Genomic DNA, 55,257 nt, shown 5'->3' with positions numbered 1-55,257 from the left:
GCTTCAGCGAGATCGCCATCCAGGTACCGCACACGATGCCGGCCGCCCAGCCGACCAGCAGGCCGCGATGGTCGAGCAGCCGCGTGTACAGGCCGAGCACGATCGCGGGCAGCGTCTGGATGATCCAGATCCCGCCGAGCAGCTGCAACTGGATCGCGTAGGTCAGCGGCAACCCGAGGATGAACGCGACCGCGCCGACCTTCACGATCAGCGAAGTGAGCTTCGCGACGTGCGTCTCCTGGTCGTGCGTCATGTTGCGATTCACGAACTCGCGGTGGATGTTGCGCGTGTACAGGTTCGCGGCCGCGATCGACATGATCGCCGCCGGCACCAGCGCGCCGATGCCGATCGCCGCGAACGCGACGCCGACGAACCACGACGGGAAATACTCGAGGAACAGCGCGGGCACCGCGAAGTTCGGGCCGAACGCCTTGAAGTACGGCACGTACTGCGGCATGTCCTTCACGCCCGCCGCGAGCGCCATGTAGCCGAGCAGCGCGAGCAGGCCGAGCACGAACGAGTACGCGGGCAGCATCGCCATGTTGCGGCGGATCGAGTTGCCGGACGACGACGACAGGATGGCCGTGACCGAGTGCGGATACAGGAACAACGCGAGCGCCGACCCGATCGCGAGCGTCATGTACGCGCTATAGCCGTTCAGGCTCGCCGCGTCCGGCGCCTTCAGCAGCAGCTTCGCGGGCGGCACGCTCGCGAAGATGTGACCGAAGCCGCCGAGCTTCGCGGGAATCACGATGACCGCCGCGGCGATCGTGATGTAGATCAGGATGTCCTTCACGATCGCGATCATCGCGGGCGCGCGCAGCCCCGACGTGTACGTGTACGCGGCGAGGATCGCGAACGCGATGATCAGCGGCAGGTCGCCGACGAAACCGGTCGTGTCGAAACCGAGCGCGCCGATCACCACTTCGATGCCGACGAGTTGCAGCGCGATGTACGGCATTGTCGCGAGGATGCCGGTCACCGCGATCGCGAGTGCGAGCATCCGGCTGCCGTAGCGCGCGTTGACGAAGTCAGCGGCCGTCACGTAGCCGTGCCGCTTCGCGATGCTCCACAGCTTCGGAAACACGACGAACGCGAACGGATAGATCAGGATCGTGTACGGCAGTGCGAAGAAACCCATCGCGCCGGCGCCGAACACGAGTGCGGGCACCGCGACGAACGTATATGCCGTGTAGAGGTCGCCGCCGAGCAGGAACCACGTGACGATCGTGCCGAAGCGGCGTCCGCCGAGGCCCCATTCGTCGAGATGGGCGAGATCGCCGCGCCGCCAGTTCGCGGCCAGGAAACCGATGATCGTGACGCCGATGAACAGCAGGACGAAGACGAAGGTTGCGCCGAGGTTCATCGCGCACCTCCCTGCGGGCCGCTCGCCTTCCACGCGTTCTTGGTCTTGAAGTACACGAACGCGGTGATCACCGCGCTAATGAAGACCCACAGCAGCTGGTACCAGTAGAAGAACGGAAAGCCGAGCCATTGCGGATCGACCTTGTTGTACGACGGCACCCAGACCATCGCGATCAGCGGCAGTACCAGCAGCCAGAGCCAGCGCTTGGTGGCTCGATTGGCGTCGGCATCGTGAGCCATGACGTCTCCTCATCTTTCCCGGTTATCGATCTTGTTGAGCGGGTACGGCGGCGAGAGGAGCGGCAAAACGGGTAGGCTGCGGCTCCGCTGGCTTCGCGCCAGTATAGGAGCCGCGAGCACGCGGTCAAGCGGGGGCGAACCCGAGGTGATCCGCCCCTTGTCGCGCGGTTGCACCGGCATGCCGCCTGTGCATGAAGCGTCAGATCGCGAACGACGTGTCGCGCGCGCCGGTCGTTTCTTTCAAAGCTTTCACCCACTTGCGCGCGGGCAGCTTCAGCGTGTCCTCGATCAGCTTCGCGCGTGCGTCGAGCTGCGCGAACGGCACGTCGAGCGCGGGGCCTGAGAACGCGATCGCGATCCGGTTGCCGTCGTGCACTTCGGGCAGCGCGATCACGCGATGATCGAACGCCGCGTTCAGGTGCTTCATGTTGCGCACGAAGCTCGGATGATCGCCGAACAGGTTGATCGTCGCGATGCCCGCATCGGCGAGGCAGCCGCGCACCGCGCGGTAGAACGCGACACTGTCGAGCACGGGGCCGCGCGCGGTCGCGTCGTACAGGTCGATCTGGATCGCGCCCGTCGTGCCGCGGTTGGCCGGATCGTTGACGAAATCCCAGGCGTCGGCTTCGTGCACGGCGAGGCGCGCGTCGTCGGGCGGCATCGCGAACATCGTGCGCGCGGCGACGATCACGGCCGGGTTCAGCTCGACGGCCTCGACTTTCGCGTGCGGCAGGAAGCGGTGCGAGAACTTGGTCAGCGCGCCGGTGCCGAGCCCGAGCTGGACGATCCGCTCGGGCGTTTCGAGGAACAGCAGCCACGCCATCATCTGCTGCGCGTATTCGAGCTCGATATGCAGCGGCTTCGAAATCCGCATCGCACCCTGCACCCATTCGGTGCCGAAGTGCAGGAAGCGCACGCCGCCCTCTTCGGAGAACGTAACGGGCGCGAAGCGCGGCTTGCGCGGCGCTTCGAGCACGGGCACGTCGTCGTGTTCGTCGATTTCCGGGCGGCGCTTCACGCGCGGCGGCTGGAGTTTTTCGGAGCCGTTGTAGGAGGACGGCTTGCCTTGCTTGAACGCACGTGCCTCGGCGGACGCGCGCTTGATCAGTCGGGTCATGATTGAATCTCTTTGGGTGATGCTGGATGAGCGGACGAGAGGATAGCATTGGTGCGGGGTGGTGCCCGTTGGAGGCAGATTCACCGCTACGCTCCGTTGATCGATTGGCGTGCACCCATGGTCGGCGTGAACGATAATGCATCGCATCGGCGTTGGAGGAAGTTGCCTGATGAGGAGCGCCACCTTTCCGCCCGTCCACGTCGAGCCGCAACTGCTCGCTGCTGCCGAACGTGTCCTATATGACGGTGAAACGCTGTCGAGCTTCGTCGAGCGATCAATCCGCGAAGGCATCGAGCGTCGCCAGCTTCAAAGCCAGTTCATTGCTCGCGGCATTGCATCCCGCGACAACGCGATGCACACGGGTCGGCATGTTTCGTCGTCCGACGTGCTCGCAGGGCTGCAACGCCGGCTCGATGCGATGCGTGATCGCCAGCGGCAAGCTCGCTGACGGAACGGTCCGCGTCACAACCGTCGGACGACGAGGGACCACATGGCCTCGCACGACAAGAAGCGTTGCTGGAATGGCTCATACTGGAAAACCTGGAGGTTTCGATGGCCGATCACGACAGACAACATCCACTACGCCCGTTCCTGAAAAATTGGATTTGGGAGCATGGTCGAATCGGGACTCGCTATCTGGACTGCGTCGATGGCGAAATCAAGTTCGACGAAGGCAAGAAATCGCATTTCGCTGCCGAGAAATATATCTACGTGCCCCTGGGCAAGACCGCTGACGACGATGCATCTGCGGATGGCCCTGCGATCCACGAGTCGGGACTTGCCCGCTTCCTGCGGGCTGCGCAGTTGGGCACGCCGGAGGAAGCCGGTTCCGTAGCGGAGGTTCAGCGCGCAGTGCAGGACTGCGTGGAGATCGGCATGTTCAGTGCGTATCAATGGGAGGCTCGAAAGGCATTTGCCCGCTACGCGCAGGAACCCATGTTCGATGACGAGATCCGCGCGGCGGTTGTCGACGACATCCGGCGAATTTACGTCGGCATGAGAGAGCAGCTGGCGCTGTACGATTTCAGTGTGCTCTACGGCTTGCCTACGCCGCTGCTGATCAGCGATACACCCTTCATCGACTGGCGCGTGATCGCCAGTCCGGCACTTCCGTTCGTATCGCTTCCGCTGGGACCTTACTGCCTGCTGGTAGGCGCGCCGTCGGGCAGGAGTAGCCGAGTCGGCCCGGTGGTCTGGAAGGCCGCTGCCGCGATGGGTCCATTGAAGGACCACAACCGTCGGATCGAAGAGCACGCACGTCTGTGGCTGGTGGCGACCACCGATGACCAACTCGTCGCTGCACAAAGTCGCATTGCCGCGGCCACGGGCGCCAAGCAAGGCGATGCGAAGCCCTGACCCGTGGAGTCGAGTCGTGGAGCGGTAGCATCGCTTCGGTTTGTCTGTTGCCGCTCCTTTCGATTTCGCAACCGGCCGTTCGGCGCGGAGAAGTCGAACGGCACTGAAGGTTCGCGAGGCGCGATCGCGTACTGCTGCATCGCGACGCTCCGCTCCTCGCATCCATAGCATGTCGATCGGGAGGATCGATGGATCGCCGCCATTTCCTCAAGTCGTCGACCTTTTTCACGGTTGCGGCAGCCACCGGTACGCTTGGCGTTCCGCGGTCGGCCCCGTCTGCCAGCACAGTGCGCAAAGGCCGGTATCGGTTCCCGCAGGGCGTCGCCAGCGGTGATCCGCGCGATCGCTCCGTCGTGTTCTGGACGCGATGCGTGCCGGTCTTCGAGGACGCGCGGCACCGCGCAAAAGGCGTCGCGCACACGGTCCCGTTACGGCTCGAAGTATCGACGCGGCCGGATTTCTCGGCGCTCGTCGCCAGCGTACCGTTGAGGGCACGCGCCACCTATGACTTCACCGTGCGCGCGAAGGTAACGGAGCTCTCACCGAATATCACGTACCACTACCGGTTCGTCGCCGGCGACGACGTGAGTGCCGCCGGCGCCGCACGCACGGCTCCGGATGCCGATGAAGCCAACAACCGCGTTCGCTTCGCCTGGCTCACCTGCCAGGACTGGAGCATCAATCACTGGCAAGCCATGAGCCTGCTGGCAGCCGAAAGCGATCTCGATTTCGTCGTGCATGTGGGCGATTACATCTATGAAACGGTCGGGTCCTCGAAACCCGGCGCGGTCGAGGCGGCGCATCCTCCGCTGCGCCTGCCTGACGGAAAGCCTCTCGCCGATGGCCGCGTGTATGCCGATACGCTCGAAGACTATCGGACGCTCTATCGCACCTATCGTACCGACCCGCGCCTGCAGACGCTGCACCGGCGCCTGCCGATGATCGCGATATGGGACGACCACGAATTTTCCGACGACTGCTGGCAGGATCATCAGGTCTATACCAACGAGGAAAGGCAGGAGACGCAGCGCCGCCGCAACGCCAGTCGCGCGTGGGCGGAGTACATGCCGGTGGACTGGGGCGACGTGCGCTTCGAGCCGGACAATCCGTCGTACACCAACATTCGTATCTATCGCGAATTTCGCTTCGGCATGCTGATGCATCTCGTGATGACGGACGAGCGGCTGTATCGCGACGACCATGTCGTAAGCGAGGCGGCTGTCGCGCGCACACACGGGCACGACCCGGTCAATGGCGATGACGCGGCCGGCTCGCGCTACTTCGTCAACCAGAATGTGCTGCAGCGCTTCGAGGCGAGGGATACCGCGCAGCTTGGTCGCGCGCCGTCGATGCTCGGCCTGGAGCAGACGCAATGGTGGAAGGCCACGCTAAAGGGTTCGCCCGCGACCTGGAAGGTGTGGGGCAACGAGGTGATGTTGAACCGTCTGTGGGCCGTGATGCCAGGCGCGCCGAAGACACCGGCAGCACGCCTCGTGGTCGATTGCGACGCATGGGACGGCTATCCGGCGCACAAGCACGAACTGCTCTCATACTTGAACGAGCAGGGGATCCGCAACGTCGTCGCGATCAGCGGGGACCTGCATGCGTTTCAGTGTGGCGTCGTGCGGGACGACCCCGACCCTGCAAAAGGCAAGCCCGTGGCCGTCGATTTCGTCTGCGCAGGCATCAGCAGCGCGTCCTTCTATTCCTACGTGAAAGCCGCATGGAGCGGCACGCCGCTTGTGTCGCTGGCCGCCACCCCGGCCAAACTCGACACCTTCCTGATGACGAACAACCCCGATCTGCGCTACGCCGACCACGACGCACAGGGTTATGCGTCAGCCACCGTCACGCCGGAGCACTTTTCCGTGGTGTTCAACAAAGTGAGGCCGTTGAGCCCGGACGGCACCGCGCCCGCGGATGCCCTGCTCGACCGCACGCGGCTGACCGTGCCCAAGGACTCGGTCGAGGTACGCGTCGAGCGTTTCTAGCTTCACGCTTCAGCGATCGCGCATGCTCGCGCAGCGCATCGAAGTCATTCGAACGGCTTGAGGTTTTGGCTGAGTTAGCACTCGGAGTGCCATCCATGCAGTCAGGATTCGACTTCGCGCCAACGCAGCAGCTTTTGCTCGAACGAAAGCGAAGCATTTGCCGGGCTCGAAGACGGCAGAACGAGCGTTTCATAACCGGCGGCGCCGATCACTTCAGCAAACCGCCCCGCCGTCTTGCCGTTGAAGCAGACCTTCTTCAGCAACGGCGCATGCTCGCGCAATGAGTCGAAGTCGTTCGGCTTCGCATTCCGGATCGCCGAATCGAGACTGCCTTCGCGATGGCACGCGGCGAGCACGTCCCAGATGCCGATGCCGTGCTTCAGCACGCGTTCGAGCCGTGCGTCGTAATCGAGCGCGTGCAGTTCCGGCTCAAGCAGAACCGCCCCCAAGAGCCGCCAGAACTGGTTGCGCGGATGCGCGTAATACTGCGCGGCATCGAGCGACGCCTCGCCCGGAAAGCTGCCGAGGATCATCGTATGCGTATCCGGCCCGACCACCGGCCCGAAACCCTGCAGCATCACGCGCCTCCGCCCGGGCCACCCGAGCGCGGCCCGTCGCCGTGTACGTCGAGATGGCGCCACAGCGCCGGCAGCATGCACTCGGTGACCATCAACGGTTTGCCGTGACGCTGGAACACCGAGCGCCGTGCCACGAACGCGTGCGGCGCTCGCGCGCCCTGCAGCGCATGGCTCGCGAGCGCATACAGCGGATGGCCGGCGATCACGCGCCGGCTGACGAGTGCCGAGCGCTCGACCTGCGGATCGCTGTACAGCAGCTCCGCCAGCGGCCGCGTGCGCAGCCGCCGCATCGCCTGCCACACGCCCTTGCTTGCGGCGAGCGGCACGATGCTGTGCGCGGCGACGTACGGCGTGCCGTCGACCGACAGGATCACCTCGCGCACCCACATCGGCGCGCGCGGCGAACTGGCAAGCGCGTCGGGCTCGTCCAACCACGGACAGTCGACGGCCTCGCGCGTCACGCGCACGTTCACGCGGCCGAGCCGCGCGAGATGCGCGGTCAGCGACCCGCCGCGCGTCAGCCAGTCGCGCTGGTCGAGCGTGCAGCCAGGCCGCGGCGTCTCGCACCAGCCGGCCTGTCCGCCGTCGAATCGCATGCGCACGTTCACGCGGTGCGCGACAGCAGCAGCGCGTTGGTCCGCTTCACGAAGCTCGCCGGATCGTCGAGCATGCCGCCTTCGGCCAGCAGCGCCTGGTCGAACAGCAGATGGCACCAGTCGCCGAAATCGGCGCTGTCGGCGTTCAGTTGCTTCACGAGCGCATGCTCGGGGTTGATCTCGAGGATCGGCTGCATCGCGGGCGCGTTCTGGCCGGCCGCCTTCAGCATCCGCTGCAGGTAGCCGCTCATGTCGTTGTCGTCCGCGACGAGGCACGACGGCGAATCGGTCAGGCGGAACGTGACGCGCACTTCCTTCACCTTGTCGCCGAGCGCTTCCTTCATCTTCTCGACGACGGGCTTGATCGCCTCGCCCGCTTGTTCCTGCGCCTTCTTCTCTTCGTCGTTCAGTTCGCCGAGATCGAGGTCGCCGCGCGCGACGCTCGCGAGCGGCTTGCCGTCGAACTCATTGAGGAACGACAGCATCCATTCGTCGACGCGGTCGGTCAGCAGCAGCACCTCGACGCCCTTCTTGCGGAACACTTCGAGATGCGGGCTGTTCTTCGCGGCCTGCCACGTATCGGCCGTCACGTAGTAGATCTTGCTCTGCTCGGGCTTCATGCGCGACACGTAGTCGGCGAGCGACACGTCCTGCGCGTCGGTGTCGCCGTGCGTCGACGCGAAGCGCAGCAGCTTCGCGATGCGCTCGCGGTTCGCGTGATCCTCGCCGAGGCCTTCCTTCAGCACCTGGCCGAACGCGCCCCAGAACGTCTTGTACTTCTCCTTGCCGGCATCCTCTTCGGCGTTCGCGAGCTCTTCGAGCATCGACAGCGCGCGCTTCGTCACGCCTTCGCGGATCGCTTTCACGTCGCGGCTTTCCTGCAGGATCTCGCGCGACACGTTCAGCGGCAGGTCGGCCGAATCGACGACGCCCTTCACGAAGCGCAGGTATTGCGGCAGCAGCTGCTCGGCATCGTCCATGATGAACACGCGCTTCACGTACAGCTTCAAGCCGCCGCGATAGTCGCGGTTCCACAGGTCGAACGGCGCGTGCGACGGCACGAACAGCAGTTGCGTGTATTCGCTGCGGCCCTCGACGCGGTTGTGCGTCCACGTGAGCGGATCCTGGTGGTCGTGCGCGACGTGCTGGTAGAACTGCGTGTACTGCTCGTCGGTGATGTCGCCCTTCGAACGCGTCCACAGCGCACTCGCCTGGTTGACGGTCTCGTCTTCGTCCTTCAGGACCATCTCGCCCTTTTCCTGATCCCATTCTTCTTTCTGCATCAGGATCGGCAGCGCGATGTGGTCGGAGTATTTCTGGATGATCGACTTCAGGCGGTGCGACGACAGCAGTTCGTCCTCGCCTTCACGCAGGTGCAGCGTGATCGTCGTGCCGCGCTGCGCGCGCTCGATCGCGTCGATCGTGAAATCGCCCTCGCCCGCGCTTTCCCAGCGCACGGCTTCGTTCGCCGGCAGGCCCGCGCGGCGCGTCTCGACGGTGATCTTGTCCGCGACGATGAAGCCCGAGTAGAAGCCGACGCCGAACTGGCCGATCAGCGCCGCGTCCTTCTGCTGGTCGCCGGACAACTTCGTGAAGAATTCCTTGGTGCCCGAGCGCGCGATCGTGCCGAGGTTCGCGATCGCCTCATCGCGGCTCATGCCGATGCCGTTGTCGTCGATCGTGATCGTGCGCGCGGCCTTGTCGTAGCCGATGCGGATGCGCAGGTTCGGATCGTTTTCGTACAGCGCGTTGTCCGCGAGCCCCTCGAAACGCAGCTTGTCGGCCGCGTCGGACGCGTTCGACACCAGTTCGCGCAGGAAGATTTCCTTGTTGCTGTAGAGCGAATGAATCATCAGGTGGAGGAGTTGCTTGACCTCTGCCTGAAAGCTCATCGTTTCGTGTGCCATGGATGCTGTTTCCTCTTACTTGAACTTGAATGGTGTGGCGCAGGCGCCGGGCGCGCGATGCCGGCAAGCCCGTGAACGGACCACCGCCCGGCGCAGCGGTTTGCGCGCCTATCTGGGGACGGCGCGCGGCATTTCAAGGGCCGGCGGCCCGCAGCGCATCACGACGCCCGCCGCACCGCCGAATCGATATAGCGCCCGAGAAACCCCGGCAACGCCGGATCGCCGCAGTTCGCGACGTTGAAGCGCGTCCACGTCGACGACGACTGCTGCGGCGAAAACAGGCTGCCGGGCGTCAGCAGGAACCCCTCTTCGTGCGCGGCGGCCGCGAGCGCGTCCGAATCGACGCCCGTGTCGGCCCACAGGAACATCCCGGCTGCCGGCATCGTGAAGAGCCGCAGCCCCGTGCGCTCGAGCATCCGCGCGGTCTTGTCGCGCACGCCGTCGAGCCGCGCGCGCAGCCGCTCGACATGGCGCCGGTAATGCCCTTCGGTCAGGATCTTGTACAGCACGCGCTCGTTGAGCTCGGGCGTCGTCATCCCGACCAGCATCTTCTGGTCGGTGATCGCCTTCGCGATCTCCGGCGCGCACGCGACGAAGCCGACCCGCAGGTTCGCCGCGAGCGTCTTCGAATAGCTGCCGAGGTAGATCACGCGCTTCAACTGGTCGAGGCTCGCGAGCCGCGTGGCCGGATAGCTCGGCGGGCACAGGTCGCCGTATACGTCGTCCTCGACGACGAGGAAGTCGTACGCCTCCGCGAGCTTCAGGATCCGGAATGCCTGCGCGGCCGACAGCGACGTGCCGGTCGGGTTCTGCAGCACCGAGTTGATCACGAGCATCTTCGGCCGCCACATCTGCACGAGCGTCTCCAGCGCGTCGAGATCGGGGCCGTCCGGCGTGTACGGCATCCCGACGAGCTGCGCACCCTGCGACGCGAAGCGGCCGAACATCTGGAACCACGCGGGATCGCCGACGATCACCGCATCGCCCGGCCGCACGTAGATCCGCGAAATCAGATCGATCGCCTGCGTGATCCCCGATACGAGCACGAGCTGGTCGGGCGTCGCGCCGATCTCGACTTCGGCGAGGCGCGTCTGCAGTTGCTGGCGCAGCGGCAGGAAGCCCTGCGCGGTGCCGAAGCCGAGCATCTGCGCGCCGGACTGGCGCCCGAGCGCACGCAGCGCGCCGGTGATCAGCTCGCCGTCGAGCCAGCGGCCCGGCAGGTAGCCGAGACCGGGCCCCTTTTCCGGGCTGACGGTGTGCAGCATGTTGCGCAGCAGCCAGACGACGTCGATCGTGTTGTGCACGGGCGCGGCCTCGGTCACGCGCGACACGTTGTCGGCCGACTGCGGGCCGGCCGTGCGCTCGCGCACGTAGAAGCCGGAGCCGCGCCGCGAGTCGAGGTAGCCCTGCGCGACGAGGCGTTCGTACGCCTCGACGACGGTAAAGCGCGACACGCTCTTGTCGAGCGCGAGCTTGCGGATCGACGGCATCCGCATGCCGGGACGGAACACGCGTTCATCGATGCGCCGCCGGGCCCACTGGACAAGCTGGTCGACGAGCGTGAGCGTGGCCGTATCGTGCGGCACGGGAATCTGGGCGAGTGGAACGATGGACATGGGCGGCAACTCCAACTGTACCGAAGGCTATCGCGCCGATTGTACCGTTACTGTGCCGGTGCCGACGATTACAGTTGACCGGAATGGCGACCGTGCGGCCGCCGTTCCGGCCCCGCCGCACCTGGAGCCGCGCCAGCCGGCCCGATCCGCGGCCCGGGCGCCGGCCGGTCCGGCAACCGCCCGGCGCAACGCCCGCCCACCATGACACTTTCGCTTCCCGACCGACGTTCATGCCAGCCCGCTCCCTGACACTCGACCATCTCGTGATCGCCGCGCGCACGCTCGACGACGGCGTGCGCCATGTCGCCGACGCGCTCGGCATCGAACCGGCCGGCGGCGGCCGGCACCCGCTGATGCGGACCCACAATGCGCTGTTCGGCGCATGGGGCGGGCTCTACCTCGAAGTGATCGCGATCGACCCCGATGCACCCGCCACGGACGACGGCGCGGCGCCGCCGCGCGCGCGGCTGTTCGCGCTCGACGATCCGGCGATGCACGCCCGGCTCGCGCAGGGCCCGTTTCTCGCGCACTGGGTCGCGCGCGTCGACCGTCCGCGCCAGCTCGCGCTGTGGCAAAGCCAGTATCCGGCCCGCATCCCGCCCGTCGTCGCGATGCGGCGCGGCGACCTGAGCTGGGGCCTCACGGTGCCCGACGACGGCGCGTTCCCCGCATGGCAGCGTGCGGGCGACGGTCTCGTGCCGTCGCTGATCCAGTGGGACAGCCCGCGCCATCCAGCCGAATCGCTGCCGCACGACGGCGTCGCGCTGAAGTCGCTCAAGGGCACCCACCCGCGCGCGGAGATCATCCGCGAGCAGCTCGACTGGCTCGGCGCCGCCCACCTGCTCGACCTCGAAACCGGCGACGGCCCGCCCGCGCTGGTCGCCGAGTTCGATACCCCGCAGGGTGCGCGCACGCTGCGCTGAACACCCCGCCGATTACAACAACCCTGCAATACGGAGCCATCCACGACATGAATTCGCGCGAAACCCGGGGCATGCTGCTCGGCCTGATCGGCGTGATGATCTTCAGCCTGACGCTGCCGATGACGCGCATCGTCGTGTCCGAACTCAATCCGCTGCTCAACGGGCTCGGCCGCGCGCTCGCCGCCGCCGTGCCGGCCGGCCTGCTGCTGTGGTGGCGCCGCGAGCCGCTGCCGACCCGCGCGCAGCTGAAAAGCCTCGCGATCACGTCGGCCGGCGTGATCATCGCGTATCCGGTGTTCTCCGCGTGGGCGATGAAATCCGTGCCGGCCTCGCACGGCGCGGTCGTCAACGGGCTGCAGCCGCTGTTCGTCGCGCTGTATGCGGCATGGCTGTCGCACGAACGGCCGTCGAAGGCGTTCTGGGCCAGCGCGGTGGCCGGCAGCGCGCTCGTGATCGCGTTCGCGCTGCGCGACGGCGGCGGCACCGTGCAGGCCGGCGACGCGCTGATGCTCGTCGCGGTCGGCATCGGCGCGCTCGGTTATGCGGAAGGCGCGCGCCTCGCGCGCCAGATCGGCGGCTGGCAGGTGATCTGCTGGGCGCTCGTCGTGTCCGCGCCGTTCCTCGTGCTGCCGGTCGGCTGGCTCGCGTGGATGCAGCATGCCGCGCATCCGGGCCCGCTCGCGCTGCGCACGTGGCTCGCGTTCGGCTACGTGACCCTCTTTTCCCAATTCATCGGCTTCTTCGCGTGGTACGCGGGGCTCGCGATGGGCGGCATCGCGCGCGTCGGTCAGGTGCAGCTGCTGCAGATTTTCTTCACGATTGCATTTTCCGCGCTGCTGTTCGGCGAAACGGTCACGCCGTCGACGTGGCTGTTCGCGGCCGCCGTGATCGCCACCGTGGTGCTCGGGCGCCGCTCGGCGGTCGCCGCCGCCGCGCAACCGGCTCGCGCCGGCTGAACAGGTGCGCCATAATGGCTGTTTTGCCTGATCGGTTTTGCCCACACGGCCGCGAAGGCTCGACCGCACTCGCGCATGCCCACCCGGCAGCGTCGAAGCGATCCGCCCGAACGACCTTTCTTGACTGACCACGATATCCGAACGAGGAGACTATGAATCCGAGCGACCTGCATCCGCCGCACTGGCAGCTTTCCGAACGCGCCCGCAAGCTGACGAGCTCTGCGATCCGCGAGATCCTGAAGGTCACGGAACGCCCCGAGGTCATCTCGTTCGCCGGCGGCCTGCCCGCCCCCGCGACGTTCCCGGCCGAGCGCATGCGCGCCGCCGCCGACCGCGTGCTGCGCGACGCGCCGGCCGCCGCGCTCCAGTACAGCGCGACCGAAGGTTACCTGCCGCTGCGCGAGTGGATCGCCGAGCGCTATAGCGTGCGCGTGTCGCAGGTGCTGATCACGACCGGCTCGCAGCAGGCACTCGACCTGCTCGGCAAGGCGCTTATCGATCCGGGCAGCCCGATCCTCGTCGAAACGCCGACCTACCTCGGCGCGCTGCAGTCGTTCTCGCTGTACGAGCCGCGCTACGTGCAGGTGCCGACCGACGAGCAGGGCCTGCTGCCGGAAGGCCTCACGCCCGAACTCACGCAAGGCGCGCGCCTCCTGTACGCGCAGCCGAACTTCCAGAACCCGACCGGCCGCCGCCTGCCCGTCGAGCGCCGCCGCGCGCTCGCCGCGTTCGCGCAGACGAGCCCGTTCCCGGTGCTGGAAGACGATCCGTACGGCGCGCTGAACTACCGCGGCGAGCCGCTGCCGACGATGCTGTCGATGGCGCCCGACCACGTCGTGCACCTCGGCACGTTCTCGAAGGTGCTCGCACCGGGCCTGCGGATCGGCTACATCATTGCCCCCGAGGAACTCCACTTCAAGCTCGTGCAGGCCAAGCAGGCCACCGACCTGCACACGCCGACGCTGACGCAGCGCATCGCGCACGAAGTGATCAAGGACGGCTTCCTCGACGAACACATCCCGACGATCCGCGAGCTGTACAGCGCGCAATGCGACGCGATGCTCGGCGCGCTGGCACGCCATATGCCGGAAGGCGTCACGTGGAACCGCCCGGAAGGCGGGATGTTCATCTGGGTGAACCTGCCCGCGCAGATCGACAGCATGAAGCTGCTCGCCGCGGCCGTCGACAACCACGTCGCCTTCGTGCCGGGCGCACCGTTCTTCGCGAACGATGCGCAGCAGAACACGCTGCGCCTGTCGTTCGTCACGGTGCCGCCCGAGAAGATCGAGGAAGGCGTAGCTCGCCTCGGCAAGCTGCTGCGCGAGCGCCTCTGATCCCACCCTTTTCCTGTCACGACTCTCTACGAGGAATCGAACGCATGGCTAACGTCTACGACAAACTGAAGTCGCTCGGCATCGAGCTCCCGACCGCCGGCGCACCGGCCGCCGCCTATGTGATGAGCGCGCAAAGCGGCAACACGGTCTACCTGTCGGGCCACATCGCGAAGAAGGACGGCAAGGTCTGGGCCGGCAAGCTCGGCGCGGATCTGCAGACGGAAGACGGCAAGGCGGCCGCACGCTCGATCGCGATCGACCTGCTCGCGACCCTGCACGCGCACACCGGCGACCTGAACAAGGTCACCCGCATCGTCAAGCTGATGAGCCTCGTCAACTCGACGCTCGACTTCACCGAACAGCACGTCGTGACGAACGGCGCGTCGGAGCTGATCGCGGAAGTGTTCGGCGATGCGGGCAAGCACGCGCGCTCGGCCTTCGGCGTCGCGCAGATCCCGCTCGGCGCGTGCGTCGAGATCGAGCTGATCGCCGAAGTCGCGTAACAGGCGCAGCGCGATGCCCGGTCATCTGGTCCGCTTCAAGCAGGTCGACGTGTTCACGTCGGTGCCGTTCAAGGGCAACCCGCTCGCCGTGGTGTTCGACGCCGATTCGCTCGGCGACGACGCCATGCTCGCGATCGCCCGCTGGACCAACCTGTCGGAAACGACGTTCGTCTGCACACCGACCGATCCGGAAGCCGACTACCGTGTGCGGATCTTCACGCCCTGCGGCGAACTGCCGTTCGCCGGCCACCCGACGCTGGGCACCGCGCATGCGTTCCTCGAAAGCGGCACGCAGCCGCGGACGCCGGGCCGGCTGATCCAGCAGTGCGGGGTCGGCCGGGTCGCGCTGCGCGAGCAGGCCGACGGCTGGGCGTTCGCCGCGCCGCCGGCACGCGTCACGCCGCTCGACCGTTCGGACTACGCGGCGCTGGCTGCCGCGTTGCGCAGCGACGCGATCGACCCGGATGCCGAGCCGTGCGCGGTCGACAACGGCGCGCCGTGGCTGGTCGTGCGGCTGAAGTCGGTCGACGCGTGCATCGGCCTGACGCCCGATCCGGCCGCGCTGGAAGCGCTCACGCACCGCTACGGCGCAGACGGCCTCGCGGTCTACGCGCCGCACGCCGAAGGCGGCCCCGCGACGTTCGAAATCCGCTGCCTGATGACGGGCGGCAACTTCGGCGTCGGCGAGGATCCCGTCACGGGCAGCGCCAACGCCGCGCTGGCCGGGCTGCTGACGCGGCAGGAACGCCGGCCCGGCAGGTCGTATACGGCCCGCCAGGGCACGGCGATCGGCCGCGACGGCCGCATCTTCGTCAGCTACGACGAAGACGGCACGACGTGGATCGGCGGGCACACCGTCACGGTCGTCGACGGCACGTTCAGGTCACCTGTCTGACATTTCGCGATGTGCGATGGCGCCGGCCCGTCCGGCGCCCCTCCGATTCGCCCAACTATCGCAAAAACGTTCCAGCCAGTAATATCGGGCCTAATCCGTTGTTTCGGAGGTCTGTCCATGGTTGCGCATCCCGCGGACGAACAGACGCCGGAGCGACCCCAACCATAGCCGGCCATCCCGACGGATGGCGCACGCGAGCAGGACGCCACCCTCTTCGATGAGCTCCGCCCGGTCCAACCCTACGCCGCCGACCCGGCCGCTGCGCGCACCGCGCAAATCGCGCCGGCGCGCGCTATTCGCGATCCCGCTGCTCGGGATGCTGGCGCTTGCGCTGCTGTGGGCCGTGATCGTCGCGCGTCTGTCGGTGGAGAAGGACAGCGCGTACAAGGAAGCGGCAGCGTCCGCGGCGATCCTGTCCTCCGCGCTCGAGCAACATACGGTCAAGGCGATCCACCAGGTCGACCAGATCACCCGCTTCGTGAAATTCGAGTTCGAGAAGTCGCCCGCGCGCTTCAATCTCGCGAGCGCCGTCGAGAAAGGCGTCGTGCCGAGCGACACGCTGATCCAGGTGTCGCTCGTCAACGCGAAGGGCATCCTGTTCGCGAACACGGCCGAGCTCCATCCGCAGCCGATCAACCTGGCCGATCGCGAGCACTTCAAGGTCCACCTCGCGCACAACGACGACCGCCTCTACATCAGCAAGCCCGTGCTCGGCCGCGTATCGAGCCACTGGACGCTGCAGATGACGCGGCGCCTGAACAACCCGGACGGCAGCTTCGCGGGCATCGTCGTCGTGTCGGAAGACCCGAGCTACTTCACGAACGACTTCTACAACAACGCGGCGATCGGCAAGGAAGGCGTGATCGCGGTCGTGTCCGACACGGGCACCGTGCTCGCGCGGCGCACGGGCTCGCTCAGCAACGCGCCGGGCGCGTTTTCGGCGTCGGGCGTCTACCCGATCGCCGAGCGTGTGACGGGCACGATCATCGACCCGATCGACGGCGTGACGCGCATCGTGTCGTACCGCCACCTCGACGGCTACCCGCTCGCGGTGATGGTCGGGTTGTCGCAGACCGAGGAATTCGCGGATTACTACCACACGCGCAACGTCTACCTGCTGATGACGAGTTTCATCACGCTCGCGATGCTCGCGTTCTTCGGCGTCGCGACGGGCCTGATCGGCAAGCTGCTCGGCCGCGAGCGCGAAATGACCCAGCTCGCGGAATACGACCTGCTCACCGGCCTCGCGAACCGCTATGCGACGCTGCGCGGGCTGCGCAACGATGTGGCGATGCCGGCGAGCCTGTCGCGTCTCGGCCTGCTGTTCATCGATCTCGACAACTTCAAGACCGTCAACGACACGCTCGGCCACAACGCCGGCGACATCGTGCTGCAGATGACCGCGTCGCGCCTGTCCGATGCGGTCGGCGACGAGGGCTCGCTCGCGCGCATCGGCGGCGACGAGTTCGTCGTCGTGATGAAGGGCGACGACGTCGAGCGGCGCGCGGTGCGGCTCGCCGAAGCGATCATCCGGATGTTCGGCGAACCGTTCGACGTGCGCGGCAGTTCGTTCGTGCTGCATGCGAGCATCGGCATCGCGCTGCACACCGTCGCGAACGAAAGCGAGATCGACCTGCTGAAGAAGGCCGACCTCGCGATGTACAGCGCGAAGGACGCCGGCAAGAACTGCTACCAGTTCTATGCGCCGCACCTGTCGCACCGCGCCGACCACCTGATGCGCTGGGAACAGCAATTGCGCGTCGCGCTCGCCGAGGGGCAACTGTTCCTCGCGTACCAGCCGAAGATCGACCTCACGCACCGCTACATCACCGGCTTCGAAGCGCTCGCGCGCTGGGATCACCCCGAGCACGGGATCATTTCCGCGAACGAATTCATTTCGATCGCCGAATCGACGGGCCTGATCGTGCCGATCGGCGACTTCGTGATCCGCACCGCGTGCGAGCAGATCGCGCGCTGGCGCGACGAGGGCCACGACACGCTGACGCTCGCGGTCAACATTTCGCCCGTGCAGTTCTGGCGCGGCGACCTGATCGAGACGATCTCGCGCACGCTGCAGGAAACCGGCATCGACGCGAACCGGCTCGAGCTCGAGATCACCGAAACCGCGATGATGGAATATCCAGAACTCGTGTCCGAGAAGATCGTCGCGCTGAAGAAGCTCGGCATCCGGATCGCACTCGACGATTTCGGCACCGGCTATTCGTCGCTGTCCTACCTGCACCGCTTCTCCGTCGACACGCTGAAGGTCGACCGCTCGTTCGTGCAGGCGATCCCGAACGATCGCAGCGTATGCGTGATGGTGTCGTCGATCGTGCATCTCGCGCGCTCGCTCGGCCTGACCGTCGTCGTCGAAGGCACGGAAACCGAGGAGCAGATCACGTGGCTATCCGCGCTCGGCGAGATCGAGGCGCAGGGCTTCCTGTTCTCTCGCCCGGTGCCGGCCGACGCGATTCCCGCGCTGATCGCGCGCTTCGGCGTGCGCGGCGACCATCCGAACGTCATCGCGCACCGCGCGACCGGCAGCACGGGCGCCTGAGCGCACCGCGGCCCGACCGCGGCGTGCGTTGCGCACCGCCGCAACTGTTGCGTTTTCCGATCCGATAGTTAGGTTCATTAACTAGCGTTTCCGCGCATGGCGGTGTCACGACGCGCGGCGGACAATCGGGAGGGCCACCGTATCGGCGGGCCGCCGGAAAGCCTACACGCACGAGATCCGGCTCCTGCGCCAGAACCACATTCATGACAACCGTCGAAATCGAAGCAACCGCTCGTGTCGAAGAGGCACAGGCATCCCTATGGACCTTGTTCAAGGTCATCGCCGGCATTTCTGCGATCTCGTGGGGCGGGCTTTCGATGATGGCGCAACTCGAACGCCACTACGTGGAACGGCTGCAGCGCATCGAACCGCACGTATTCGGCGATCTCGTCGCGCTCGCCTGGCTCGTGCCGGGGCCCGTCGGCTGCAATGTTGCGGTGCAGGTCGGCCAGACGCTGCACGGCCGCGCCGGCGCATGGGTCGCAGGTATCGCGAGCGTGCTGCCGTTCTCCATACTAATGACGCTGTTCGCGATCTTCTATCGCACGCCGCTCGTGCGCTCGCTCGCCGCGCCGGTGCTGATCAATCACTTCGGGATGGTGCTCGCCGCACTGATCGGCGTCACGTGGGTCAAGCAGTTGCGCACGCTCGCGCGCACCAGGCTCGAACAGGTGATCGCCGCGCTGTCGACGATTCTGCTCGCTTTCGCACATAGTCCGGCCGCTTTCGTCGGGATTCTTTTCGCTGCGTTTGCAGCGGGTTGGCTGACTGGGCCGCCGCAACGCGATGCGGTCGATTTCAGGCTGTCGACACGCGACCGCAACCTGCTCGTGCTGCTCGGCGTGCTCGTCGTGCTGTTCGCGGTGCCGCTGCCCGGCGATTACCAGGAGCAACTGCTGTGGCCCCGCCTCGCGGGCGCCGGCATGACGCTGTTCGGCGGCGGCTTTTCCGCGCTGCCGGTGCTCAAGACGCTGTTCGTCTCGCCGGCAACGGGCATCTCCGATCACGACTTCACGCTGGCGTTCGCGCTGTCGCCCGTAGCGCCGGGGCCGCTGCTGAACGTCGTGCCGTTTCTCGGCTACCTGACCGACGGCTGGGTCGGCGCGTTGTTCGCAACGGCCGCGCTGTTCATTCCGTCGGGTTGTCTCGTCGTGTTTGCGCAGAACCACCTGTCCCGGCTCAAGCGCCATTCGCGCTTCGAGCACGGGATGCGCCTGCTGCGCGCGGCGACGACGGGCTTTCTCGTCGTCGCCGTCGTGAAGATCCTGCATCGCGAGCCGGCGGACCCGATCTACTGGCTGACGGGTGCGTTCGCGACGCTGTGCTTCACGCGCTTCAGGGTGCCCGTCTATGCCGTCTATGGCGCGGTCGCGGTTGTCTGCGGCGTGTGGCTGTTGGCCGCCGCGCGCTGACGGGCGGCCGCCACCCCGCCGGACTCGCCCGGCACTAACCGGCACCGGGCGACTTCAACCCGCCTGCATCGCGACCCGGCGTGCCATCCAGCGAGCGCGCAGCGCGTCGTACGCGAGGTTGAAGCAGAACGTGTACGGCAGGAAGAACAGCACGATGCCAAGATCGAGCAGCAGCGCCTCGACGAGGCTCACGTCCAGCCACCACGCGGCAACCGGCACCACCATCGCGACGAGGCCGAGCTCGAAGACGACTGCGTGCGCGATCCGCATGCCGAGCGTGCGCGACAGCCCCGCGCGCCGCTCGAAGCGGTCGAACAGCGTGTTGAAGGTCATGTTCCAGGCCATCGCGATCAGCGACACCATCACCGTCAGCACGCCGACGTGCGACACCGGCATGTCGAGCAGCCACGCGCCGATCGGCGCGCACAGCGCAATCGCGATCAGCTCGAACGTCAGCGCATGCAGCAGGCGTTCCGTCACCGTTTTATTCATCTGTTTCATGGTTCCCTCCGATTCGTTGCTTCATTCATGCCGATCATTTTGATCGGTGTAACCGTATGAATCCAGTTTGATATCATCGGTTTTACCGATACAACAAAGTCCGGAGCGCCACATGCGCCACGCCCCCGAAGCCCTGCTCGCGTTCGCCGAAGCCGCGCTGCTCGGCTCGTTCACGGCCGCCGCGCGCAAGCTCGGCAAACGCCAGTCGACCGTGTCGGAGGCGATCGCGAACCTCGAGATCGATCTCGGCGTGCAGTTGTTCGACCGCTCGACGCGCGCGCCGACGCTAACCGACGCCGGGCGCGCGCTGCTGCCGCAGGTGCAGCGCACGCTCGAGGCCGGCGCGGCGATCGACCGCACGGCCGCGCGGCTCGCGCGCGGCGAAGAAGCGCGGCTGACGCTCGTCGTGTCCGATACGTACCAGTCGAAGCGCTACGAGGAAACGTTGATGGCGCTCGAACGGCGCTTTCCGGCGCTCGAGCTCGAATGCCAGATCGCCGAGCACGAGGACGTGCTCGACCTGATCCAGCAAGGCCGCGCGCAGCTCGGACTGATGGCCGCGCGCGCGGCCTACCCGGCCGATATCGGCGCGGCGACGGTGGCGGAGGAATCGGAGATCGGGCTGTTCGTCGGGCGCACGCACGTGCTTGCCGAATACGGCGATGCCGACGTGCCGCACGCGGCGCTGCGCGACGTGCGCGAACTGCGCCTCAATACCTATGTGAAAACGGAAGGCCGCGGCGCCGACGACCGGATCGTCGTCGGCACGCAGCGCTGGCTGGCGCCGAGCTATCTGATGCTGCTGGAGATGGCCGTGCTGGGATTCGGCTGGGCCGAGCTGCCGCGCTGGATGGTCGACCACTTCGCGCGCGATCGCCTGTGCGAACTGCACGCACGCGGCTGGCCGCGCCGCGTGCGGGTGGATGCCGTATGGTCGCGCAACCGGCCGCTCGGCCCGGCCGGCTCCTGGCTGCTCGACGCGATGCTGGCCGCATAGCGGCGCGTGCCGGCGCGCCCGCGGTTGGCGCCGGACGGCGCCGGAAGATCAGAAGCCGCGCGACAGCACGGCCGCACCGATCGTGACGACACCGAGCACGAGATTGACGACGACGAGCAGGCGCACCGCGTTCACCGCGCGCGCGCCGTCCGGCCAGTTCTGCGCCTGCACCGCGCGGCGGATGCGCGGGAACAGCGCGAAACGGATGTGCCCGAAGATCAGCATCATCACGACGCCGAGCCCGGCCATCGCGTGCAGCGACCATGTCGCGTGCGCGCCGCCGAACTTCATGAGCAGGAAGCCGCCGGACAGCAGGATCACGATCACGGAACCCGCCACCCAGTTGAAGAAGCGGCCGAACACGCCCTCGATCAGCGGCAACCGGAGCTGCGGCGACAGGTCGGACAGTGCCGGACGCAGGCAGAAGTTCGCGAAGACCATCCCGCCCACCCACACGGCAACGGCCAGCAGATGAAGAAACAGCGCGACGGCAACAGCGTGGGACATGGCGACAATCCTGTGATGGGTTCGGTGCAGCGAACGGCCGCGTCGCACGCGGCATCGAACGTCGTTCGACCGCCCCGCCGCCGCGCGGTTCAGACCCCACGCGCGATTTCACAATATTTTGCAAGTTCCGCGTGACGGCGCCACGCTTGCTTACCCGGATCCGCGGTCCAAAAGAAAAGGCCGCACGTCCGCCGAAGCGGAGGTGCGGCCTTCGTCGCGGCCGAACCGGGCGATCGCGCGGCGTCAGCCGAGCAGCGGACGCAGCTCGTTGACGACCTTGAGCTTCGACTCCGGCGCGCGGCCCTTGCGTGCGCGCTTGCCGATATGCGGCGCGAGCCCCGCATACGACAGCGTGTCGTCCTGCGCCTTGCCGCCACGGCCGGTGCCGATCAGCACGACGCCCGCCGGATCGATCGCGAGGGCCTGCACGAGCGTTTCCTTGTCGTCGAGCGCCATCAGGATCACGCCGCGGCCGCCGCCGGACAGCGTCTTCATCTCGTCCATCCCGAACACGAGCAACCGGCCGCCGCTCGACAGGCACGCGACCTGCGTCGCGTTCGGCAGCACGGGCATCGGCGCGAGCGGCACCGCGCCCGTGTCGATCGTCATGAACGACTTGCCGGCCTTCACGCGGCTCACCATGTCGCCGACCTTCGCGAGGAAGCCGAAGCCGTTGCTCGATGCGAGCAGCAGTTGCTGGTCGGCCGGCGCCGCGTAGTAGTGCATCAGGTGCGAGCCCGATTCGAGCTCGATCAGCGACGTGACCGGCACGCCGTCACCGCGCCCGCCCGGCAGCACCGACACGTCGACCGAATACACGCGGCCGCTGCTGCCCCACGCGATCAGGCGATCGGGCGTGCGGCACTGGAACGCCGCGTACAGATGGTCACCGGCCTTGAACGTGAAGCCGGCCGGGTCGAGCCCGTGGCCCTTCAGCGCGCGCACCCAGCCCTTCTGCGACACGACGACCGTCACCGGCTCGTCGACCACCTTCGCCTCGAAGGTCGCGCGCTTTTCCTGCTGGATCAGCGTACGGCGCTCGTCGCCGTACTGCTTCGCGTCGGCCTCGATCTCCTTGATCATCAGCCGCTTCATCGCGCTTTCGTTCGCGAGCAGTTCCTCGAGCTTCGCCTTCTCGTCGCGCAGCGTTTCGAGTTCCTTCTCGATCTTGATCTTCTCGAGCCGCGCGAGCTGGCGCAGCCGGATTTCGAGAATGTCCTCGGCCTGCCGGTCGGAGAGGCCGAACGCGCTCATCAGCGCGGCCTTCGGCTCGTCCGACTCGCGAATGATGCGAATCACCTCGTCGATGTTCAGGAAGACGATCATCCGTCCTTCGAGGATATGGATGCGGTCGTCGACCTTGCCGAGACGGTGGCGCGTGCGCCGCGTCATCGTCAGCTGGCGGAATTTCACCCATTCGTCGAGGATCGTCAGCAGGCCCTTCTGGCCCGGCCGGCCGTCGGCGCCGATCATCACGAGGTTCAGCGTCGCGTTCGATTCGAGGCTCGTGTACGCGAGCAGCGTGTTCACGAATTCCGTCTGGTCGATCGTGCGCGACTTCGGCTCGAACACGAGCCGCACCGCCGCTTCCTTGCCCGACTCGTCGCGCACCGCGTCGAGCAGGTCGAGCATCGCCTTCTTCGTGTTGAGCTGCTCGGGCGTCAGCGTCTTCTTGCCGAGCTTGAGCTTCGGGTTGGTCAGTTCCTCGATTTCCTCGAGCACCTTCTGGCCCGACGTGCTCGGCGGCAGCTCGGTGACGACGAGTTGCCACTGGCCGCGCGCGAGATCCTCGATCTTCCAGCGCGCGCGCACCTTCAGGCTGCCGCGGCCCGTTTCGTACGCCGCCGCGATTTCCGTGTCGCTCGAAATGATCTGGCCGCCGCCCGGGAAATCCGGGCCGGGGATCAGGTTCATCAGTTCCGCGTGCGAAAGCTTCGGATTGCGGATCAGTGCAACCGCCGCGGCCGCGACTTCGCGCAGGTTGTGCGACGGGATTTCCGTCGCGAGGCCGACCGCGATGCCCGACGCGCCGTTCAGCAGCACGAACGGCATGCGGCTCGGCAGCGTCTTCGGTTCATCGAACGAGCCGTCGTAGTTCGGCATGAAGTCGACCGTGCCCTGGTCGATCTCGTCGAGCAGCAGCTTCGCGATCGGCGTGAGCCGCGCTTCGGTGTATCGCATTGCGGCCGCGCCGTCGCCGTCGCGCGAGCCGAAGTTGCCCTGCCCGTCGATCAGCGGATAGCGCAGCGAGAAATCCTGCGCAAGACGCACGAGCGCGTCGTACGCCGACTGGTCGCCGTGCGGGTGGTATTTACCGAGCACGTCGCCGACCACGCGCGCCGACTTCACCGGCTTCGCGTCCGGGCCGAGGCCCATTTCGTTCATCGCGAACAGAATCCGGCGCTGCACCGGCTTCTGGCCGTCGCACACGTCGGGCAGCGCGCGGCTCTTCACCACGCTGACCGCGTAGCTGAGATACGCCTGCTCCGCGTAGTTGCCGAGCGTCAGCGCTTCGGCGTCCGGTGCGTCGGACCCGGCGAAGAGATCGGAAGTATTGTCGTCCATCTGAATTCCGTATTCGTAAGTGGCGTGAGGCCGGGCCGGGCGTCATGCCCGGCCGCGCGCGGGCGCTAGCGTGGTGTTCGGTGCCGGGCGGTTCCGACGTGCCGGCGGATTCGTGCTCGTGGCAACGCGCAAACCGCGGCGATGCCCGATGGCATCGCGAGGATTTGCAACGCCGCCACGGGTGCGAAGGCGCAGCACACCAGTACCGATCGGTGCCGAACACTGCATTAGATGTCCGCTTCGACGTCGTTGCCCTTTTCCTCGAGCCAGCCGCGCCGCGCGGCTGCCTCGCCCTTGCCCATCAGCATCGTCATCCGCGCGACGGTCGCCTCGTAGTCGAGCTCGCCGAGCTTGATCGGCATCAGGCGGCGCGTGTCGGGGTTCATCGTGGTGTCCCAAAGCTGCTCTGCGCTCATTTCGCCGAGCCCCTTGAAGCGGCTGATGCTCCATTGCGTCTCGCGCGCGCCGTCCTTGCGCAACTTGTCGAGGATCGCTTCCAGTTCGCCGTCGTCGAGCGCATAGAGCTTCTGCGCGGGCTTCTTGCCGCGCGCGGGCGCGTCGACGCGGAACAGCGGCGGCCGCGCGACGTACACGTTGCCGCGTTCGATCAGTTGCGGGAAATGCTTGAAGAACAGCGTGAGCAGCAGCACCTGGATGTGCGAGCCGTCGACGTCCGCGTCCGACAGGATGCAGATCTTGCCGTAGCGCAGGTTCGACAGGTCGACGGTGTCGTCCGGGCTGTGCGGATCGACGCCGATCGCGACCGAGATGTCGTGCACCTCGTTGTTCGCGAACAGGCGGTCGCGCTCGGTTTCCCACGTGTTCAGCACCTTGCCGCGCAGCGGCAGGATCGCCTGGTATTCCTTGTCGCGGCCCATCTTCGCGGAGCCGCCCGCCGAGTCGCCCTCGACGAGGAACAGCTCGTTGCGCGCGATGTCCTCGGTCTCGCAGTCGGTCAGCTTGCCGGGCAGCACCGCGACGCCCGAACTCTTGCGCTTCTCGACCTTCTGGCCCGCGCGCGTGCGCGCCTGCGCCTGCTTGATCACGAGTTCGGCAAGCTTCTTGCCGTGCTCGACGTGCTGGTTCAGCCACAGTTCGAGCGCGGGACGCGAGAACGACGACACGAGCTTCACCGCGTCGCGGCTGTTCAGGCGTTCCTTGATCTGCCCCTGGAACTGCGGATCGAGCACCTTCGCGGACAACACGAACGACACGCGCGCGAACACGTCTTCCGCGAGCAGCTTCACGCCCTTCGGCTGCAGGTTGTGCAGCTCGACGAAGCTCTTCACGGCCTGGTACAGGCCGTCGCGCAGGCCCGATTCATGCGTGCCGCCGGCCGGCGTCGGGATCAGGTTCACGTACGACTCGCGCACGAGCGAGCCTTCCTCGCTCCACGCGACGACCCACGATGCACCCTCGCCCTCGGCGAACGTATCGTCGCCCGAACGCGAATCGGCGAAACGCTCGCCTTCGAACAGCGGGATCAGCAGCTCGCTGCCGTTCATTTCGTCGAGCAGGTAGCCGCGCAGGCCGTCCTCGTACTTCCACGTCTGGCGCTCGCCGGTTTTCTCGTTGACGAGCACGACTTCGACGCCCGGCAGCAGCACGGCCTTCGAGCGCAGCAGGCGCTGCAGTTCGCCGAGCGGCAGGTTCGGCGAATCGAAGTACTTCGGATTCGGCCACACCTGCACGCGCGTGCCGGATTTCTTCTCGCCGCGGCCCGCGCTCTGCGTCACGAGCGGCTTCACGACATCGCCGTCGGCGAAGCCGAGCTCGGCGATCTTGCCGTCGCGCCAGACCGTCACGTCGAGGCGCGTCGCGAGCGCGTTCGTCACCGACACGCCGACGCCGTGCAGGCCGCCCGAGAACGTATAAGCGCCGCCCGCGGCCTTGTCGAACTTGCCGCCCGCATGCAGGCGCGTGAACACGATCTCGACGACCGGCACGCCCTCCTCGGGGTGCATGCCGAACGGGATGCCGCGGCCGTCGTCCTCGACCGATACCGACTGGTCGGCGTGCAGCGTGACCGTGATCTGCTTGCCGTAGCCGCCGAGCGCCTCGTCGGACGCGTTGTCGATGACTTCCTGGATGATGTGCAGCGGATTCTCGGTACGGGTGTACATGCCGGGCCGCTGCTTGACCGGCTCGAGACCCTTGAGCACCTTGATCGATGCTTCGCTATAGGCCGCGCTGGGTTTCTTCGTTGACATAGGCGCTGAATTTCGTCATTCATCGGGACGTTGTCCACACCTCGTGTGGATAACGTCGTGGACAAAACGTTGAGTTCCGTAAAAAAGCGAATCGAAACAACGGTGTGCTTGGACTGCTCCGAAAGCGGGCGCGCGGCGTGCTGCGCTACCCGGGACGCGCGGTATTTTACTGGTTCCGCGTGGCACGCCAATCGCGAGATCGCTGCGCGGCCGCCGCCGGCCGCGTGGCGTGTGACGCGCGTTATGCCGGCTTGCGTTTCGCCTCGAGCGTTTCCCACCGTTCGAGCGCGGCGAGCAATTCGTCGTCGATCGCCGCGAACCGCTCGGTCAGGCGCGTGCCTTCCTGCGGATCCTTCGCGAAAATCGAGCCGTCGTCGAGCTGCGCATTGATCGTCTTCTGCTCCTCTTCGAGCGCGGCGATCTTCTCCGGCAGCGAATCGAGTTCGCGCTGCTCGTTGAACGACAGCTTCACCGTGCGCTGCGCATTGCGGCCCGCGGCGCTCTTCGCCGGCTCTTCCTTGACGGGCGCCGCTTCCTTGACCGCGCGCTTCGCGGCTTCCTGCTGCGCGAGCTGCTCCGAACGCTCGCTCTGGATCTGCCAGTCGGTGAAGCCACCGACGTATTCGCGCCACTTGCCGTCGCCCTCCGCCGCGATCACCGACGTCACGACGTTGTCGAGGAACGCGCGATCGTGGCTGACGAGCAGCACCGTGCCGTCGTAGTCGGCCAGCAGTTCCTCGAGCAGTTCGAGCGTCGGGATGTCGAGGTCGTTGGTCGGTTCGTCGAGCACCAGCACGTTGGCCGGACGCGCGAACAGGCGCGCGAGCAGCAGCCGGTTGCGCTCGCCGCCCGACAGCGACTTCACCGGCGAACGCGCGCGCTCCGGCGCGAACAGGAAGTCGCCGAGATAGCTCATCACGTGCTTGCGCACGCCGCCGATCTCGACCCATTCGCTGCCGGGGCTGATGGTATCCGCGAGGCTCTTCTCCTGGTCGAGCTGCGCGCGCATCTGGTCGAAATACGCGACCTGCAGGTTCGTGCCGGTGCGCACCGTGCCTTCGTCGGGCTTCAGCTCGCCGAGGATCAGCTTGAGCAGCGTGGTCTTGCCCGCGCCGTTCGGGCCGACGAAGCCGATCTTGTCGCCGCGCATGACCGTCGTCGAGAAGCGGTCGACGACCGCGCGGCCGCCGTAGCGCTTCGTCACGTCGGTCAGCTCCGCGACGATCTTGCCGGACTTCTCGCCCTGCGCGACGTCGAGCTTCACGTTGCCCTGCGAATTGCGGCGCTCCGCGCGCTCGTGACGCATCTGCTCGAGCCGCGCGACGCGGCCGACGCTGCGCGTGCGGCGCGCCTCGACGCCCTTGCGGATCCACACTTCCTCCTGCGCGAGCAGCTTGTCGAACTTGTCGTTTTCCACGCGCTCGACTTCGAGCTGCTGCGCCTTGCGGGTCTGGTACGCGGAGAAATTGCCCGGGTACGACAGCAGCCGGCCGCGGTCGAGCTCGACGATGCGCGTTGCGACCCGGTCGAGGAACGCGCGATCGTGCGTGATGAACAGCAGGCCCGCGCGCTGCGCGACGAGCAGTTCTTCCAGCCAGCGGATGCCTTCGAAGTCGAGGTGGTTGGTCGGTTCGTCGAGCAGCAGTACGTCGGGCTGCAGCACCAGCGCGCGCGCCAGCGCGACGCGCTTCTGCATCCCGCCCGACAGCGCGTCGACGCTCGCGTCGCCGTCCGGCAGGCCGATCTGCGCGAGTGTCATCGACACGCGCGTGCGCCAGCTCCACGCGTCGTGCGCGTCGAGCGACGACTGCAGCGCGTTCATCCGCGCCAGCAGCGCATCGTGCTCGGCGCCTTCCGGTATATCCGCGAGGCGGTGTGCGATCGAATCGTATTCTTCGAGCAGCTCGCGCGTATGCGTGAGCCCCGACGCGACCGCGTCGAACACCGTCGCGCCCGGCTCGAATTCGGGCTCCTGCGGCACGTAGACGGTCACCAGTTCCTGCTGGCGCGTGACCAGCCCGTCGTCGGGCTTCGCGAGGCCGGCGACGATCTTCAGCAGCGACGACTTGCCCGCGCCGTTGCGGCCGATCAGGCCGACGCGCTCGCCGGCTTCCAGCGAGAAATCCGCGTGATCGAGCAACGCGACGTGACCGAACGCGAGCTGCGCGCCGGTAATGGAATAAAGCGACATGGGGAGACGGCGAAGAGAGGAATCGGAAGCGCCCATTGTACCGGTCGCGGACGCCGCCACCGGTATGGCCGGACGGATAATGCCGCAAGAACGGGCCGCGACGGCCAGTTGACGGCCGATTGCCGGCCGTCGCGCGCGGGCAGCGGGCACCCGACAGCGGGCGGGCGCCGCCCCCTTGCAAGGATGGCCGGGACGCCCGCGCGGTGTGCCCGATTACTTGACGTTGACGGTGATGGTCTGGCTCAGTATGGGGCCGTACGACCGATGCATGCCGTCGCCGAACTGCACCGTCAGCGTATGCTGGCCCGGCGGCAGCGTGATGTCGGTTTCGGTCTGCGCCTTGCCAAAGTGCAGCGAACGTCCATTCGCGGGAATCACCTCACCCACCGGGATCGGCCGGCCGTCGATCAGCAAGTGGTGATGACCGGAGTTCGGCGTCATGTCGCCGGCCGGCCGAAGCTCCATGCCTTCCAGACCGAACTTCACGTGCACCGGGTTCGACACCGTTGCACCATTTGTCGGCTCGACGAAATACGCGTGCCTCTCCTCGGCCCGCGCGATCGTCGACACGGCCATCGCCGCCACGCACACCGCACCCGCGATCCATTTTCTGTTCAGCATCGCATTCTCCTTATGATTGGACAGCCCGGGAAGCATACACCGCACACACGGCGTATGTGTTTCGGTTGCATTGTTCGCGATGCGCACGTTTAAAACGACGTTGCACAGGCGTTCGGCGAAATTCCGGTAACATTGCGCCTTTCGTCCGCCGGCGAGGCTGCGGACGGCGTCACCGAGTTTCCATTATCCCGAGCGCAACATGAGCGAAGTAACCGAATACCAGAGCTGGGTCTGCCTGATTTGCGGGTGGGTCTACAACGAAGCGGAAGGGCTGCCCGACGAGGGCATCGCAGCCGGCACCCGTTTCGCCGACATTCCCGCCGACTGGCGGTGCCCGCTGTGCGACGTGGGCAAGGAAGATTTCGTCGTCGTCGACTTCTGATCGCGGCCGAGCGCGCGATACGCGCGTCGGCGTGCAATCCGCCCGCCGATGCGCCGCGCGTTTGCTATACTCTGCGCGCTGTCCACACTGCCGTCCGGTTCGCGTTTTTTGCGCGATCACCCGGACATGGCTCTCCCCGTAGTTCAATGGATAGAACAAGCGCCTCCTAAGCGCTAGATACAGGTTCGATTCCTGTCGGGGGGACCAGCCAAGCCCCCAAACCTCCCCCAAGATCACCAAGAAACTCCCCGCTCAAGCCCGTCTGGCGGCGCTCTAGCTCCTATCGTTACCCAAGGTTGCTCAGTGACAGCCAGAGAAAGTGTTGGTATTTTTGTTGGTATCAGCCGATACCAACAACACAGATACCAACAATGCCTCTCACAGACGTGCAGGTACGGAACGCGAAGGCCAGCGCGGCCCCGTACAAACTCACGGACGGCAACGGAATGTTCTTGCTCGTCCAACCGAACGGCGCGAAGTACTGGCGCTTCTCATACCGCTTCCTTGGCAAGCAGAAGACGCTCGCCCTCGGCGTCTACCCTTCAAGATCGGCAGCGAAAAAACCATCCGGCACTTTCGGCAAAGCGCGCAGTTCAGACGCCTTGAACTGAAGTTCCTTAGGGATCATCTCTTTAACGTTGGGCCGACGTCGAAAACCAGTAAAAATGGAATAATCCAAGATAAAAGCCTCAAATCGCTCCCCAGCTTTACCGGGCGTGATCGACTGGTGAATCAAATGCACCATGCGTAGATCACTAAGCACTTGAACGATAACCCGCTCTTTAGAATCGTCGCTTCGAACAAGAAACGCATTGATCTTATTGTCATCTAAACACAGCGACTCCAATCTCGACAATGCGTCTCGAAGCACGCCGGCTTCGTTGCGCGCATCCCTCTGCAAATCGCCCATTTTTTGCTGACCGAATTCCCCGATCGCGATATTAACATCGGACAGAGTAACCGTCACATGTCGATTACGACTCGCATGTTCCAATGAGCGTCCAAACATTTGCAGAAAATCTCGGGGCACACCAGCATTAGCCCATGCCAATCGACGAAACGCAGCTTCCGGTATCACTGAACCTCCAAGGCCATAGCCGACGGCATTCAGAAATCCTTCAAGGATTGCTCGCAGGTGTGCCTGAGCAGCTTCGGGATTTTCCAGCGTCAAATCCAGCGACACATATTGGGCGTCACCAGGAACTTGCAGCCCCTTCCTGTCGCTTGGAGAATATACATTCAGGAGCGAACTGAGTCCTGCGACCTTTAACCAACCATTTGCGCCCTTCAACGACGCATTTAGCGTGTGCAACAAACGTGGTTGGCATTCATGGTCTATAAGATGAAAGTCGTCGAGGAAAAGAAAAGCATTACCCTTCGCCGTCTTCGTCAGCTGCGCAAGTACGCGCTTTATAGCGACGGGCGCTCGATCTACCGATGTCGCTCCCGAAGAGATATTTTCCGCAATCGACATAAGCGGTTGCGCGTCGATCGCTACATGCGTCCGAAAGCCGACCTCTTGTGCCGCAGACGCCATCGAGGTGCACATGTCGTAAAGCACTTCTCGAATCAAATCATCGCCACTTAACGTGGAGTAGGTCTGCATGTCGAGAATAGCAACAATGGATGGCGTCTCCGAGAGAAGTTCTGCAGCCCTTCTTATTAGTGTTGATTTTCCGACACCCCGTCGACCTCGGACGATATGTGATGCCGGCTGGGCCAATTGATGATCTTCTCGTTTTTGAAACGGCACATACGGGACAGAGTAGCCACCAATAGGAGCCCCTTGTGATACTTCTCGCGTCGACCGAGTTAGCAGAGTCAGTAACGCACTAGCTTCGGTGGATGCAGGGAAGCTGCTCGCTTTTTCTGGAGCAAGCGCCATCGCCCCCTTAAAGGGATTGCTATCGGGCAGTCTCTTTTGGCTTTCATAAAGAGCATAGGTGTAAAGCGGCGCCTCACGCCCCACTGCAAATTTCAAGAATTCTCGGTTTCCCACCAATACCCGGCAATTGGGGATGCCAGTAACCCCGATCTCACGCTCAAATGCGTCAATTGCCTCTTCGGCGCTACGATCATCATTCATTTCATTGGTCATAGTGTCATACCGCATTTGGCGTTCAGATAATGTCGTGCTGCGTGGATAAATGCTTCGGCTTCTGCTATAGCCTCATCGGGCTTCATGGTGTGCTCTGACGCTGTCGTGCCCCAATTGTCATAATCAGCCCGCAACCGATGCTCGTACAGTTTCCCAACTCGACTTGCCCAGGAGCCAACATCTGGAAAATCACCGGGCAAATCCGATGACGCCTTGCTATGGTCATCACCTTTAAGGCTCACGAAGCCCTGAACCATGTATCGAACGCCCTTTGATGCGTTGTAAGCGGCGTAATATGCACGCGAGAAGCAAGCCCTAGGGCATCCGACCGCGAGAATTTTCTTGGCCTCCGCCAAGTGCTCTTCGCCGAGTTGAAACCAAGCGGTGCAGACATGCTGGGCGTACCGCGCAAGGTCAGGAGTCGGCCAACCGAGAGTTGATAGCTTCCGCGCAAACTCAAGGTGATTGGTAGAGAGTTTCAAAAACTCCAACTCGTGAACCGGCAGTGCAATTTTCACCATGATTTGTGGGTACCGGCTGTCCATTGGGTCGGCCGATTGTACATCGGCAGTAGGCGAATCTCAGTATGAGCGACCATGGTCAGATCGTAGGGAAGTGACAGACCGAGGTCCCGAAATATGGACCACGGCCGGGAAGGTGGCGGCGCGGGGACACTCTTTGCGCGCAGCGTTCCAGACCGCAGGGCAACTTGTAAAACAGTGAGCGAGCGCTCCACACGAGCCCGCCTGTCTCCAATGTTGTCTCCAAGAAAATGTGTGTTTTGGAGATAGACTCGAAGATAGCCGCAGCCTTGCCAGACCAGGCTCACAAGCCGAAACGAGTGTTTATCTCCAAATCTCCAGATATTTTTGCTTCCAGCGGCACGACAAGGTTACGCGCAGCGCCCCTTTCGACTGATCGAGCCTGCACCGATGCGTTTGTTGGTATTTTTGTTGGTATATCCGGAACATCGCCGCCCAAGGAGCCTATGCAGCCGTGAGATATAAATTCTGTCGGGGACCAGCCAAGCCCCCAAACCATCCCCGAGATTCACAAGAAACTCCCCGCTCAAGCCCGTCTGGCGGCCCTCCAGCTCCCGGCATCACGCACCTGCCGGGTATCGTCGGGATTCGCTTTCGAGCGCCGGGTCGTCCCCGGTCGTTATCCAGAGTTTCTGTATGCCGACGCCGAGCAGCCGGCCATCGTTACCCGCACCGCTTTCCTGCGGAGAGCGCGGCAAAGCCGGTTGGATCCGGATTGTGCGTGCTGCAGTGGGATTGTCAAAGCGCAACGCGAATTCGCGAATCTCGGCACCTGGGATCACGGTTCGGGTCTGTTGACCAACCATGATGCTTGAAGGTTTCCCAATGTTCGGCCCGTATCCCTGCATGCGGACGTGCAGCGTGAATCGTGCTGGAAGCGGCCGAACGAAGCTCAGTTCCACATCGGGGAACACATTGGCATCCGACCAACGCCCCCAGTCTTCTCGCGTCGATAAACCGCGAACACTCTCGAGAAACCTCGGAAGGCTTGTTTGGGCGAGATCAATGCCTTCGCTGAGTGAGTTGTTGTTCCTCGGCCCCAATTTGTCGACCACATAGCCGGCCTGCTCCATGAGCTGGTGCGCTGTCATTCCGGAAAGATCCACGTGACTCGTTCCAGCCAAGCGGCTTGCAAGAGCAAAAAAAGCCTGGTCGCCGGTCCGGCTGACAATCGGCGTCACACCGAGGTTCCGGGTAAGCTCGGCTTCGATGGAGGCCCCGTTGTCAGCATAACCGCGCCGGTCGATATAGATACCGTTGAAGCCGATCCGCCTGATCACTTCTATCTGCCGTGCGACGGGTTCGAGCGCGAGGTAGCGAAAGAACAGATCGCCATCGCGCCCCTTCATGCCGCCGAAGCTCCACTTGAGCGCGCTGGTATGCAAAAAGGGGCGTGCCAGATCGTATGGCTCGAGACGGTTGAGCGTGGCTCCTTCGGGAAACCCGACGTACGGCAATTGATAGATCGCACTTCCGGCCGGAACTTGCTGTTCGATCGCATGCACGAAACTCGCATCGCTATTGAATTCAACCTTGTTTTTTGCAAGACGAGTCAGAGACGGCGTCGTTGTCTGATCCCATAGCGCAAATGCGCACAACGCCAGACAGAACGCCGCGATCCGGAGAGAAGCACGTTCGCCGGCGAACAGATATCGCTGAATCAACAGCAACACCGCAGCAATCGACGTAAAGGCAATAAATACGCTGACACGATTCCAGGCTCGAATCATCGGGCTGACGAGCAGACTGAATATGCCGGAAAATCCACCGATCGTGCAGAACAACACCAGCACGATCGTGAGACTTGCAAGGAATTGCAGGGGTTCTTCAGGAGCGCGCCGCCGCGTCGGCGCGACCACAAAAATCACGAGGCTTAGCAAGCCAACGCTGCCGATGATGCCAAGCGATGCAAAGGCGTTTTCGTTGACGAGCGGAAAGGTCCTCGAGTAGTCCGCCGTAAGCTTGGCAAATGGCTTATAGCGATGATCCGGCCGCGGCAGCAGAAGCTGATCGATCTTGAGACCGAGTAGTTCCGCTTCGCTGGGCGAGCGCCACGCCGCTTCCTGATTGACGCCGTGCTGCATCCGATAGATCAGGTTCGGACTGACGTTGGCCACAATGCCGAACGATACGATCGCCACGGCCACGACGACAGGCAAGATCGTCTTAATCGCCTTCTGCCGAATCGATCGTGCGATGCCGGCCGTCAGCAAGCAAAGAACGCCAAAGAACGCGTAATACACGCCGAAACATGAAAGCACGAGCAGGATCAACGCATCGAACAGCGTTCTCTTCACGGCGCGTCGCTGGAGACTGAAAGACAATTCACCATCCCAGATCCGCTTGGCGAACCAGACGAACATCGGTGCGGCGAAGTACCAGGTATAGAAGAGATGATGGAGTCGAAGAAAATGGAACGGGAGCAGCGTGAAGATGAATCCCCCCGCGAAGCTCAGCACCTTCGAGATCTGAAGCTTCCGCAGCACCCAGTACGCCGCGATCGCATTGAGTGGAAATCCAATCAAATAATAGAGGTCGAGCGCGGTCGCGGGATTGCCGAAAGTCCGGCCAAGAACCTTGAGCACGAGCATACTGCCTGAGTCTGGAATCGGATAGTCATACAGACTGGCGCCGAACGGCGCGCCCAATAGTTCAGTGCTGAAGAACCAGTGACTCCTCACCGCAAGCTGTATCAACGAGAGAGTGAAAATGCCATCGCTTCCATAGATGAGCGGGAGATGAAGACCGAGATAGGCCGCACCCGATAGCTGCCAGGCCGCGACCAGACACACCACCATCAGCGTGCCTGAAAACATCCACTCGGAAACCAACCGCTTTTCTGACGATTGCATGTGGGAAATTCTGCAGGGAGATCGATCGTTCATGCCGTTTTCAGCAGGTCAACTGGACTGTCGGTCAATTCGGTCTCGAGGCCGCTTGGGCCTCGATGGCAGCCCCGCCCGAATTGATCCGTTCGCGCTCGACCACCAACGGTCTCTTTTGCGCATAGGTAAGAATCGCGCCCACATACTCGCCAAGCAGGCCAATAAAGAACAACTGTACCGACGCAAAGAAAAATAGACCGATCAGCATCGGAGCGCTGCCCATCGAGAAGCTGCTCCAGAACACGAGCTTCAGGACGAAATACATGAACGAGACGAAAAGGCTCAGGCCGGAAAGGACAAACCCGGCGATCGTGGCAAGCCGCAACGGCACCTTCGAATGCGAGGTAATACCCAGCATTGCGATATCGTAAAGCGTGTAGAAGTTGTTCTTCGATATGCCCCGTTTGCGACGCGGCTGGACGTACGGAATCTGTTTGATCTCGAACCCGATCTCGCACACGAGTCCGCGGAAGTAAGGGTACGGATCATCGATCTGTCGCAGGATCTCGATAACCTTGCGGTCGTAAAGCCCGAACCCCGTAAAGTTCTGGATCAGCGTGACGTTGGCGATCTGCGTGACCAGACGGTAGTACATCCTGCGCAGCGCGAAGAAGAGCGCCGATTCTTTCGATTCAGGCTTTACGCCGACCACGACGGGCGCGCCTGCGAGCCAGCTCTTCACGAACTCACGCATCAGTTCGGGCGGGTCCTGCAGGTCGGCGACCAGCAGAATGACGGCATCGCCCTTTGCTTGCAAAAGACCATACATCGGCGATCGGATGTGTCCAAAGTTCCGTGCATTAACGATCACGCCAACCGCCGGATCGTCCGCAGCGATCGTTCGCAGGATGCTGACCGTCGAATCCGTCGACGCGTTGTCGATGAAGAGATGGTCGTAGGTCACCTCCGGAATCGTCGAGAACACGCGACGAGTCTCTTCGTAGACAGCCCGGACGTTTTCCTCTTCATTGAAACAAGGCGTGACAACGGTTATATGCTTCATGGCAGGTTGAAGACAAAACGGCGATTCAGGATAAACGCAATGACACTAAGCGGCAGCAGCGTCAGAGCATTCGCAATATAGATGTTTGCGTCAAGGCCGAGCAGCAACCGCACTCCGCCGAGATTCAACAGGTAGATCACACAGTAGACGCCGACGAATCGCCAGAAGCGCGACCGCGGCGCACCGTCGAATACGAGCCGTCCGACGCTCTGGAAGTTGAAGAGCACACCGCCAATGGTGGCGAGCCCAATAGCGACGGGATAAGCGAGACCCGCGTAAGTCAGAACCGCAAATAACGAGTAGCCAACCAGTGTGTTCAGCCCACCGACAATCAGAAAACGCAATAGCTGGACAAACGTCCTTGTCAAAGGCTCACGGTCGAAATCAGACGCTCGCATCGAGTGCCTTCTTTATTTGCTCTTTGACGGCATCCGGGGAAAGGCCATGGCTTTCCATCAGATAGGGATAGTTGCCGCACAACGTGCTGAATCTATCTTGAATGCCTACACGCACGAACGTCCCGACAAAACTGCCCATCAGCGCTTCCGCGACGGCGCCACCCAGTCCACCGTAAATCGAATGCTCTTCAAACGTCACGATCGCTTGTCTGCCCGCTGCAAGTCTGCGAATCGAATCAACAGGAAAGGGTTTGATGCAGGGCACGGAGACGATGTCCGCGCCACCGGCAGACGCCGCGACCTTCTGAGCCAGCCGCACACCCGACCCAGTCGCAATGAAAAGGCTCGGATGCGCTTCGTTCGTCAATGGGACAGCATCGCCATTGCGCCACGAGTTGAGCGGTGCAGAATGCACATCGCCAAGATCCGCCTTGCCCATCCGCAGATAGGCAGGCGCCTGTCTGTCCGAGATGTCCTGCATGCAGGCAGTCAGCTCGAACCGGTCAGCAGGAGAATATATCGACAGCTGCGGGATCGCGCGAAGCGCAGCAATATCTTCCGTACTTTGGTGGCTCGTACCCAGTTGTGCGTAGACCACACCGGCGCCATCGCCGATGAAAGTCACCGGCAGATCTTCATAGCAGACATCGATCTTGATCTGCTCCAGAACGCGAATCGGCACGAATGCGGCGAGTCCGTAGACGATGGGTTTGAATCCGGCCTTGGCAAGACCTGCGGCTACCCCCACCATGTTCTGCTCGGCGATACCGCAATTGATGTATTGATCGGGGCATGCTTTGCGAAATGCATCGAAGAGCGCATAGCCGTGATCGCCCGTCAGCAGAAGAACCTTGGGATCTTGCCGCGCCGCGCCGACAATCGCATCAGAAAATGCATCCCTCATTGCTTCACTCCAAGCTCGGCAATCGCGAGATCATACGTTTGCGCCGTGAGCCGCGTGTAATGCCAGATATTTTCATGCTCCATGAACGAGATACCCTTGCCTTTGATCGTGCGAGCCACCATCGCTTTCGGGCGCCCGTCTTTTCGGGTCTTCAGTGCCTGATACGCTTGATCGATTGCGATTTCGTCGTGACCATCGACAGAGACGGCATCGAAGCCAAATGCCTCGAACTTGGCCTGGATGTCGCCGAGTCCGATCACCTCGTCAGTCGTACCCATGGCCTGGAATCCATTTGCGTCGACGATGACGATTAGGTTGTCCAGTTTGAACTGGGCCGCAAAGAGCGCCGCTTCCCAGATCGAGCCTTCATTCAGTTCGCCGTCTCCAACGAGCGCATAGCACTTCTGATCGGTGTCGTTTCGCTTCGCAGCCAACGCAAGACCGACTCCGACGGAAAGGCCATGTCCGAGCGACCCTGCCGTAGCTTCGATACCGGACACGTGCGCATCGGCGAGTCCCTTGAGGCGCGTGCCATTGCCAAAGTAGCGGGTGATTTCATCGTCGGCGAGCCAGCCTATTTCATTCAGACAAGCATACTGAGCCATCACACCGTGGCCTTTGCTCAGCACCATATAGTCGCGACCGGGAGAACGCGGATCGCTTTGCTCGTAGCGCAGGTGTTTGCGGTACAGCACAGCCAGCAACTCAACGATGGAAAATGCACAACCGATATGGACGGTCGATCCTGCGAACGCCATATCGAGAATGGTCTTGCGAATCCGGGACGATTCGAATGTCTTCATGCAGTGACCGTGTTTCGGTTCCAGTTGATCGTCTTGGCAAGGGCCGACTCTAACGACGTGTACTCCTCCACACCAAGCGAATGACGCGCTAGAGAGGTCGAAGGTATATAGCGTGGCGCCGGACCAGACGCAGGCGCCATGTCCGGCACAGCGGCCTCGCGTGCCCTGCATAGCGTCTCCACCATGCGAGCAAGTTCGAGAATCGACACGGCGCGTTCAGAGCCCACGTTATAGGCGCGCCCCGTCACGCCTCCGTGCAGCATGCGCAGAAGCCAGATACAGGCATCGGCGATGTACAGATAGCTGCGTAGAGGCCGCCCATCGCCCTTGATGACAATGCGCTGCCCCGCCAGCGCATCGCGGATAAAGTTGCCGGCGGCAAATGGGCCGTCCATCGGGATACCTGGGCCGACGAGCGCGTAGATTCGCGCAATAGAAACATTGATGTCATGCTGCTCGCCGTAGGTCGACGCGAGCCATTCAGCCGACCTCTTCCCATGCCCGTACGCTGCTTTTGTGTCGAGCGTGTCAGGCGCGCCGCAATAGCTCTCAGGCGTCCGCTCCAGCGTCGGGGGCTGATGCCCGTAAATCGCGCCGCTCGACGTCAGCAAACAGTGTGTCGCACCATTCGAGCGCGCGAAATCCAGCACCCGGCGTGTACCGGTTACATTCGCATCGAACACCCGCAAACCATCGCCAGCCTTTGTGATGTCTGCGACGTCGGTCGCTGCATGGATGCACAGGTCGATCGCACCCATCGTGCCCGTCGTCGTTTCGAAATCGATGACATCGCCTTCGTACAATGCCAGGCCAGGTGCTGCATAAAGATGCGGCGCCAACATGCGCGCTTTCTCGGGATTGCGACTCAGTACGACAACCTCGATCCCGCTACCGAGTGTCCGATTGGCATGCTGTACTGCTTCCAGCAACCACGATCCGATGAAACCCGTGCCACCCGTGATGAATAGTCGCGCCCCACGGAAAGCCGTCCAGACATCCACCGTATGCTGAACGACCAGTTCGAGATCTTCTCGTGGGTACGGCTTCCGCATCGATGACAACACCTAGAAATTGACGCCGACAAACGTCTCGATTTTCTCGACGATGAAGTCAAGCATTTCGTGGCTCAGCCCCGGGTAGACGCCAACCCAGAATGTCTGGTTCATCACGATGTCGGTATTCGTCAAAGCGCCGCTCACGCGATATTCCCGGCCAATCATATAAGGCTGACGCGTGAGGTTGCCGGCAAACAGCAGGCGGGTGCCGATCTTGTTCTGGTCGAGGTAAGTCAGCAAGTCGACGCGTGAGAACTCTGCCTCGGGCTTCAGCGTGATTGGAAAGCCGAACCACGACGGATCAGCGTTCGGTGTCGCGTGCGGCAGGATCAGATGTTCCGTACAAGTCTGCAAACGCTCGTGCAGATACGCAAAGTTCTCGCGGCGCGCCTGGACGAATCCATCCAGACGGTCCATTTGCGCGAGTGCGCACGCCGCCTGCATGTCGGTGATCTTCAGGTTATAGCCAAGGTGAGAATAGGTGTACTTGTGGTCATAACCTTCCGGGAGCGTGCCGAGCTTCCAGCAAAAGCGCTTGCCGCACGTGTTGTCCTTGCCGGGCGCGCAATAGCAGTCGCGGCCCCAGTCACGGAACGATTCGGCGATGAGTTTCAATTCCGGGTTGTTGGTGAACACCGCACCGCCCTCGCCCATCGTGATGTGATGAGCCGGGTAGAAACTGAGCGTGCCGATATCACCGAAGGTGCCGACCAGTTGGCCATTGTAAGTTGCGCCGAGCGCGTCGCAGCAGTCTTCAATCAACCACAGGTTGTACTTCCTGCACAACGCGGTGATCGCCTCGAGGTTATACGGGTTGCCAAGCGTATGGGCGAGCATGATCGCCTTGGTTTTGGGCGAGATGGCCGCCTCGATCTTCGTCGCGTCGATGTTGTATGTACCCAGTTCGACGTCTACGAATACGGGAACCGCACCGAATTGAATAATCGGGTTGACCGTAGTCGGGAAACCCGCTGCAACGCCGATTACTTCGTCACCCGGACGAATGGCACGGTCACCGAGTTTCGGCGATGTCAAGGTCGAGAATGCCACTAGATTCGCCGACGAGCCGGAGTTCACGGTGATCAGGTAATCGACGCCAAGATACGCCGCGAGCCTTTTTTCGAACGCTTCGTTGAATCGTCCCGTCGTCAACCAACCATCGAGGGATGCCTCGACCATGAGTTCCATTTCCCGTGCACCAATCACCTTGCCCGACGGAGGCACGGCTGTCTGGCCAGGCTCGAAGGCAGGGCGTTGGGTCGCGAGCTCGCCATACTGTTTGACGAGCTCGATGATCTGCATGCGGATTTGATCTTTGTTCATTGCGGCGATATATAGCTATGACCGGGTATAGTCGGCGATTTGGGAAAGCGTCAGTGTCCTTACGTCCTTGCACTTGCGCGCCGCCTTGTACCAATCGACGATCTTGTCCAGGGTGAAATCGAGATCCCAACGGGGCCGCCATCCAAGCCGGGCACGTGCTTTTGAACAGTCGAGCTTGAGGTAGGTAGCCTCGTGCGGATGATCGCCGCCATCCAGCTGCCAGCGTGCGTTGTCACCCCACCGGGAAGTCAGGTGCTCGACAATCGCCTGCACGGGTTGTGCATCGATATCGTTAGGCCCAAAATTCCACGCTCCGGCGTAACGTGGCCCTTCGACGTACAGTTTCTCGGCAAGCAGCAGATAGCCGCCAAGCGGCTCCAGCACGTGCTGCCAGGGGCGAATCGCGTGAGGGTTGCGGATGTTGACGATTTCGCCGGCGTCGATCGCCTTGACGATGTCCGGAATGAGGCGGTCCGATGCCCAGTCGCCACCGCCGATCACATTACCGGCACGTGCGCTCGCAATTGCCACGCGATGTGTATCGTAGGCGGCTTCGTTGAAAAACGAATTGCGATACGCGGCGGTAACGAGTTCGGCGCATCCTTTGCTGCTGCTATATGGGTCGTAGCCGCCCATTGCTTCATTCTCGCGGTAGCCCCATTCCCATTCGCGGTTTTCGTAGCATTTGTCGGTCGTAACGATCACGACCGATCGGACACTGCGTACCTGGCGGATTGCGTCCAGCACGTGCACGGTGCCCATTACGTTGGTTTCGTATGTTTCCACCGGGCTCGAATACGACGCGCGAACGAGCGATTGTGCTGCCATGTGGATCACGACTTCGGGCTCAGCACGGCGCAGCGCGTCGAGCAACTGTCCGCGATCGCGAATATCACCAATGACGGACTCGATACCCTCGTCCACTCGTGCAAGGGAAAACAGGTTTGGCGTGGTGTCGGGCGCGAGCGCATAACCCGTGACCTCTGCCCCGAGCGAATGGAGCCACAGCGTCAACCAGCTTCCCTTGAAGCCCGTATGGCCCGTCAGAAAGACACGCTTTCCGGACCAGAACGATGGGGCGATCATGACCACACCTTCCATGGCGCCTCATTGGTCTGCCAAAGTTTTTCGAGGAGCAATTTGTCCCTCAACGTATCCATCGGCTGCCAAAATCCTTCGTGCTCGTAGGCGGCGAGGTTGCCCTGCTCAGCGAGGCGCTCGAGCGGCTCCTGTTCCCAGACGCACGCATCGCCGGAGATCAGATCGATCACTTTCGGCGACAGTACGAAGAAACCGCCATTGATCATGCCGCCGTCACCCTTGGGCTTTTCCTTGAATGACGTGACCTTATTGTCGTGAATATCCAGCGCGCCAAAGCGCCCAGGCGGAAACGCGGCCACAAGCGTGGCGAGCGCGCTGCTCTTCTGGTGATACTCGACGAGTTGGGTAATGTTAACGTCACTCAGGCCATCGCCATACGTGAAACAGAACGCTGCCTCGTCCTTGACGAAATTCTTCACGCGACGGAGACGCCCCCCCGTCATAGTCGATTCGCCGGTATCAACCAGCGTGACTTTCCAGGGTTCCGAATATCGCTGATGCACCTGCATTTCATTGGTCCGCATATCAAAAGTGACATCGGACGTATGCAGGAAGTAATTCGCGAAATACTCCTTGATCATGTAGCCCTTGTAGCCGCAGCAGATCACGAAGTCGTTCACACCGTAAGCGGAATAAATCTTCATGATGTGCCAGAGGATCGGTTTCCCGCCGATTTCGATCATCGGCTTCGGGCGGTTGACCGTATCCTCCGAAATGCGCGTTCCCAGCCCACCCGCAAGAATGACTGCTTTCATCAGAATCCTGTGTTGAACGTCGAGCGGCCAGCTGCCCTGCCCTGAGGGGTGATAACAGCAGATTCCGTGCTCAACCGGCGTGACGAGCCGGATAGTCGTCGCGACTCGCGTATTGATGTCGCGACGGGACAATTTGGAGGAGCTGCTTCACTTCGTTTGACAACCAAAATATTTTCGCCGGGTGCACGGGTTAGCAACCTTGCCGGACACGTCGGAGTGCAAGGGTTGTACGAAAACGTAAAGGATACTGCTTTCAGATGTCAGGATTGTCACGCCGCTGGTGGAACATCGTTGTTTCGGACGCCATCAAGGGCGGCAGATGGGAGACGTCTCGAGGGCACGAATGCACCTTTCCGAGCCGACGCATCTCGTCGATGGATCGAAATCCCACGCGACAACCATGTACTAAACGTGAAATTACAACAGATTCCCGCTCAGAGCGAAAGTAGTCGCAACCCGGATCAGGCATGAAAGCGACTGCAGGTTCTATGGTCTGACGCCATTTCTACATTCGTCTCGCACCCGTTCCATTCCTGATGCATGAATTCTGTCGGGGGCCAGACTTTCCCCGAAAATTCGCCACCCGGAAAACGCCGCCGGTTCTGACCTCGCGGGAATTAACCTCATCCCCCCACCACCCGCCTGCGCCGCCGCGCAATAGTCACCTCTCACTGCACCAACCCCGCCCCGGCCTGCGGCATCAAGCTCGCATTCGCGCCCGTCACGGCAATCGCCCCCGTCAGCGACGCCCCCGCCGGCAACGCCAGCAAACTGCCGTCCCCGAGCCGATTCGCATCGACGACGACCTGGTTCGCCGCGCAACCATTGGTCAACAGCCAGACCGGCAAGCCAGCGATCGACGAGAACGTGCTGCCCGTCATGCTGAACGAACACACGTTCCCTTACGCCCGGAAACCCGCATAACCGGAGCCCGACACGCGGTTGTCCGCCACCGTGACATCCGACACCGCTCCCGACCACGTATCCAGCCCGATCGACTGTACGCATACGATTTCTTGCGAGCCCGAGGCGGCCTCATCGTATGTACGCCCGGCGTTCTTGCAAATGAACTCCGTCGCCCGACTGGCCGCGCTGTGCGCCTCACGCACAAACCGTTGGCGGTCCACTTCGACTCATCTCCCTGACATGCGACATGCGATCGCACTTCGCCCGATCGCCACGGACACGCACCTGGCATTGCGTAGAATCCCGAACCTTGGCATGTACAACGGACCCAAGGACCCGACCATGATTCGAACGATCGCGGCACTGGCCGCGCTTTCGACCCTGACCTGCACGGCGAACGCCGCCGATACCGGTGCCGCGTCCGGCAAGGCGCACGCGAAACAGCACTACGTCAGCCCGGGCGTCGCCAACGTCACCGGCGCGGCAGCACCGCGCCCGGAAAGGGCGTCCTCCGACGCACGCTGCAGGGAACTGGCCGCCGGCATCGATGCGGTGACGCACGCACCCGATCGCGGCCAGAAGGTCGTGCGCGGAATCGGCCCGGACGGCAAACCGCGCAACGAACTGCGCGCTCACGACAAGCGGGCCGACCTGGAAGCCGAGCATCGACGGCTCGGCTGCCGATAACGAACGCAACGCCGCCCGGCCAAATCATGCCAGGCATCGGCATCTACGCGTTCGCACCGCCATCGATCGTCAACCCGGTCCCGTTGATCGACCGCCCTTCCGGCCCGACGACGAACGCAACAAGCGCAGCCACGTCATCGGCCTTGCCGTACTGCGGAATCGCCATCCGCGAACGCTGTGCACCGGCATGTTCGCCATCGGCCGGATTCATGTCGGTATCCGTCGCCCCCGGATGCACGATGTTGACCGTGATGCCGCGCGGCCCGAGATCGCGCGCGAGCCCCTGCGTCCAGCCGATCAGCGCGGCCTTGCTCGCCGCATAGAGGCTCATCCCCGCATCGGGCACGCGCGTCGCGAGGCAACTGCCGGTCGACACGATGCGCCCGCCCTCCCCGAGATGCCGCGCCGCCGCCTGCGACGCGACGATCACCGCGCGCACGTTCACGTTCAGCGTCGCGTCGATATCGTCGAGCGTGAGGTCGTCCAGCGCGCCTGCGCGGAAGATCCCCGCGTTGTTCACGAGGATGTCGAGACCGCCGAACGCTTCCGCAGCACGATCAACCGCGCTACGAACGGCAACCGGATCGGCACTATCGGCCTGGATTGCGACGGCGCGCCGGCCCAGCGCCTCGACGCCGGCGACGACGGCCTGCGCCCGCTCGGCCGATTTTTCGTAAGTGATCGCGACGTCCGCGCCGTCGGCCGCCAGCCGCTTCGCGATGGCCGCGCCAATGCCGCGGCTGCCGCCCGTCACAAGTGCACGCTTGCCCTGAAGTCGATTCATGTTCGTTCCTTTCCTCATTTATGTATCGGTCGACACAGAATGTGGCAAGTTGCGCGGCCCTGCCAATTGAATTATTTTATCGATCGATACAGATATCGACGAAGGAATGGACGCAATGGCTGAACGGGGCCGACCGAGAAGCTTCGACAAGGAAGCGGCGTTGGATCGCGCGATGGAGGTGTTCTGGCGCCTCGGTTACGAGGGTGCGTCGATGGCGGACCTGACGGCCGCGATGGGCATTGCATCACCGAGCCTGTATGCGGCGTTCGGCAGCAAGGAAGCGTTGTTCCGGCAGGCGCTCGAGCACTACCGTGCAACGGAGGGACGGGAAATCTGGGATGGCGTCGAACAGGCCGGCAGCGCGCACGACGCCGTGCGGAACTACCTGATGGATACCGCACGCGTGTTCACGCGGCGGTCGAAGCCGGCCGGCTGCCTGATCGTGCTGTCGGCGCTGCATCCGGCCGAGCGTTCCGACACCGTCCGGCAAACGCTGATCGCGATGCGCGAACGCACGGTCGAAGCGCTGCGCGAGCGCCTCAGCCAAGGTGTCGCGACCGGCGAGATCGCGGCGCACGCGAACCTCGACACGATCGCGCGGTACTACGTGACGGTTCAACAGGGGATGTCGATCCAGGCGCGCGACGGCGCGAGCCGTCGCGATCTGGAGGCGATCGCGCAAGCCGCGCTGGCCGCGTGGCCGGCGCTCGTCGGCGCGAGCGGCGTCTAGCGGCAGGACGCCGCAACCGCGCGCGGCCGCGCCGACACGTTGCTGTTACTGCTTCGCCGCGTGCTGCACGTCCTTCGACGCATGCCACACGCGATAGCGCACCTCGAAGCCGTCCGGCACATACACGACGAGCGGCAGGCGGCTGTTGTAGCGCAGCAGCTGGCCGTCGCCGCGCACCTGCACGAAGCGTTGCTGCGGCGCCTGACCCGGGCACGCCATCAGCGTCGACGCCGGCCCCTTCACATCGGTGAGCCGGTAGTACGTATAACCCCAGCCCTTCACGTCCTCGGCAGTCAGCTCGCCACCGAACCACTGCTGGTTGCAGTCGGTCTGCAGCGTCTTGCCGATCATCAGCTCGACGCGCGCATCTCCCTCGTTCTCGAGCGCGGGCAGCGCGATCACGACGCGCTGCTGGCCGGCCGCGGCCTGCGGAAACATCTTGATCGACTCGGCCGGCACGGCGGGCGCCGATGCGGGGCCAGCCACGCACGCGGCGGCAGTCGTGACGCAGAAAGCGGCCAGGGCGGCCCGAATCGCGAATTTCATCGATGTGCTCCTGAAAAACAAATGAGCCCCGGATGTTAACACTTTCGGCGCGAGACCTTACGACGCTGTAATTTCACGACACAATTCCGAACAGCCGGCAATCCCCGCGCGCGGTACTTATAGGTGAACCAACGGAGATCATCATGCTGAAGCTCATTGCTGCCGCCGGCGTCGCGACCCTGCTGGCCGGCTGCGTCGTCGCTCCCGACGCCGGATACGGCTACGGCTACGGACAGCCCTACTATGCCGATCCCGGCTACGCGTACGGCCCTTCCCCCGTGTACGGCACGGTCAACATCTGGGGCGGCGGCGGGCGCGACTGGGATCGCGGCCGCCGCGACGACCGCCGCTGGGACGGCGATCGCGGCAACCGCGGCAACGGCTGGGGACGCGGCGGCGGACGCCGCGGCGATTGGAACGATGGCGGCGGGCGCGGCGACGACGGCGGCCATCGCCACTGACGCGCATTTGCAACCGTTTGTATCCGCGCACGGCCCGCCGAAGGCCGGCACGTCACGCGGTCGAATGGACGACCACAGAAAAAAAGGCCCTCGCATCAAGCGAGGGCCTTTTGTCGTCCGGTCCGGCGAAGCGAACTTCGGTGGGCGCCGGCCAGCCGGCACCGAACCCGGTCACGCGCCGCGCGCCCGCCTGCCCGCTTACCAACCGGCCGGTTGCGCGTAGCCGCCCGACACCGGCGCACCGCACGCATACGCGCGCTGGTAGCGGTCGTAGCAATAGTTCGGGCCGTCGTCCTGGTACTGCGCCTGCTGGTAGGTCGGATAGGCAGGCTGCTGGTACGCGGGCGCCTGGTAGTACGTCGGCGGCTGATAGGCCGGTGCCTGGTATGCGGGCGCCTGATACACGACGGGCGGACTCATCGCGGACGTCACGATCGCGCCCAGCACCGCGCCGCCGATCAATGCGCCGATGACGGCGCCACCGTCGCGGCCATGCGCGGACGCCGGGCCCGCCACGGCGAGCGAACCGGCGAGGACACACACTGCGGCAATCTTTTTCATGATGGACTCCCACGCGAAGTGGTACTCGATGCGATGCATTGTGGCGGCACGCGGCCGTAATAGATGCAGCAAGTGGTAACGCGCCATTACCGGTATCGCGCACACCGAAACGCGTCGTCGCCGTGCTACGATTTTCGGCACACAGGAGACGCCTTCATGCAGCCCGAAACCGCCCGCCGTTTCGATACCGAATTCGCGCCGCGCATCGCGCAGGCAATCGCCGCCTTCTTCGCCGATCACGTACTGACCGACGTCGTCCCGTACGGCGGGCACGGGCACCCGACGCGCGTACAGATCCGCAGCGCGCCGCACGAGCATGTGAGCGGCTTCGTGCATCCGCTGAACCTCGAGCTGACCTGGGACACCGACGAAATCGAGCGGCTGATGGAGCCGGACGGCCCGCAGCGCTTCGAGAACTACCTGTCCGCGCTGCCGAAAAAGCTGGGCGCGTGGCAGGGCGCACGCGACATCGATCTCGCGTCGCGCACGCAGGCCGACCCGCTCGTGCGGCTCGGCGGCCTCGACTTCGAAGGCTGAGCGCACGCGCCGGCCGCCAGCCGCGCGTGCCGGCGTCGCTCAATGCGCGCCGGTGATACACTCAACCGGCCCCGGTCCGGCGCAGCCGCGCCGGCCAGCCGTTCATCGCCGCCTCCACCCTTTTCGCATGGTTGCGCACGCAACCGGCAACCGGGCGCGCGGACAACCACGCTTTCGCTCCCGCCATGAACGCTGATACCGGCCTGCCGCTTCCGCAACGCTACTGGGCGATCGTCTGCGTCGCACTGGGCATCACGCTCGCCGTGCTCGACGGCGCCATCGCGAACGTCGCGCTGCCGACGATCGCGCGCGACCTGCACGCATCCGACGCCGCGTCGATCTGGATCGTCAACGCGTACCAGCTCGCGGTCACGATCACGCTGCTGCCGCTCGCGTCGCTCGGCGAGCGCATCGGCTATCGCCGCATCTACATCGCCGGGCTCGCGCTGTTCACCGCGGCGTCGCTCGGCTGCGCGCTCGCCGGCTCGCTGCCGATGCTGGCCGTGATGCGCGTGATCCAGGGTTTCGGCGCGGCCGGCATCATGAGCGTCAACGCGGCGCTCGTGCGGATGATCTACCCGTCGTCGATGCTCGGGCGCGGGTTGTCGATCAATGCGATGGTGGTCGCGCTGTCGTCGGCGATCGGGCCGACGGTCGCGTCCGCGATCCTGTCGTTCGCGTCGTGGCCGTGGCTGTTCGCAGTCAACGTGCCGATCGGCATCGCTGCGGTACTCGGCAGCCTGCGCGCGCTGCCGGCCAACCCGCTGCACGACGCGCCGTACGATTTCGCGAGCGCACTGATGAACGCGTGCGTGTTCGGCCTGCTGATCACGGCCGTCGACGGGCTCGGCCACGGCGAACGCCATGCGTACGTCGCGGCCGAGCTGATCGTCGCATGCGTCGTCGGCTACTTCTTCGTGAAACGCCAGTTGTCGCAGCCGGCGCCGCTATTGCCCGTCGACCTGATGCGCATCCCGATGTTCGCGCTGTCGGTCTATACGTCGATGGCGTCGTTCACGTCGCAGATGCTCGCGTTCGTCGCTCTGCCGTTCTGGCTGCAGAATTCGCTCGGCTTCTCGCAGGTCGAGACCGGCCTGTACATGACGCCGTGGCCGCTCGTGATCGTGTTCGCCGCGCCGCTCGCGGGCGTGCTGTCGGACCGCTATTCGGCCGGCATCCTCGGCGGGATCGGGCTCGCGCTGTTCGCGGCCGGGCTGCTGTCGCTCGCGACGATCGGCGCACACCCCGGCACCGTCGACATCGTGTGGCGGATGGCGCTGTGCGGTGCGGGCTTCGGGCTGTTCCAGTCGCCGAACAACCGCGCGATGCTGTCGTCGGCGCCGCGCGAGCGCAGCGGCGGCGCCGGCGGCATGCTGAGCACCGCGCGACTGACGGGCCAGACGCTCGGCGCCGCACTCGTCGCGCTGATTTTCGGGCTCGCGCCCGATCGCGGGCCGACGGTCGCGCTCTATGTCGCCACGGCCTTCGCGGCGGTGGCCGCGGTCGTGAGCATGCTGCGCATCGCGTCGCCGCGGCCGGACGCGGCGGCCTGACACCAACGCGCGCCGCACACACGGGCGCACACGCGCGTCATGCGGCGTCGAGCGCGTCCATCACGAAACGCACGCGCGCCTTCACGCTCACGCGCGGCAACTCGATCAGCCGGTACCCGTATGCCGTGTAGCAATCGACCATCGCGTCGTAGGTGCGCACGGCTTCCGCGAAATCCTGCCGGCGCTCGGTGTCCTGCGCATAGATGTCGGGCCACGGCGGCGCGATGAATACGCGCCGGTGATAACGGAAACGGCGCGCCGCGGCTTCCGCGTGCGCGGGCACCGCCAGCCCGGTCAGCCGCAGGTAGCCGACCACGTCCGGCACGCCGCGGTCGAAGAACACGGGCCCGCGCGCGTGCCGCGCGAGATGATACGAGCGCATCTCCCAGCTCAGCATCAGCTCGGCGAACGCTGCCGGGTCGCGCCACGGCAGCGCGTGGCCGTCGACGGCCATCTGGTCGCGGATCACGCCTCGCCCGGCCTCCTGCGAGCGCGCGAAACCGGCACGCTCCAGCGCGTCGAGCAACGTGCTCTTGCCCGAGCCCGGGCCGCCCGTCACGACGAAGAAACGGCCGGTTGCATCGTTGATCGCGTCGCCGCCCTCGCCCGCGGCTCCCTGCGCGAACTCACGCATGCGCAACCCGCCGGCCCGCGCGCTGCGTGACCGATACGGCGGCCGCGACACTGCGCAAGTCGGCGACGAACGTATCGCGCCAGACCGACAGGTCGTTCTCGTGCAGCCGCGCGAGGTTCTCCTCGTGGCGCGCCTGCCGCTCCGCGAGCGGCATCGACAGCGCGCGCTCGAGCGCCTCGGCCATCTGCGACAGGTCGTACGGATTGATGAGGAGCGCACCGGTCAGCTCGGCCGCCGCACCCGCGAACTCCGACAGCACGAGCACGCCCGGATCGGCCGGATCCTGCGACGCGACATATTCCTTCGCGACGAGATTCATCCCGTCGCGCAGCGGCGTCACGTAGCCGACCTGCGACATCCGGAAGAACGCCATCAGCAGGTTGCGCTCGTACTTGCGGTTCAGGTACTGGATCGGCGTCCAGTCGAGTTGCGAAAAGCGGCCGTTGATGCGGCCGGCCTCGCCTTCGAGCGTTTCGCGGATGTCCTGGTAGGTCTGCACGTCGGAACGCGTCGGCGGCGCGATCTGCACGAGCGACACGCGCCCCTGCCAGCCCGGTGCGTTCGCGAGCATCCGCTCGAACGACTGGAAGCGCTCGACCAGCCCCTTCGAGTAATCGAGGCGGTCGACGCTCATCACCAGCTTGCGGCCGCCGAGCGCCTCGCGCAGCATCTTCACCGGCTTGCGCGTGCCGTGCTGGACAGCCGCCTGCGCGATCGCGTCCGGATGCACGCCGATCGGATAGGCGGCGACCTTCACGACGCGGCCGTGCGCATGCAGCATCCCGTCGTCGCTCGCCGCGCCTATGCCGCGCCGCTCGATGTAATCGGTGAACGCCTGCTTGTCGGTATCGGTCTGGAAGCCCGCGACGTCGTACGCGCACATGAACTTCACGAGTTCCTCGTGCGGCGGCACGAGACGCAGCATGTCAGGCGACGGAAACGGGATGTGCAGGAAGAAGCCGATCGGGTTCTTCACGCCGAGCTCGCGCAGGAAATGCGCGAACGGCAGCAGATGATAGTCGTGAACCCAGATCAGGTCGTCGGGCCGCAGCAGCGCGGCGAGCTGCTTCGCGAGCATCGCGTTCACGCGCAGATACCCTGCGTACTCCTGCCGGTCGAAGCGCGCGAGGTCGCCGCGGTAATGGAACACCGGCCACAGCGTCGCGTTCGAGAAGCCGCGGTAGTACTGGTCGTAGTCGCGCCGGGTCAGCCCGACCGTCGCGTAGGTCACGTTGCCGTCCCGCTGGATCGCGGGTTCGGCATCCGGCGCGCCGACGATCTCACCGTTCCAGCCGAACCAGACGCCGCCGGTTTCCTTCAGCGCGTCCATCACGCCGACAGCGAGGCCGCCCGCGCTCGGGCGCGTGTCCTCGCCGGCTGCGACACGGTTCGATACCACGATCAATCTGCTCATGCGGCTTCCCCTCCTCGATTCGATTGGCTGGCGCGCCGCGCGCCAAGGCGGACGCGGCTGCCCGAAGGCGGCCGCGCAGCGATTCAGTTCCGAGAAATGCAATGAAATACGGCAGCGGAATGCGACGACGACGGGATCAAGCGTCCTGCTCCTGGCCGAGGTCGCGTTGATAGTCGAGCCCTTCCGGGCGCGCACCGCCCTGGTTGTGATCGCCGTCGGACGGCGTCTCGCCGGGCGCACCGGCAGGCGGTGCGGATGGCGCGTCGGTCTGCGGACGTGGTTGGTCCGCCCCCGCGTCGGGTGGCCGATGCGAAAACCGTTTCGGACGACGCATGGCTGGGTGTCTCATATATGGCGCGGCTCGAAGCCGTCGGAGAAACATTCCATAACAAAACAGTCTAGGTCGGTTCCTTGCACGCCAAGGTAACAATTGCCTTCAATTTGTAACGTTTCGACCCCGCGGCAACCATCTGTCCGAGAATAGCGCCGCGCGCCCGCGCGACATGCCGTCCGGCGATTTGTCAAAGCTTTGCATTTTCCCTATGACAATTGCGAAACAATGACGCGACATGGGGCGCGCATGCGTCGCCGCTCACCCAGACAGGACTTGCACTCAGGGATGAACATTCGTTTCGAATCGTCGCGCCGGGCCATGCCGGCGCGCGTCGTGCTCGCCGCGCTCGCCACGGCCGCACTGCTGTCCGGCTGCAACTCGCTTTACAGCGAAGGCGCGACAGCCGGCGCCGGTATCGCGGGTGCCGCGATCGCGTCCAAGGTCACCAACAACGCCGCCGTCGCGACGGGCATCGGCCTCGGCGCCGTCGCCGGCGCGCGTGCGGGCGTCCAGTACTCGCAGCGCGTCGCGCACCGCTACACGCAGGAACAGATCGCGAAGGCGGCCGCCCCGCTCGACGTGGGCGGCGTCGCGCCGTGGTCGACGCACCACTCGTTCCCGATCGAGGACGACGAGCAGGGCCGCGTGACGGTCAGCCGGATGATCAGCGTCGGTCCGCTCGACTGCAAGGAAATCGTGTTCGCAGTCGACACGCCCGCGAAGCCCGACAAGGCTGCGCAATCGGCGTTCTACGTCGCCACCATCTGCCGCGACGGCCCCGTGTGGAAATGGGCGTCGGCCGAGCCGGCGACCGAACGCTGGGGCGCGCTGCAATGAGCGTCGCGATCCGTATCGCGGCGATCGGCGCGCTTTGCGCGGCGGCGGCCACGCTGTCGGGCTGCGGGTCGGTCGGCGCGGCGAGCGGCGCGCTCGCCGGTGCGGCGACGGGCCTCGTCACCGCGAACCCGGCGGTCGGCGTCGGCGTCGGGATTGCCGTGCAGGCCGCGACCGACGAGGCCGTCAACCGCACGATGAAGCAGCTCCATCAGAACCAGCAGGACGCGATCGCGAAGGCGGCAGGCAGCCTGGCCGTCGGCGAAGTGAAACCGTGGAAGGTGAAGAACACGCTGCCGCTGGAAAACGGCGAAGGCGAAGTGCGTGTCACGCGCGCGTACTCGTCGGCGCTCGCGCTGTGCAAGGAATTCGCGTTCTCGGTGAAGGACGGCGACAAGGCCGACTGGTACTTCGCGAGTGCGTGCCAGCAAGGCACGCACTGGAAATGGGCGGCGGCCGAACCGGCCGTCGATCGGTGGGGGAATTTGCAGTAACGGGGCAATGCACCGCGTGACGCGCGGTGCACGCGGCTGCCGGGCCGCACGGCCCGGCGCAATCGATCAGGACTCGACGTCCTCGAGGCTGAAGATTTCGGTCTGGTCGTTGTACGAGAAGATCTCGCCGTAGCGGCCCCAGTCGATCACCGCGTCGAGCGTTTCCTCGGCCGCGCCGTCCGACAGGGAATCCTCGAGTTCCTGCTCGAAGCGCACGCGCGGCGCGCGGTGGCCCGGGCGCTCGTTCAGCACCTTCTTGATCCGTGCGGCCAGCGGCACGTGCTTCAGCAGGTGATCCGCGAACATCAGCTTGCGCTCCTGCGTGCCGAATTCCGCGAACACGCGTGCGGGCGGCGTCAGGAACACATCGCCTTCCCGCACGTCCGCGAAACCGAGGTACTGCAGCACTTCGGCAATCGGAAACAGCTCGTCGACTTCCAGATGCAGCGTGCGCGCGATTTCCGGCATGTCGGCACGGCCGTGGTACGGCGCCATCGCGAGCGTTTCGATCAGGCCGGCCATCAGGTTGGTCGACACCTGCGGCAGCCAGCTGCCGAGTTCGAGCCCCTTCTTCGTCGCCTCGTTGGTCTGGCGCGCGGTCATCTTCGCGTAGATGTCGTCGACGAGCTTGCGGAAATCGGTGTCGAGCCGGTTGCGCGGATGCTTGAACGGCACCTTGATCTCGGCGATCACGCGGCCCGGGTTCGACGACAGCACGAGAATCCGGTCGCACATGAACACGGCTTCCTCGATGTTGTGCGTGACGATCAGCACCGACTTGATCGGCATCCGCCCTTGCGTCCACAGGTCGAGCAGGTCGGTACGCAGCGTCTCGGCCGTCAGCACGTCGAGCGCCGAGAACGGCTCGTCCATCAACAGGATCGTCGGATCGACGACGAGCGCGCGCGCAAAACCCACGCGCTGGCGCATGCCGCCCGACAGCTCGCGCGGGTACGCGTTCTCGAAACCGTCGAGACCGATCAGGTCGATCGCGGCGAGTGCGCGCTCGCGCCGCTCGCGCGCGCCGACGCCGAGCGCTTCGAGGCCGGCTTCAACGTTCTGCAACACGGTGAGCCACGGGAACAGCGCAAACGTCTGGAACACCATCGCGACGCCTTCGGCCGGGCCGCGCAGCGGCTGGCCGAGATAGGTCACTTCACCGCCGGTCGGCTCGATCAGGCCGGCGATGATCCGCAGCAGCGTCGACTTGCCCGAGCCGGAGCGGCCGAGCAGCCCGACGATCTCGCCCTCGCGCAGCGACAGGTTCGCATCGTCGAGCACGAGCAGCTCGCCTTGCGTCTTGTTGAAGCCGCGGCAGACATGATCGACGCGCAGGATTTCCTCGCCGAGGCGCGGTGGCTGGGACGTCTGGACGGGGGCGTTTACAGCATTCGGATTGTGCATCGCGTTTCGCTCTCAATCGGTCTCAGTCGAGCCGCAGCTTCGCTTCGGCGAAGGCATACAGCGGGCGCCACAGCAGACGGTTGAACAGGGTGACGAACAGGGACATCACGGCGATGCCCAGGATGATCTTCGGGAAATCGCCGGCGGCGGTGGTCTGCGCGATGTACGCGCCGAGGCCGTGCGCCTCGATCTTGGTGTTACCCCACTGCACGGCTTCCGACACGATGCTCGCGTTCCATGCGCCGCCCGACGCGGTAATCGCGCCGGTCACGTAGTACGGGAAGATGCCCGGCAGGATCGCCTGCCGCCACCACTGCCAGCCACGGATGCGGAAGTTCGTCGCCGCTTCACGATAGTCGTTCGGATAGGACGTTGCGCCGGCGATCACGTTGAACAGGATATACCACTGCGTGCCGAGCACGATCAGCGGCGACAGCCAGATGTCGGGGTTCAGGTGGAAGCCCGCGATCACGATCACGAACACCGGGAACAGCAGGTTCGCCGGAAACGCGGCCAGGAACTGCGCGAGCGGCTGCAGCTTCTCGGCCAGCCTCGGGCGCAGCCCGACCCACACGCCGATCGGCACCCAGATCACCGACGCGATCGCGATCAGCACGACCACACGCAGCAGCGTGATGAGCCCGAGCACGAGCACATGGCCGACCTCGCCCATCGTCACGCCGGTCGACACGAAGCTGACGACACGCCACACGATATAGGCCGTGCCGATCAGCACGAGGGTCGCCCATGCGATGTCGACCGTGCGCGACGCCTTCTTCTCGACGCGCGGCAGCGTGAAGCGCATCGTGCCGGACAGCGGCAGGCGCAGCGGAATCCGCGCGGCCTTGGCGAAGAACCAGCCGGCCGGCACGAGCAGTTGATGGATCAGGCGCGTGCGGCGCACGAGGTCGAGCAGCCACGACTCCGGCGCGTTGCCCGAGCTCGTGTTCTCCATCCGGAACTTGTCGGCCCACGCGACGAGCGGGCGGAACAGGAACTGGTCGTACGCGAGGATCACGACCGTCATCGTGAGGATCACCCAGCCGACCGCGCCGAGGTTCTTGTCCGAGATCGCCTGCGCGAGATACGCGCCGATCCCCGGCAGCGTGATCGTCTGGTTGCCGACCGTGATCGCTTCCGACGCGACGACGAAGAACCAGCCGCCCGACATCGACATCATCATGTTCCAGA

General features: G+C 64.4%; 52 protein-coding genes, 1 tRNA gene and 1 pseudogene (1 of these 54 only partly in view). 21 read left to right on the top strand and 33 right to left on the bottom strand.

What is annotated here, in order from left to right; all coding sequences use genetic code 11:
- The 3 genes from mctP to OEJ37_RS31550 form a co-directional block, all read right to left on the bottom strand.
- Positions 1 to 1,366, bottom strand: the 5' portion of a protein-coding gene (gene mctP, locus OEJ37_RS31560; protein ID WP_174418168.1) for a monocarboxylate uptake permease MctP. It extends 185 nt beyond the left edge of the window; only the first 1,366 of its 1,551 coding nucleotides appear in the window; its start codon is at positions 1,364 to 1,366; the stop codon falls past the left edge of the window.
- On the bottom strand, positions 1,363 to 1,605 hold the full coding sequence (locus OEJ37_RS31555; protein ID WP_263348767.1) for a DUF3311 domain-containing protein: 243 nt from the start codon (positions 1,603 to 1,605) through the stop codon (positions 1,363 to 1,365). The genes mctP and OEJ37_RS31555 overlap by 4 nt, the downstream gene beginning before the upstream one ends.
- 199 nt (positions 1,606 to 1,804) lie before the next feature.
- On the bottom strand, positions 1,805 to 2,722 hold the full coding sequence (locus tag OEJ37_RS31550; RefSeq protein ID WP_152856443.1) for a spermidine synthase: 918 nt from the start codon (positions 2,720 to 2,722) through the stop codon (positions 1,805 to 1,807).
- A 136-nt stretch (positions 2,723 to 2,858) separates the two neighbouring features.
- Between OEJ37_RS31550 and OEJ37_RS31545 the strand changes: the two genes are divergently transcribed.
- From OEJ37_RS31545 to OEJ37_RS31535, 3 genes are all read left to right on the top strand, one after another.
- A complete protein-coding gene (locus OEJ37_RS31545) occupies positions 2,859 to 3,170 on the top strand; it encodes a YlcI/YnfO family protein (RefSeq protein WP_279613009.1) in 312 nt (103 codons plus the stop codon).
- A 104-nt stretch (positions 3,171 to 3,274) separates the two neighbouring features.
- Positions 3,275 to 4,078 (top strand): hypothetical protein, encoded by an 804-nt coding sequence (locus OEJ37_RS31540; protein ID WP_263348807.1) that lies wholly within the window; start codon positions 3,275 to 3,277, stop codon positions 4,076 to 4,078.
- A gap of 188 nt (positions 4,079 to 4,266) precedes the next feature.
- Positions 4,267 to 6,069: an alkaline phosphatase D family protein gene (locus OEJ37_RS31535; protein WP_263348764.1), complete on the top strand. Its 1,803-nt coding sequence runs from the start codon at positions 4,267 to 4,269 to the stop codon at positions 6,067 to 6,069.
- Between the two features lie 101 nt (positions 6,070 to 6,170).
- Here the strand turns inward: OEJ37_RS31535 and OEJ37_RS31530 are convergent, their stop codons facing one another.
- The 4 genes from OEJ37_RS31530 to OEJ37_RS31515 all read right to left on the bottom strand — a co-directional run bounded on the left by OEJ37_RS31530 (position 6,171) and on the right by OEJ37_RS31515 (position 10,766).
- Complete coding sequence (locus OEJ37_RS31530; protein WP_263348763.1) at positions 6,171 to 6,647, bottom strand: DNA-deoxyinosine glycosylase; 477 nt, start codon at positions 6,645 to 6,647, stop codon at positions 6,171 to 6,173.
- The gene (locus OEJ37_RS31525; RefSeq protein ID WP_174418165.1) at positions 6,647 to 7,243 is read right to left on the bottom strand and encodes a chorismate--pyruvate lyase family protein; all 597 of its coding nucleotides are present in this window, start codon (positions 7,241 to 7,243) and stop codon (positions 6,647 to 6,649) included. Before OEJ37_RS31525 ends, OEJ37_RS31530 begins: the two co-directional genes overlap by 1 nt.
- Positions 7,244 to 7,251: 8 nt before the next feature.
- The gene (htpG, locus tag OEJ37_RS31520; protein ID WP_263348759.1) at positions 7,252 to 9,150 is read right to left on the bottom strand and encodes a molecular chaperone HtpG; all 1,899 of its coding nucleotides are present in this window, start codon (positions 9,148 to 9,150) and stop codon (positions 7,252 to 7,254) included.
- A 158-nt stretch (positions 9,151 to 9,308) separates the two neighbouring features.
- Positions 9,309 to 10,766 (bottom strand): PLP-dependent aminotransferase family protein, encoded by a 1,458-nt coding sequence (locus tag OEJ37_RS31515; protein WP_263348756.1) that lies wholly within the window; start codon positions 10,764 to 10,766, stop codon positions 9,309 to 9,311.
- A gap of 230 nt (positions 10,767 to 10,996) precedes the next feature.
- Between OEJ37_RS31515 and OEJ37_RS31510 the strand changes: the two genes are divergently transcribed.
- The 7 genes from OEJ37_RS31510 (at position 10,997) to OEJ37_RS31480 (ending at position 19,346) form a co-directional block, all read left to right on the top strand.
- Positions 10,997 to 11,689 carry a VOC family protein gene (locus OEJ37_RS31510; protein WP_263348753.1) on the top strand — a complete coding sequence of 231 codons (693 nt, stop codon included), beginning with the start codon at positions 10,997 to 10,999 and terminating at the stop codon, positions 11,687 to 11,689.
- Positions 11,690 to 11,736: 47 nt separating this feature from the next.
- Entirely contained in the window at positions 11,737 to 12,645 is a 909-nt protein-coding gene (locus tag OEJ37_RS31505; RefSeq protein ID WP_263348751.1) for a DMT family transporter, read from the top strand.
- Between the two features lie 152 nt (positions 12,646 to 12,797).
- The gene (locus tag OEJ37_RS31500; RefSeq protein ID WP_174418161.1) at positions 12,798 to 13,979 is read left to right on the top strand and encodes a PLP-dependent aminotransferase family protein; all 1,182 of its coding nucleotides are present in this window, start codon (positions 12,798 to 12,800) and stop codon (positions 13,977 to 13,979) included.
- A gap of 44 nt (positions 13,980 to 14,023) precedes the next feature.
- Positions 14,024 to 14,482 carry a RidA family protein gene (locus OEJ37_RS31495; RefSeq protein ID WP_006478174.1) on the top strand — a complete coding sequence of 153 codons (459 nt, stop codon included), beginning with the start codon at positions 14,024 to 14,026 and terminating at the stop codon, positions 14,480 to 14,482.
- Between the two features lie 13 nt (positions 14,483 to 14,495).
- Entirely contained in the window at positions 14,496 to 15,377 is an 882-nt protein-coding gene (locus OEJ37_RS31490; RefSeq protein ID WP_263348745.1) for a PhzF family phenazine biosynthesis protein, read from the top strand.
- Positions 15,378 to 15,594: 217 nt separating this feature from the next.
- Entirely contained in the window at positions 15,595 to 17,934 is a 2,340-nt protein-coding gene (locus OEJ37_RS31485) for an EAL domain-containing protein (RefSeq protein ID WP_174418159.1), read from the top strand.
- A gap of 203 nt (positions 17,935 to 18,137) precedes the next feature.
- Positions 18,138 to 19,346: a chromate transporter gene (locus OEJ37_RS31480; RefSeq protein ID WP_174418158.1), complete on the top strand. Its 1,209-nt coding sequence runs from the start codon at positions 18,138 to 18,140 to the stop codon at positions 19,344 to 19,346.
- A gap of 54 nt (positions 19,347 to 19,400) precedes the next feature.
- Here OEJ37_RS31480 and OEJ37_RS31475 read toward each other — a convergent pair whose 3' ends face one another.
- A complete protein-coding gene (locus tag OEJ37_RS31475; RefSeq protein WP_175919283.1) occupies positions 19,401 to 19,847 on the bottom strand; it encodes a multidrug/biocide efflux PACE transporter in 447 nt (148 codons plus the stop codon).
- 112 nt (positions 19,848 to 19,959) lie between these two features.
- Here OEJ37_RS31475 and OEJ37_RS31470 point away from each other — a divergent pair, with 112 nt between their 5' ends.
- Positions 19,960 to 20,844: a LysR family transcriptional regulator gene (locus tag OEJ37_RS31470; RefSeq protein ID WP_263348738.1), complete on the top strand. Its 885-nt coding sequence runs from the start codon at positions 19,960 to 19,962 to the stop codon at positions 20,842 to 20,844.
- Positions 20,845 to 20,892: 48 nt separating this feature from the next.
- On the opposite strand, the gene OEJ37_RS31465 is transcribed toward OEJ37_RS31470, so the two are convergent.
- The 5 genes from OEJ37_RS31465 to OEJ37_RS31445 all read right to left on the bottom strand — a co-directional run bounded on the left by OEJ37_RS31465 (position 20,893) and on the right by OEJ37_RS31445 (position 28,938).
- Entirely contained in the window at positions 20,893 to 21,351 is a 459-nt protein-coding gene (locus OEJ37_RS31465; protein WP_174418155.1) for a CopD family protein, read from the bottom strand.
- A 243-nt stretch (positions 21,352 to 21,594) separates the two neighbouring features.
- Positions 21,595 to 23,916: a DNA topoisomerase IV subunit A gene (gene parC, locus OEJ37_RS31460; protein ID WP_174418154.1), complete on the bottom strand. Its 2,322-nt coding sequence runs from the start codon at positions 23,914 to 23,916 to the stop codon at positions 21,595 to 21,597.
- Between the two features lie 227 nt (positions 23,917 to 24,143).
- A complete protein-coding gene (locus tag OEJ37_RS31455) occupies positions 24,144 to 26,126 on the bottom strand; it encodes a DNA topoisomerase IV subunit B (protein WP_174418153.1) in 1,983 nt (660 codons plus the stop codon).
- 241 nt (positions 26,127 to 26,367) lie between these two features.
- The gene (locus OEJ37_RS31450; protein ID WP_263348731.1) at positions 26,368 to 28,317 is read right to left on the bottom strand and encodes an ATP-binding cassette domain-containing protein; all 1,950 of its coding nucleotides are present in this window, start codon (positions 28,315 to 28,317) and stop codon (positions 26,368 to 26,370) included.
- Positions 28,318 to 28,530: 213 nt separating this feature from the next.
- On the bottom strand, positions 28,531 to 28,938 hold the full coding sequence (locus tag OEJ37_RS31445; RefSeq protein WP_174418151.1) for a DUF4399 domain-containing protein: 408 nt from the start codon (positions 28,936 to 28,938) through the stop codon (positions 28,531 to 28,533).
- Positions 28,939 to 29,137: 199 nt separating this feature from the next.
- On the opposite strand from OEJ37_RS31445, the gene OEJ37_RS31440 reads away from it, so the two are divergent.
- The 3 genes and pseudogenes from OEJ37_RS31440 to OEJ37_RS31430 form a co-directional block, all read left to right on the top strand.
- On the top strand, positions 29,138 to 29,320 hold the full coding sequence (locus tag OEJ37_RS31440) for a rubredoxin (protein ID WP_034190709.1): 183 nt from the start codon (positions 29,138 to 29,140) through the stop codon (positions 29,318 to 29,320).
- Positions 29,321 to 29,452: 132 nt separating this feature from the next.
- A tRNA-Arg gene (locus tag OEJ37_RS31435) sits at positions 29,453 to 29,527 on the top strand.
- Positions 29,528 to 29,691: 164 nt separating this feature from the next.
- A pseudogene (locus tag OEJ37_RS31430) lies at positions 29,692 to 29,877 on the top strand (Arm DNA-binding domain-containing protein); the annotation flags it as partial.
- Here OEJ37_RS31430 and OEJ37_RS31425 read toward each other — a convergent pair.
- The 12 genes from OEJ37_RS31425 to OEJ37_RS31370 all read right to left on the bottom strand — a co-directional run bounded on the left by OEJ37_RS31425 (position 29,856) and on the right by OEJ37_RS31370 (position 43,068).
- Positions 29,856 to 31,205 carry an ATP-binding protein gene (locus OEJ37_RS31425; RefSeq protein ID WP_263348805.1) on the bottom strand — a complete coding sequence of 450 codons (1,350 nt, stop codon included), beginning with the start codon at positions 31,203 to 31,205 and terminating at the stop codon, positions 29,856 to 29,858. The pseudogene OEJ37_RS31430 and the gene OEJ37_RS31425 sit on opposite strands and share 22 nt — an antisense overlap.
- A gap of 209 nt (positions 31,206 to 31,414) precedes the next feature.
- Positions 31,415 to 31,939: a hypothetical protein gene (locus tag OEJ37_RS31420; protein WP_263348725.1), complete on the bottom strand. Its 525-nt coding sequence runs from the start codon at positions 31,937 to 31,939 to the stop codon at positions 31,415 to 31,417.
- 581 nt (positions 31,940 to 32,520) lie between these two features.
- Positions 32,521 to 34,812 (bottom strand): DUF7024 domain-containing protein, encoded by a 2,292-nt coding sequence (locus OEJ37_RS31415; protein WP_263348723.1) that lies wholly within the window; start codon positions 34,810 to 34,812, stop codon positions 32,521 to 32,523.
- A 64-nt stretch (positions 34,813 to 34,876) separates the two neighbouring features.
- Positions 34,877 to 35,848, bottom strand: a complete 972-nt coding sequence (locus tag OEJ37_RS31410; RefSeq protein ID WP_175919280.1) for a glycosyltransferase family 2 protein — start codon at positions 35,846 to 35,848, stop codon at positions 34,877 to 34,879.
- The gene (locus OEJ37_RS31405) at positions 35,845 to 36,246 is read right to left on the bottom strand and encodes a GtrA family protein (protein WP_175919279.1); all 402 of its coding nucleotides are present in this window, start codon (positions 36,244 to 36,246) and stop codon (positions 35,845 to 35,847) included. The genes OEJ37_RS31410 and OEJ37_RS31405 overlap by 4 nt, the downstream gene beginning before the upstream one ends.
- A complete protein-coding gene (locus OEJ37_RS31400; RefSeq protein WP_175919278.1) occupies positions 36,233 to 37,150 on the bottom strand; it encodes a transketolase family protein in 918 nt (305 codons plus the stop codon). The genes OEJ37_RS31405 and OEJ37_RS31400 overlap by 14 nt, the downstream gene beginning before the upstream one ends.
- Positions 37,147 to 37,953 carry a transketolase gene (locus OEJ37_RS31395; protein WP_263348719.1) on the bottom strand — a complete coding sequence of 269 codons (807 nt, stop codon included), beginning with the start codon at positions 37,951 to 37,953 and terminating at the stop codon, positions 37,147 to 37,149. Before OEJ37_RS31395 ends, OEJ37_RS31400 begins: the two co-directional genes overlap by 4 nt.
- Positions 37,950 to 39,005, bottom strand: a complete 1,056-nt coding sequence (locus OEJ37_RS31390; RefSeq protein ID WP_263348716.1) for an NAD-dependent epimerase/dehydratase family protein — start codon at positions 39,003 to 39,005, stop codon at positions 37,950 to 37,952. Before OEJ37_RS31390 ends, OEJ37_RS31395 begins: the two co-directional genes overlap by 4 nt.
- 12 nt (positions 39,006 to 39,017) lie before the next feature.
- Positions 39,018 to 40,331 (bottom strand): lipopolysaccharide biosynthesis protein RfbH, encoded by a 1,314-nt coding sequence (rfbH, locus tag OEJ37_RS31385; RefSeq protein WP_175919276.1) that lies wholly within the window; start codon positions 40,329 to 40,331, stop codon positions 39,018 to 39,020.
- 15 nt (positions 40,332 to 40,346) lie between these two features.
- Entirely contained in the window at positions 40,347 to 41,432 is a 1,086-nt protein-coding gene (gene rfbG, locus OEJ37_RS31380) for a CDP-glucose 4,6-dehydratase (RefSeq protein WP_263348713.1), read from the bottom strand.
- Positions 41,414 to 42,187 (bottom strand): glucose-1-phosphate cytidylyltransferase, encoded by a 774-nt coding sequence (rfbF, locus tag OEJ37_RS31375; RefSeq protein WP_105393834.1) that lies wholly within the window; start codon positions 42,185 to 42,187, stop codon positions 41,414 to 41,416. Before rfbF ends, rfbG begins: the two co-directional genes overlap by 19 nt.
- Before the next feature lie 668 nt (positions 42,188 to 42,855).
- Complete coding sequence (locus tag OEJ37_RS31370; protein ID WP_254624547.1) at positions 42,856 to 43,068, bottom strand: hypothetical protein; 213 nt, start codon at positions 43,066 to 43,068, stop codon at positions 42,856 to 42,858.
- A 265-nt stretch (positions 43,069 to 43,333) separates the two neighbouring features.
- Here OEJ37_RS31370 and OEJ37_RS31365 point away from each other — a divergent pair, with 265 nt between their 5' ends.
- Positions 43,334 to 43,780, top strand: coding sequence for a hypothetical protein (locus OEJ37_RS31365; RefSeq protein WP_263348708.1), 447 nt, complete (start codon positions 43,334 to 43,336; stop codon positions 43,778 to 43,780).
- A gap of 43 nt (positions 43,781 to 43,823) precedes the next feature.
- Here OEJ37_RS31365 and OEJ37_RS31360 read toward each other — a convergent pair whose 3' ends face one another.
- Positions 43,824 to 44,564 carry an SDR family NAD(P)-dependent oxidoreductase gene (locus OEJ37_RS31360; protein ID WP_263348705.1) on the bottom strand — a complete coding sequence of 247 codons (741 nt, stop codon included), beginning with the start codon at positions 44,562 to 44,564 and terminating at the stop codon, positions 43,824 to 43,826.
- Positions 44,565 to 44,679: 115 nt separating this feature from the next.
- On the opposite strand from OEJ37_RS31360, the gene OEJ37_RS31355 reads away from it, so the two are divergent.
- Positions 44,680 to 45,294 (top strand): TetR/AcrR family transcriptional regulator, encoded by a 615-nt coding sequence (locus tag OEJ37_RS31355; RefSeq protein ID WP_174418135.1) that lies wholly within the window; start codon positions 44,680 to 44,682, stop codon positions 45,292 to 45,294.
- 45 nt (positions 45,295 to 45,339) lie between these two features.
- Here OEJ37_RS31355 and eco read toward each other — a convergent pair whose 3' ends face one another.
- Complete coding sequence (gene eco / locus OEJ37_RS31350) at positions 45,340 to 45,840, bottom strand: serine protease inhibitor ecotin (protein ID WP_174418134.1); 501 nt, start codon at positions 45,838 to 45,840, stop codon at positions 45,340 to 45,342.
- 143 nt (positions 45,841 to 45,983) lie between these two features.
- Here eco and OEJ37_RS31345 point away from each other — a divergent pair, with 143 nt between their 5' ends.
- Positions 45,984 to 46,301, top strand: coding sequence for a hypothetical protein (locus tag OEJ37_RS31345; RefSeq protein WP_263348700.1), 318 nt, complete (start codon positions 45,984 to 45,986; stop codon positions 46,299 to 46,301).
- 198 nt (positions 46,302 to 46,499) lie between these two features.
- On the opposite strand, the gene OEJ37_RS31340 is transcribed toward OEJ37_RS31345, so the two are convergent.
- Complete coding sequence (locus OEJ37_RS31340; protein ID WP_174418132.1) at positions 46,500 to 46,901, bottom strand: hypothetical protein; 402 nt, start codon at positions 46,899 to 46,901, stop codon at positions 46,500 to 46,502.
- Positions 46,902 to 47,018: 117 nt separating this feature from the next.
- Between OEJ37_RS31340 and OEJ37_RS31335 the strand changes: the two genes are divergently transcribed.
- Both OEJ37_RS31335 and OEJ37_RS31330 read left to right on the top strand, forming a co-directional pair.
- Complete coding sequence (locus OEJ37_RS31335; protein ID WP_263348695.1) at positions 47,019 to 47,399, top strand: DUF5594 family protein; 381 nt, start codon at positions 47,019 to 47,021, stop codon at positions 47,397 to 47,399.
- A gap of 185 nt (positions 47,400 to 47,584) precedes the next feature.
- Positions 47,585 to 48,952 carry an MFS transporter gene (locus OEJ37_RS31330; protein WP_174418130.1) on the top strand — a complete coding sequence of 456 codons (1,368 nt, stop codon included), beginning with the start codon at positions 47,585 to 47,587 and terminating at the stop codon, positions 48,950 to 48,952.
- Positions 48,953 to 48,989: 37 nt separating this feature from the next.
- Here the strand turns inward: OEJ37_RS31330 and OEJ37_RS31325 are convergent, their stop codons facing one another.
- The 3 genes from OEJ37_RS31325 to OEJ37_RS31315 form a co-directional block, all read right to left on the bottom strand.
- On the bottom strand, positions 48,990 to 49,586 hold the full coding sequence (locus OEJ37_RS31325) for an AAA family ATPase (protein WP_175919266.1): 597 nt from the start codon (positions 49,584 to 49,586) through the stop codon (positions 48,990 to 48,992).
- Positions 49,579 to 51,000, bottom strand: coding sequence for an alpha,alpha-trehalose-phosphate synthase (UDP-forming) (otsA, locus tag OEJ37_RS31320; protein ID WP_263348692.1), 1,422 nt, complete (start codon positions 50,998 to 51,000; stop codon positions 49,579 to 49,581). The genes OEJ37_RS31325 and otsA overlap by 8 nt, the downstream gene beginning before the upstream one ends.
- A 136-nt stretch (positions 51,001 to 51,136) precedes the next feature.
- Positions 51,137 to 51,334, bottom strand: coding sequence for a hypothetical protein (locus OEJ37_RS31315; RefSeq protein WP_047898721.1), 198 nt, complete (start codon positions 51,332 to 51,334; stop codon positions 51,137 to 51,139).
- A gap of 246 nt (positions 51,335 to 51,580) precedes the next feature.
- Here OEJ37_RS31315 and OEJ37_RS31310 point away from each other — a divergent pair, with 246 nt between their 5' ends.
- Positions 51,581 to 52,171: a hypothetical protein gene (locus OEJ37_RS31310; RefSeq protein ID WP_175944864.1), complete on the top strand. Its 591-nt coding sequence runs from the start codon at positions 51,581 to 51,583 to the stop codon at positions 52,169 to 52,171.
- Positions 52,168 to 52,662, top strand: coding sequence for a hypothetical protein (locus OEJ37_RS31305; RefSeq protein WP_152864344.1), 495 nt, complete (start codon positions 52,168 to 52,170; stop codon positions 52,660 to 52,662). Before OEJ37_RS31310 ends, OEJ37_RS31305 begins: the two co-directional genes overlap by 4 nt.
- A 66-nt stretch (positions 52,663 to 52,728) precedes the next feature.
- Here OEJ37_RS31305 and OEJ37_RS31300 read toward each other — a convergent pair whose 3' ends face one another.
- Both OEJ37_RS31300 and OEJ37_RS31295 read right to left on the bottom strand, forming a co-directional pair.
- Positions 52,729 to 54,066 (bottom strand): nitrate/sulfonate/bicarbonate ABC transporter ATP-binding protein, encoded by a 1,338-nt coding sequence (locus OEJ37_RS31300; RefSeq protein ID WP_263348686.1) that lies wholly within the window; start codon positions 54,064 to 54,066, stop codon positions 52,729 to 52,731.
- A gap of 22 nt (positions 54,067 to 54,088) precedes the next feature.
- A partial coding sequence (locus OEJ37_RS31295) for an ABC transporter permease (RefSeq protein WP_263348683.1) occupies positions 54,089 to 55,257 on the bottom strand: 1,169 nt, incomplete at its 5' end.

Source organism: Burkholderia sp. BKH01, from assembly GCF_025685725.1.
GTDB classification, from domain to species: Bacteria; Pseudomonadota; Gammaproteobacteria; order Burkholderiales; family Burkholderiaceae; genus Burkholderia; species Burkholderia pyrrocinia_C.
The sequence above is the reverse complement of the archived record's forward strand: the minus strand, read 5'-3'. Positions and strand labels throughout refer to the sequence as shown.

Excerpts from the sequence above, each read along its gene's own strand:
- OEJ37_RS31555 (WP_263348767.1), bottom strand. The coding sequence starts at position 1,605 with ATGGCTCACGATGCCGACGCCAATCGAGCCACCAAGCGCTGGCTCTGG.
- OEJ37_RS31550 (WP_152856443.1), bottom strand. The coding sequence starts at position 2,722 with ATGACCCGACTGATCAAGCGCGCGTCCGCCGAGGCACGTGCGTTCAAG.
- OEJ37_RS31545 (WP_279613009.1), top strand. The coding sequence starts at position 2,859 with ATGCATCGCATCGGCGTTGGAGGAAGTTGCCTGATGAGGAGCGCCACC.
- OEJ37_RS31540 (WP_263348807.1), top strand. The coding sequence starts at position 3,275 with ATGGCCGATCACGACAGACAACATCCACTACGCCCGTTCCTGAAAAAT.
- OEJ37_RS31535 (WP_263348764.1), top strand. The coding sequence starts at position 4,267 with ATGGATCGCCGCCATTTCCTCAAGTCGTCGACCTTTTTCACGGTTGCG.
- OEJ37_RS31530 (WP_263348763.1), bottom strand. The coding sequence starts at position 6,647 with ATGCTGCAGGGTTTCGGGCCGGTGGTCGGGCCGGATACGCATACGATG.
- OEJ37_RS31525 (WP_174418165.1), bottom strand. The coding sequence starts at position 7,243 with ATGCGATTCGACGGCGGACAGGCCGGCTGGTGCGAGACGCCGCGGCCT.
- htpG (WP_263348759.1), bottom strand. The coding sequence starts at position 9,150 with ATGGCACACGAAACGATGAGCTTTCAGGCAGAGGTCAAGCAACTCCTC.
- OEJ37_RS31515 (WP_263348756.1), bottom strand. The coding sequence starts at position 10,766 with ATGTCCATCGTTCCACTCGCCCAGATTCCCGTGCCGCACGATACGGCC.
- OEJ37_RS31510 (WP_263348753.1), top strand. The coding sequence starts at position 10,997 with ATGCCAGCCCGCTCCCTGACACTCGACCATCTCGTGATCGCCGCGCGC.
- OEJ37_RS31505 (WP_263348751.1), top strand. The coding sequence starts at position 11,737 with ATGAATTCGCGCGAAACCCGGGGCATGCTGCTCGGCCTGATCGGCGTG.
- OEJ37_RS31500 (WP_174418161.1), top strand. The coding sequence starts at position 12,798 with ATGAATCCGAGCGACCTGCATCCGCCGCACTGGCAGCTTTCCGAACGC.
- OEJ37_RS31495 (WP_006478174.1), top strand. The coding sequence starts at position 14,024 with ATGGCTAACGTCTACGACAAACTGAAGTCGCTCGGCATCGAGCTCCCG.
- OEJ37_RS31490 (WP_263348745.1), top strand. The coding sequence starts at position 14,496 with ATGCCCGGTCATCTGGTCCGCTTCAAGCAGGTCGACGTGTTCACGTCG.
- OEJ37_RS31485 (WP_174418159.1), top strand. The coding sequence starts at position 15,595 with ATGAGCTCCGCCCGGTCCAACCCTACGCCGCCGACCCGGCCGCTGCGC.
- OEJ37_RS31480 (WP_174418158.1), top strand. The coding sequence starts at position 18,138 with ATGACAACCGTCGAAATCGAAGCAACCGCTCGTGTCGAAGAGGCACAG.
- OEJ37_RS31475 (WP_175919283.1), bottom strand. The coding sequence starts at position 19,847 with ATGAAACAGATGAATAAAACGGTGACGGAACGCCTGCTGCATGCGCTG.
- OEJ37_RS31470 (WP_263348738.1), top strand. The coding sequence starts at position 19,960 with ATGCGCCACGCCCCCGAAGCCCTGCTCGCGTTCGCCGAAGCCGCGCTG.
- OEJ37_RS31465 (WP_174418155.1), bottom strand. The coding sequence starts at position 21,351 with ATGTCCCACGCTGTTGCCGTCGCGCTGTTTCTTCATCTGCTGGCCGTT.
- parC (WP_174418154.1), bottom strand. The coding sequence starts at position 23,916 with ATGGACGACAATACTTCCGATCTCTTCGCCGGGTCCGACGCACCGGAC.
- OEJ37_RS31455 (WP_174418153.1), bottom strand. The coding sequence starts at position 26,126 with ATGTCAACGAAGAAACCCAGCGCGGCCTATAGCGAAGCATCGATCAAG.
- OEJ37_RS31450 (WP_263348731.1), bottom strand. The coding sequence starts at position 28,317 with ATGTCGCTTTATTCCATTACCGGCGCGCAGCTCGCGTTCGGTCACGTC.
- OEJ37_RS31445 (WP_174418151.1), bottom strand. The coding sequence starts at position 28,938 with ATGCTGAACAGAAAATGGATCGCGGGTGCGGTGTGCGTGGCGGCGATG.
- OEJ37_RS31440 (WP_034190709.1), top strand. The coding sequence starts at position 29,138 with ATGAGCGAAGTAACCGAATACCAGAGCTGGGTCTGCCTGATTTGCGGG.
- OEJ37_RS31425 (WP_263348805.1), bottom strand. The coding sequence starts at position 31,205 with ATGGCGCTTGCTCCAGAAAAAGCGAGCAGCTTCCCTGCATCCACCGAA.
- OEJ37_RS31420 (WP_263348725.1), bottom strand. The coding sequence starts at position 31,939 with ATGGTGAAAATTGCACTGCCGGTTCACGAGTTGGAGTTTTTGAAACTC.
- OEJ37_RS31415 (WP_263348723.1), bottom strand. The coding sequence starts at position 34,812 with ATGCAATCGTCAGAAAAGCGGTTGGTTTCCGAGTGGATGTTTTCAGGC.
- OEJ37_RS31410 (WP_175919280.1), bottom strand. The coding sequence starts at position 35,848 with ATGAAGCATATAACCGTTGTCACGCCTTGTTTCAATGAAGAGGAAAAC.
- OEJ37_RS31405 (WP_175919279.1), bottom strand. The coding sequence starts at position 36,246 with ATGCGAGCGTCTGATTTCGACCGTGAGCCTTTGACAAGGACGTTTGTC.
- OEJ37_RS31400 (WP_175919278.1), bottom strand. The coding sequence starts at position 37,150 with ATGAGGGATGCATTTTCTGATGCGATTGTCGGCGCGGCGCGGCAAGAT.
- OEJ37_RS31395 (WP_263348719.1), bottom strand. The coding sequence starts at position 37,953 with ATGAAGACATTCGAATCGTCCCGGATTCGCAAGACCATTCTCGATATG.
- OEJ37_RS31390 (WP_263348716.1), bottom strand. The coding sequence starts at position 39,005 with ATGCGGAAGCCGTACCCACGAGAAGATCTCGAACTGGTCGTTCAGCAT.
- rfbH (WP_175919276.1), bottom strand. The coding sequence starts at position 40,331 with ATGAACAAAGATCAAATCCGCATGCAGATCATCGAGCTCGTCAAACAG.
- rfbG (WP_263348713.1), bottom strand. The coding sequence starts at position 41,432 with ATGGAAGGTGTGGTCATGATCGCCCCATCGTTCTGGTCCGGAAAGCGT.
- rfbF (WP_105393834.1), bottom strand. The coding sequence starts at position 42,187 with ATGAAAGCAGTCATTCTTGCGGGTGGGCTGGGAACGCGCATTTCGGAG.
- OEJ37_RS31370 (WP_254624547.1), bottom strand. The coding sequence starts at position 43,068 with ATGACGGGCAGCACGTTCTCGTCGATCGCTGGCTTGCCGGTCTGGCTG.
- OEJ37_RS31365 (WP_263348708.1), top strand. The coding sequence starts at position 43,334 with ATGCGACATGCGATCGCACTTCGCCCGATCGCCACGGACACGCACCTG.
- OEJ37_RS31360 (WP_263348705.1), bottom strand. The coding sequence starts at position 44,564 with ATGAATCGACTTCAGGGCAAGCGTGCACTTGTGACGGGCGGCAGCCGC.
- OEJ37_RS31355 (WP_174418135.1), top strand. The coding sequence starts at position 44,680 with ATGGCTGAACGGGGCCGACCGAGAAGCTTCGACAAGGAAGCGGCGTTG.
- eco (WP_174418134.1), bottom strand. The coding sequence starts at position 45,840 with ATGAAATTCGCGATTCGGGCCGCCCTGGCCGCTTTCTGCGTCACGACT.
- OEJ37_RS31345 (WP_263348700.1), top strand. The coding sequence starts at position 45,984 with ATGCTGAAGCTCATTGCTGCCGCCGGCGTCGCGACCCTGCTGGCCGGC.
- OEJ37_RS31340 (WP_174418132.1), bottom strand. The coding sequence starts at position 46,901 with ATGCATCGCATCGAGTACCACTTCGCGTGGGAGTCCATCATGAAAAAG.
- OEJ37_RS31335 (WP_263348695.1), top strand. The coding sequence starts at position 47,019 with ATGCAGCCCGAAACCGCCCGCCGTTTCGATACCGAATTCGCGCCGCGC.
- OEJ37_RS31330 (WP_174418130.1), top strand. The coding sequence starts at position 47,585 with ATGAACGCTGATACCGGCCTGCCGCTTCCGCAACGCTACTGGGCGATC.
- OEJ37_RS31325 (WP_175919266.1), bottom strand. The coding sequence starts at position 49,586 with ATGCGTGAGTTCGCGCAGGGAGCCGCGGGCGAGGGCGGCGACGCGATC.
- otsA (WP_263348692.1), bottom strand. The coding sequence starts at position 51,000 with ATGAGCAGATTGATCGTGGTATCGAACCGTGTCGCAGCCGGCGAGGAC.
- OEJ37_RS31315 (WP_047898721.1), bottom strand. The coding sequence starts at position 51,334 with ATGCGTCGTCCGAAACGGTTTTCGCATCGGCCACCCGACGCGGGGGCG.
- OEJ37_RS31310 (WP_175944864.1), top strand. The coding sequence starts at position 51,581 with ATGCGTCGCCGCTCACCCAGACAGGACTTGCACTCAGGGATGAACATT.
- OEJ37_RS31305 (WP_152864344.1), top strand. The coding sequence starts at position 52,168 with ATGAGCGTCGCGATCCGTATCGCGGCGATCGGCGCGCTTTGCGCGGCG.
- OEJ37_RS31300 (WP_263348686.1), bottom strand. The coding sequence starts at position 54,066 with ATGCACAATCCGAATGCTGTAAACGCCCCCGTCCAGACGTCCCAGCCA.